General features: G+C 68.1%; 44 protein-coding genes (1 of these 44 cut by a window edge). 17 read left to right on the top strand and 27 right to left on the bottom strand.

What is annotated here, in order from left to right; genetic code table 11:
• Positions 1 to 82 precede the first annotated feature (82 nt).
• The 7 genes from AB0L70_RS19565 to AB0L70_RS19535 all read right to left on the bottom strand — a co-directional run bounded on the left by AB0L70_RS19565 (position 83) and on the right by AB0L70_RS19535 (position 10,492).
• Positions 83 to 862: an alpha/beta hydrolase gene (locus AB0L70_RS19565; protein WP_363685896.1), complete on the bottom strand. Its 780-nt coding sequence runs from the start codon at positions 860 to 862 to the stop codon at positions 83 to 85.
• Complete coding sequence (locus tag AB0L70_RS19560; protein ID WP_363685894.1) at positions 859 to 1,575, bottom strand: alpha/beta hydrolase; 717 nt, start codon at positions 1,573 to 1,575, stop codon at positions 859 to 861. The genes AB0L70_RS19565 and AB0L70_RS19560 overlap by 4 nt, the downstream gene beginning before the upstream one ends.
• A 126-nt stretch (positions 1,576 to 1,701) precedes the next feature.
• Positions 1,702 to 4,284 carry an AAA family ATPase gene (locus AB0L70_RS19555; RefSeq protein ID WP_363685892.1) on the bottom strand — a complete coding sequence of 861 codons (2,583 nt, stop codon included), beginning with the start codon at positions 4,282 to 4,284 and terminating at the stop codon, positions 1,702 to 1,704.
• A gap of 41 nt (positions 4,285 to 4,325) precedes the next feature.
• On the bottom strand, positions 4,326 to 5,555 hold the full coding sequence (locus AB0L70_RS19550; protein WP_363685890.1) for a M20/M25/M40 family metallo-hydrolase: 1,230 nt from the start codon (positions 5,553 to 5,555) through the stop codon (positions 4,326 to 4,328).
• Positions 5,556 to 5,562: 7 nt separating this feature from the next.
• A complete protein-coding gene (locus AB0L70_RS19545; protein WP_363685888.1) occupies positions 5,563 to 6,432 on the bottom strand; it encodes an aminoglycoside phosphotransferase family protein in 870 nt (289 codons plus the stop codon).
• A complete protein-coding gene (gene aspS, locus AB0L70_RS19540) occupies positions 6,432 to 7,721 on the bottom strand; it encodes an aspartate--tRNA(Asn) ligase (protein WP_363685886.1) in 1,290 nt (429 codons plus the stop codon). Before aspS ends, AB0L70_RS19545 begins: the two co-directional genes overlap by 1 nt.
• Before the next feature lie 500 nt (positions 7,722 to 8,221).
• Entirely contained in the window at positions 8,222 to 10,492 is a 2,271-nt protein-coding gene (locus AB0L70_RS19535; protein ID WP_363685884.1) for a sigma-70 family RNA polymerase sigma factor, read from the bottom strand.
• Positions 10,493 to 10,746: 254 nt separating this feature from the next.
• On the opposite strand from AB0L70_RS19535, the gene AB0L70_RS19530 reads away from it, so the two are divergent.
• The 5 genes from AB0L70_RS19530 (at position 10,747) to rsrA (ending at position 14,434) form a co-directional block, all read left to right on the top strand.
• Positions 10,747 to 11,571 carry a hypothetical protein gene (locus AB0L70_RS19530; protein WP_363685882.1) on the top strand — a complete coding sequence of 275 codons (825 nt, stop codon included), beginning with the start codon at positions 10,747 to 10,749 and terminating at the stop codon, positions 11,569 to 11,571.
• Positions 11,572 to 11,928: 357 nt separating this feature from the next.
• Entirely contained in the window at positions 11,929 to 12,729 is an 801-nt protein-coding gene (locus AB0L70_RS19525; RefSeq protein ID WP_363685880.1) for an SOS response-associated peptidase, read from the top strand.
• Positions 12,730 to 12,776: 47 nt separating this feature from the next.
• On the top strand, positions 12,777 to 13,418 hold the full coding sequence (locus AB0L70_RS19520) for an alpha/beta family hydrolase (RefSeq protein ID WP_363685878.1): 642 nt from the start codon (positions 12,777 to 12,779) through the stop codon (positions 13,416 to 13,418).
• Between the two features lie 111 nt (positions 13,419 to 13,529).
• On the top strand, positions 13,530 to 14,159 hold the full coding sequence (locus AB0L70_RS19515) for a sigma-70 family RNA polymerase sigma factor (RefSeq protein ID WP_363685902.1): 630 nt from the start codon (positions 13,530 to 13,532) through the stop codon (positions 14,157 to 14,159).
• Entirely contained in the window at positions 14,156 to 14,434 is a 279-nt protein-coding gene (gene rsrA, locus AB0L70_RS19510; protein WP_363685876.1) for a mycothiol system anti-sigma-R factor, read from the top strand. The genes AB0L70_RS19515 and rsrA overlap by 4 nt, the downstream gene beginning before the upstream one ends.
• 25 nt (positions 14,435 to 14,459) lie before the next feature.
• Here the strand turns inward: rsrA and AB0L70_RS19505 are convergent, their stop codons facing one another.
• Positions 14,460 to 16,919: a tetratricopeptide repeat protein gene (locus tag AB0L70_RS19505; RefSeq protein ID WP_363685874.1), complete on the bottom strand. Its 2,460-nt coding sequence runs from the start codon at positions 16,917 to 16,919 to the stop codon at positions 14,460 to 14,462.
• A 676-nt stretch (positions 16,920 to 17,595) separates the two neighbouring features.
• On the opposite strand from AB0L70_RS19505, the gene AB0L70_RS19500 reads away from it, so the two are divergent.
• Both AB0L70_RS19500 and AB0L70_RS19495 read left to right on the top strand, forming a co-directional pair.
• Positions 17,596 to 18,954 (top strand): HD-GYP domain-containing protein, encoded by a 1,359-nt coding sequence (locus AB0L70_RS19500; protein WP_363685872.1) that lies wholly within the window; start codon positions 17,596 to 17,598, stop codon positions 18,952 to 18,954.
• Positions 18,951 to 20,225 carry an HD domain-containing phosphohydrolase gene (locus AB0L70_RS19495; protein ID WP_363685870.1) on the top strand — a complete coding sequence of 425 codons (1,275 nt, stop codon included), beginning with the start codon at positions 18,951 to 18,953 and terminating at the stop codon, positions 20,223 to 20,225. Before AB0L70_RS19500 ends, AB0L70_RS19495 begins: the two co-directional genes overlap by 4 nt.
• Here AB0L70_RS19495 and AB0L70_RS19490 read toward each other — a convergent pair.
• The 3 genes from AB0L70_RS19490 to AB0L70_RS19480 all read right to left on the bottom strand — a co-directional run bounded on the left by AB0L70_RS19490 (position 20,187) and on the right by AB0L70_RS19480 (position 22,882).
• Positions 20,187 to 20,813 (bottom strand): DUF5317 domain-containing protein, encoded by a 627-nt coding sequence (locus tag AB0L70_RS19490; protein WP_363685868.1) that lies wholly within the window; start codon positions 20,811 to 20,813, stop codon positions 20,187 to 20,189. The genes AB0L70_RS19495 and AB0L70_RS19490 overlap by 39 nt on opposite strands.
• Positions 20,814 to 20,939: 126 nt before the next feature.
• Entirely contained in the window at positions 20,940 to 22,595 is a 1,656-nt protein-coding gene (gene mctP, locus AB0L70_RS19485; protein WP_363685866.1) for a monocarboxylate uptake permease MctP, read from the bottom strand.
• Positions 22,592 to 22,882 (bottom strand): DUF3311 domain-containing protein, encoded by a 291-nt coding sequence (locus tag AB0L70_RS19480; protein WP_363685863.1) that lies wholly within the window; start codon positions 22,880 to 22,882, stop codon positions 22,592 to 22,594. Before AB0L70_RS19480 ends, mctP begins: the two co-directional genes overlap by 4 nt.
• Positions 22,883 to 22,965: 83 nt before the next feature.
• On the opposite strand from AB0L70_RS19480, the gene AB0L70_RS19475 reads away from it, so the two are divergent.
• Entirely contained in the window at positions 22,966 to 23,946 is a 981-nt protein-coding gene (locus AB0L70_RS19475; RefSeq protein WP_363685861.1) for an endonuclease/exonuclease/phosphatase family protein, read from the top strand.
• On the opposite strand, the gene AB0L70_RS19470 is transcribed toward AB0L70_RS19475, so the two are convergent.
• The gene (locus tag AB0L70_RS19470) at positions 23,927 to 24,835 is read right to left on the bottom strand and encodes a DUF2785 domain-containing protein (protein WP_363685858.1); all 909 of its coding nucleotides are present in this window, start codon (positions 24,833 to 24,835) and stop codon (positions 23,927 to 23,929) included. The two genes, AB0L70_RS19475 and AB0L70_RS19470, sit on opposite strands and share 20 nt — an antisense overlap.
• 153 nt (positions 24,836 to 24,988) lie before the next feature.
• Here AB0L70_RS19470 and AB0L70_RS19465 point away from each other — a divergent pair, with 153 nt between their 5' ends.
• Positions 24,989 to 26,503 carry a histidine kinase N-terminal domain-containing protein gene (locus AB0L70_RS19465; protein ID WP_363685856.1) on the top strand — a complete coding sequence of 505 codons (1,515 nt, stop codon included), beginning with the start codon at positions 24,989 to 24,991 and terminating at the stop codon, positions 26,501 to 26,503.
• Positions 26,504 to 26,653: 150 nt separating this feature from the next.
• On the opposite strand, the gene AB0L70_RS19460 is transcribed toward AB0L70_RS19465, so the two are convergent.
• The gene (locus tag AB0L70_RS19460) at positions 26,654 to 26,905 is read right to left on the bottom strand and encodes a WhiB family transcriptional regulator (protein ID WP_012922773.1); all 252 of its coding nucleotides are present in this window, start codon (positions 26,903 to 26,905) and stop codon (positions 26,654 to 26,656) included.
• A 435-nt stretch (positions 26,906 to 27,340) separates the two neighbouring features.
• Here AB0L70_RS19460 and AB0L70_RS19455 point away from each other — a divergent pair, with 435 nt between their 5' ends.
• Entirely contained in the window at positions 27,341 to 27,751 is a 411-nt protein-coding gene (locus AB0L70_RS19455; protein WP_363685854.1) for a hypothetical protein, read from the top strand.
• An 8-nt stretch (positions 27,752 to 27,759) separates the two neighbouring features.
• On the opposite strand, the gene AB0L70_RS19450 is transcribed toward AB0L70_RS19455, so the two are convergent.
• The 8 genes from AB0L70_RS19450 to AB0L70_RS19415 all read right to left on the bottom strand — a co-directional run bounded on the left by AB0L70_RS19450 (position 27,760) and on the right by AB0L70_RS19415 (position 34,449).
• Entirely contained in the window at positions 27,760 to 28,557 is a 798-nt protein-coding gene (locus AB0L70_RS19450; RefSeq protein ID WP_363685852.1) for an RNA polymerase sigma factor SigF, read from the bottom strand.
• Positions 28,554 to 28,946 carry an anti-sigma regulatory factor gene (locus AB0L70_RS19445; RefSeq protein WP_363685850.1) on the bottom strand — a complete coding sequence of 131 codons (393 nt, stop codon included), beginning with the start codon at positions 28,944 to 28,946 and terminating at the stop codon, positions 28,554 to 28,556. The genes AB0L70_RS19450 and AB0L70_RS19445 overlap by 4 nt, the downstream gene beginning before the upstream one ends.
• Positions 28,947 to 29,046: 100 nt before the next feature.
• Positions 29,047 to 29,865: an amino acid ABC transporter ATP-binding protein gene (locus AB0L70_RS19440; protein WP_363685848.1), complete on the bottom strand. Its 819-nt coding sequence runs from the start codon at positions 29,863 to 29,865 to the stop codon at positions 29,047 to 29,049.
• Positions 29,865 to 30,824, bottom strand: a complete 960-nt coding sequence (locus tag AB0L70_RS19435; protein ID WP_363685846.1) for an amino acid ABC transporter permease — start codon at positions 30,822 to 30,824, stop codon at positions 29,865 to 29,867. The genes AB0L70_RS19440 and AB0L70_RS19435 overlap by 1 nt, the downstream gene beginning before the upstream one ends.
• An 84-nt stretch (positions 30,825 to 30,908) precedes the next feature.
• Positions 30,909 to 31,811 carry an ABC transporter substrate-binding protein gene (locus AB0L70_RS19430; protein WP_363685844.1) on the bottom strand — a complete coding sequence of 301 codons (903 nt, stop codon included), beginning with the start codon at positions 31,809 to 31,811 and terminating at the stop codon, positions 30,909 to 30,911.
• A 177-nt stretch (positions 31,812 to 31,988) separates the two neighbouring features.
• Complete coding sequence (locus AB0L70_RS19425; protein ID WP_363685842.1) at positions 31,989 to 32,777, bottom strand: amino acid ABC transporter ATP-binding protein; 789 nt, start codon at positions 32,775 to 32,777, stop codon at positions 31,989 to 31,991.
• Positions 32,777 to 33,580: an amino acid ABC transporter permease gene (locus AB0L70_RS19420; RefSeq protein ID WP_363685840.1), complete on the bottom strand. Its 804-nt coding sequence runs from the start codon at positions 33,578 to 33,580 to the stop codon at positions 32,777 to 32,779. Before AB0L70_RS19420 ends, AB0L70_RS19425 begins: the two co-directional genes overlap by 1 nt.
• A gap of 20 nt (positions 33,581 to 33,600) precedes the next feature.
• On the bottom strand, positions 33,601 to 34,449 hold the full coding sequence (locus AB0L70_RS19415; protein WP_363685838.1) for an ABC transporter substrate-binding protein: 849 nt from the start codon (positions 34,447 to 34,449) through the stop codon (positions 33,601 to 33,603).
• 163 nt (positions 34,450 to 34,612) lie between these two features.
• Here AB0L70_RS19415 and AB0L70_RS19410 point away from each other — a divergent pair, with 163 nt between their 5' ends.
• The 4 genes from AB0L70_RS19410 to AB0L70_RS19395 all read left to right on the top strand — a co-directional run bounded on the left by AB0L70_RS19410 (position 34,613) and on the right by AB0L70_RS19395 (position 37,733).
• Positions 34,613 to 35,809, top strand: coding sequence for an NADP-dependent malic enzyme (locus tag AB0L70_RS19410; protein WP_363685836.1), 1,197 nt, complete (start codon positions 34,613 to 34,615; stop codon positions 35,807 to 35,809).
• Positions 35,810 to 35,854: 45 nt separating this feature from the next.
• Positions 35,855 to 36,823, top strand: a complete 969-nt coding sequence (locus AB0L70_RS19405) for a zinc-binding dehydrogenase (protein WP_363685834.1) — start codon at positions 35,855 to 35,857, stop codon at positions 36,821 to 36,823.
• Positions 36,824 to 37,327, top strand: a complete 504-nt coding sequence (locus AB0L70_RS19400; RefSeq protein ID WP_363685832.1) for a GNAT family N-acetyltransferase — start codon at positions 36,824 to 36,826, stop codon at positions 37,325 to 37,327. It abuts the gene before it with no gap.
• Positions 37,328 to 37,436: 109 nt separating this feature from the next.
• Positions 37,437 to 37,733, top strand: coding sequence for a WhiB family transcriptional regulator (locus AB0L70_RS19395; protein ID WP_363685830.1), 297 nt, complete (start codon positions 37,437 to 37,439; stop codon positions 37,731 to 37,733).
• Here AB0L70_RS19395 and AB0L70_RS19390 read toward each other — a convergent pair.
• Complete coding sequence (locus tag AB0L70_RS19390) at positions 37,730 to 38,965, bottom strand: sodium:proton exchanger (RefSeq protein WP_363685828.1); 1,236 nt, start codon at positions 38,963 to 38,965, stop codon at positions 37,730 to 37,732. The two genes, AB0L70_RS19395 and AB0L70_RS19390, sit on opposite strands and share 4 nt — an antisense overlap.
• Positions 38,966 to 39,079: 114 nt before the next feature.
• On the opposite strand from AB0L70_RS19390, the gene AB0L70_RS19385 reads away from it, so the two are divergent.
• Positions 39,080 to 39,439, top strand: a complete 360-nt coding sequence (locus AB0L70_RS19385; protein WP_363685826.1) for a metalloregulator ArsR/SmtB family transcription factor — start codon at positions 39,080 to 39,082, stop codon at positions 39,437 to 39,439.
• Here the strand turns inward: AB0L70_RS19385 and AB0L70_RS19380 are convergent.
• From AB0L70_RS19380 to AB0L70_RS19370, 3 genes are read right to left on the bottom strand one after another with little or no spacing between them, the layout of a single operon-like run.
• Positions 39,436 to 40,155 (bottom strand): AAA family ATPase, encoded by a 720-nt coding sequence (locus tag AB0L70_RS19380; RefSeq protein ID WP_363685824.1) that lies wholly within the window; start codon positions 40,153 to 40,155, stop codon positions 39,436 to 39,438. The two genes, AB0L70_RS19385 and AB0L70_RS19380, sit on opposite strands and share 4 nt — an antisense overlap.
• Before the next feature lie 9 nt (positions 40,156 to 40,164).
• Positions 40,165 to 40,341, bottom strand: a complete 177-nt coding sequence (locus AB0L70_RS19375; protein ID WP_363685822.1) for a DUF6104 family protein — start codon at positions 40,339 to 40,341, stop codon at positions 40,165 to 40,167.
• A gap of 1 nt (position 40,342) precedes the next feature.
• On the bottom strand, positions 40,343 to 44,170 hold the full coding sequence (locus tag AB0L70_RS19370; protein ID WP_363685820.1) for a multifunctional oxoglutarate decarboxylase/oxoglutarate dehydrogenase thiamine pyrophosphate-binding subunit/dihydrolipoyllysine-residue succinyltransferase subunit: 3,828 nt from the start codon (positions 44,168 to 44,170) through the stop codon (positions 40,343 to 40,345).
• Positions 44,171 to 44,625: 455 nt separating this feature from the next.
• Here AB0L70_RS19370 and AB0L70_RS19365 point away from each other — a divergent pair, with 455 nt between their 5' ends.
• Positions 44,626 to 45,063, top strand: coding sequence for a VOC family protein (locus AB0L70_RS19365; protein WP_363685818.1), 438 nt, complete (start codon positions 44,626 to 44,628; stop codon positions 45,061 to 45,063).
• Here AB0L70_RS19365 and AB0L70_RS19360 read toward each other — a convergent pair.
• Positions 45,060 to 45,470 (bottom strand): DUF3052 domain-containing protein, encoded by a 411-nt coding sequence (locus tag AB0L70_RS19360; protein WP_363685816.1) that lies wholly within the window; start codon positions 45,468 to 45,470, stop codon positions 45,060 to 45,062. The two genes, AB0L70_RS19365 and AB0L70_RS19360, sit on opposite strands and share 4 nt — an antisense overlap.
• A gap of 9 nt (positions 45,471 to 45,479) precedes the next feature.
• Positions 45,480 to 45,764 carry a hypothetical protein gene (locus AB0L70_RS19355; RefSeq protein WP_363685814.1) on the bottom strand — a complete coding sequence of 95 codons (285 nt, stop codon included), beginning with the start codon at positions 45,762 to 45,764 and terminating at the stop codon, positions 45,480 to 45,482.
• A gap of 72 nt (positions 45,765 to 45,836) precedes the next feature.
• Here AB0L70_RS19355 and AB0L70_RS19350 point away from each other — a divergent pair, with 72 nt between their 5' ends.
• A protein-coding gene (locus AB0L70_RS19350; RefSeq protein ID WP_363685812.1) for a LuxR C-terminal-related transcriptional regulator crosses the window boundary here: on the top strand, positions 45,837 to 46,745 show its 5' portion. It continues 72 nt past the right edge of the window; 909 of the gene's 981 nt are visible here — the first part of the coding sequence; its start codon is at positions 45,837 to 45,839; its stop codon lies beyond the right edge, outside the window.

Raw genomic sequence — 46,745 nt, 5'->3', positions numbered from 1 at the left:
GGTGTTCGACTTAGACTCTGTGAGGAAGCCATGGAAGAACCTGACCCGCGGCGGTGGCGACTCGATCCGGCCGACTGGTGGTTCAGCGGGCGGCTTGCTCGATCACCTGGGTGACCGCCGACGGGTGGGACAGGGCGACCATGTGGGACGCGCCTGGGATCTCGACCGTCTTCGCGTGGGCGCGCTGGGCCATGAAGCGCTCGGCGGCCGGCGGGATCGCGTGGTCCCCGGTCGGGATCACGGCGTACTTCGGCAGCCCGGCCGGAGCCGTCGTCGCTACCTGCTCGTCGAAGGCGGCCGCGTTGATCGGCCGCTGCGAGGCCCCGAGTACGGCGGCCTGCCGGGCGGGCAGGTCCGCGGAGAACACCCGGTGGAACGCCTCCGGCTTCACCACGAGGTCGACGCCACCGGCGTAGCTGATCGCGTTCGTGGTGTCCGGTCCGAGCTCGCTGCCCGGGTACTTCGCGTTCAGGGCGCCGATCGTCTCACCGGCCTGCGGGATGAAGGCCGCGACGTACACGAGCGACTTGACCCCGCTGGTCCCGGCCAGCTCGCTGACCAGGGCGCCGCCGTACGAGTGACCGACGAGGACCTTCGGACCGGCGATGCCATTCAGAACACCTGTTAGGTACGTCGTGTCCGTGGCGGTCCCGCGCAGCGGTACGGCGGGGGCGACCACGGTGTAGCCGTCGCGCTGCAGCCGGCTGCTCACCTCCGACCAGCTGGCGCCGTCTGCGAACGCGCCGTGCAGCAGGACGATGGTTGGCTTCGGTTTGGATGGGGTGTGAGCGGCGGCGGTGGTCGCGCCGGTCAGCAGTACGGCGGCGGTTGCGAGGAGTGCTCCGAAGCGGCGGAGGTTCATCGGGTGGCACCTGCCTCGACTGCACTCGCGATGAACTCCGCGACGGCCTTCGGCTGGGAGACGGCGACCGCGTGCGAGCCGTCCACCTCGATCGTGGTCGCCTTGGCGCGGGCGGCCATCGTGCGCTGGCCCTCCGGGTGGATCGCCTGGTCACCGGTCGCGACCAGGTCGTAGACGGGGAGCCGCTTCCAGCTCGCCGTACCGGCCTTCTCCTCGAACGCGGCGGCCGCGATCGGGCGCTGGGTCCGGCCGAGGATCTCCGCGTCCTCGACGTCGGCGGCGAACAGCGCGCGGAACTTGTCCTGCGCGATCCCGAGGAACGTCTCCTCGCCACCGTCGCCGGTCGGCAGGGTGTGCGGGACGAGGCCGGAGGCGAAGTCGTTGGCCGGGAAGCTGCCGAGCAGGTCCTGCAGGCTCTCACCCTCGTCAGGCAGGAAGGCGGCGACGTAGACCAGGGCGGTCACGTTGTCGGCCTGGTTCGCGGCGGCGGTGATGACGGCACCGCCGTACGAGTGGCCGACCAGCACGACCGGGCCGTCGATCTCGCGGACCTGGGCGGCGACCCTGCTCGCGTCGAGGGCCGGACCGCGCAGTTCGTTGGAAACGGCGACCGCGGGGATGCCACGGTTCGTGAGCTCCGCGATCACTCCGGCCCAGCTCGAGTTCTCCGCGAAAGCCCCGTGCACCAGGACGACGGTCGGTGTCTTACTCATGGTTCTCGATCTCCTTCGATTGGCTTGCTAGAAGGAAACCGCTTCAGGCCGCTCCGCCGGATCGACCGAACACCCGAACTCCTCCGGGCCGGCTGAGGTGGCTAGCGCGGCTGGTGCACCCAAATCTCATGCGTTCGGGGGAGGGGCGAACCGTTCGAGCACGAGCCGGGTGAGCTGGACGCGCGAGTTGACCCCGAGTTTGGTGAACGCGGCGCGGAGATGCGTCCCGACCGTGCTCGCAGACACCACCAACTCCTCGGCGGCCGACCGGTTGGTGTGGCCCTCGGCGACGAGCAGCGCGACCCGGCGTTCCATCGGGGTGAGTGCCTCCCAGCCTTCCTGGGCCCTCGCGGGTACGGCGGCCCAACGGCGGCGTCGTACGCCGGCAGCTTGCAGCACAGCCTGGATCCGGCCGGCGGGTGCGGTCGCGCCGATCGCCGTCAGGCTGTCGAGTGCGTGTTCCAGGACCGCGATACCGGTCTCGCGGTCGCCGGCTTCCAGCTCGGCCCGGCCGTAGAGCTCCTCGGCTCTTGCCAGCAGCAACGGTCTCCCGGCTGCCTTGAGCAACTCCGTTGCCTTCGCCAACCGTTGCAGGTCATTGCCTGCAGCCACGAGCTCGAGGGCCGCGCGGCCGGCCGTCGATGGACTGAGATCAGCCAGCAGGTCCTCGGCTCCCGCCTGCACCAGCAGATCGATCCGCTCGGGGAAGTCGTGTGGCACCTCGCGAAGCCGACCGGTCGCCTTGGCATCGCCGTCCGCGATCGCGAGCAGGGTGTTGATCGTGGCGTCGTGGCCGGCGAGCTCACGTGCCTGAGTTGCTTGGTTTCTCAGCAGAGCGATGAGGGCCAGGAGTTGGTGCGCGACCGGCTGAAGCGTTGTGTCGTGCAGTTGGGCCATCCAGCGCAGGCCGGCGTTGGCTGCGTCCTCGGCGGCCTGCAGGTTGCCGGCCGCATACTCCAGTCGGGCCCGCAGAACGGCCAGTTGCGGCGCGGACCACGAGTCGCCGCCGGTCAGCAGCTCCCTGACTCGATCAAGGGCTTGCGGTAGCTCATCGGTCTCGGCTCGGCAGTACAGCTCGCCAACCTCCACCAGGGTGTCGGTCAGGCTCCCGAGGTCAGGCGCCGTACGTCGCGCCTCGGCGTAGTAGTCCCTGGCTGTTCCGTACCCACCGGCCGACCGCGCCTCCTCAGCTGCCGCCACCAGCAGGACGGCTCGCGCGACCGGATCCTCTGCCGGTGCGAGCGGCTCGCCCGATCCCGCGAGGATTCGGTATGCCGTGAGGCGTTCGGCGAGATGGGATGCGGCGCCGGGGATGGTGAGTTCGGGCAGGGACAGGCAGCCGATCGGCCATTGGTGTGGGGCCAGGCGCAGGCGGATGGCGGCTTGGAGGTCTGGCGTGATCGGACCGTGGTAGAGCGCCGTACCGCTGAGGAGATCGTCGGCGAAGGCCTTGGCGCGGGTGTACTGGCGGGCGGACAGCAGGATGCTGACTACGTCCTGACCGACCTCGGCGCGGAGTGCGGCGTCGACAGGGGTGAGGTCGAAGGCCTGCTGGATGAGTTCGGCGGCTGTGGTGGACATGGTCGCGACGAGATCGTGGGCCGCCTCGCGCAGGGTGGCGACGGCAGCCGCGTCACCTGGTTGGGCAACGGCGATGACGTGCGGTGCGGCTGCGGCGGCACCACGGCCGGCCGTCATGAGCTGGTTGGCGATGGCGCCGTGGAGGGCGCGCTGGGCGGACGGCGGTACGTCGGCGAGCGTGGCGGAGCGCAGGAGCTCGTGGCGGAACCGCAGTACCGCGCCTGCATCAGTCAGCAGGCCGGACTGAATCGCGTCGTCGAGTGGTTCGGCCAGTCTGGCGACCGGCTCGGTCATGAGCGCGGCGACGTCTTCGAGCCGGAACTCATTGCCGAAGACCGCGGCGGTGCGGACGAGGGTGCGGCCGGCCTCCGAGAGTCCGGTGGTACGACGCCGTACGCCCTCGACCAGACCGGCGGGGAGCGGGCCGGAGCCGGTGCCGAGGTAGAGGCCGGCGATCAGCTGCTCGGCCAGGAACGGGCTGCCTTGGACGCTGGCCAGTTGGACGGCGAGCGAGGTGTCGACGGGGTGGTTGAGGAGATCCGCGGCGAGGTCCTGGATGGCGTCCGGGGTCAGGGGATCAAGGGTGATGGAGTGGATGGGGACCTGGGTGCGGACGGCTTCGGTGAGCTGGTCGGTGATGCCGCCGGGTTGCGGGCGGGAGGCGACGAGCCAGAGCAGGTTGTGGGTGGTGAGGCGGGCGATGACTACGCGGAGGACGAACGCGGTGAGTGGGTCGGACCATTGGGCGTCGTCGAGCACGATCACGGCCGGGATGCCGTCGAGGCGGCGGCCGATGAGGTCGGCCAGGCGTTCGGCGAGCCAGAGGGGCTGGGTGTTGAGGGTGGCCAGCTCCAGGAAGTGTTCGGTGTCGATCAGGGGGTGCGGGCCGGCGCGGAGGGCTGGTGCGAGGGAGGCGAGCGGGCTGATGTTGTCGTCCTGGTGCGCGGCTGCGGTGGCGACCAAGAAGTCGTGACGCTCGGCCTGCTCGACTGCCGCGGCGAGCAGGGCCGACTTGCCGATGCCTGGTTCGCCGGTGATGACGGCTAGGGACGCTGTTCCTTCGGAGGCTGCTCGCAGCGCTTCCAGCAGGCGCCCGAGTTCGGATGAACGTCCCCGCAACGGCGCCATGGTGGAGTTCTACCACTCATATCGGTTGTCGGCGGCGCAGGTCATCCGCAGCGCCGAAGCGTGAGCAACGCGTAAGTGCGGGCGGCGTGCAAGACGTCGGCCAGGACCACGTGTTCGTCTGCGGCGTGGGCGTAGCGGACGTCGCCGGGGCCGTACTGGAGCGTGGGGATGCCGTTGGCGGCGTACTGCCTCAGGTCTGAGCCGTACGGCGCGCCCTTCACGTCTGGCGTCGCGCGTCCGGCGTCGGTGGCTGCGGAGAGGGTGTCGGCCAGGAGCGGGTCGCCGTCGGGGAGGAGGCCGGAGGCGAAGGTGCCGCCGGGCCAGGTGATCGTGACCGGGTGGTCGCGGAGCCAGTCGTCCTTGGCGCAGGCTTCTGCGACGGCAGACTCGAAGGCGGCTTGGGCGCCGGCGAGGGGTTCACCGAGGCGTACGCCGTACCTGCCCTCGGCGACGAGTCGGTCCGGGACGGTGCTGGCCCAGTCGCCGGCCTGGATCGTGCCGACGGAGAGCGGGTTGGCGAGGTCGAGGTGGGCGAGGAGCGGGTGGGGATCGCGATTGCGGGACGCTTCCAGGGCCTGCAGTGCTTCTTGGATCAGGGTGAACTTCTCGATCGCGCTCACGCCGCGGCTGCGGGTCGAACCGTGCGTCGCCAGTCCTGGGATCTCGAGGCGGAAGGTGAGCGAGCCGGCGTTCGCGGGGATCACGGTGTGGGCGGTCGGCTCGGCGATCAGGCACGCCTCGCCTGTGTGTCCGCGGCGGAGAGTGGCGAACGCGCCGACGCCGCCGTCCTCCTCGCCGATCACGGTGTGTACGGCGACCGGCTTCCGCAGCTGGATGCCCGCAGCAACGATCGCCGCGACTGCCCCGATGATCGCTGCGACGCCGCCCTTCATGTCACAGGTCCCGCGCCCCCACATCACACCGTCCTCGACCCGCGCGTCGAAGTCCGCACCCGGCACTACGTCCACGTGTCCGTTGAGAATCAGCCCCGGCGTCTCGTCACCACCGAGCACGCCCACGCACCCCCAGGCCTGCTCCCGCGCAACCTCCATCCCAGGAAATCCGGGGTCGGCACTCAGGGCCGGGATGTCCATCGCCCATTTGTCGACAACCAGCCCGAGCGAGGCCAGCCGCTCCGCACACCACAGCTGAACGTCGCCCTCGGCCGCGGTCCCGTCAACACTCGGAATCCGCACCAGTTCCCGCAGGTCCTCAACAACCCGCACATCATCAACCGCAGCCAAAACCCGCTGCTCAACCTCACTCACCATGCCCACATCATCCATCCAGTAGTTCGAGGACTCGGCGGGCGCCTCGGCGGACGTGGGTTTGGGAGTTGCGGGCGTGGTTGTGGACGAACTCGGTGATGGTGGCGTAAGCGGTGGCGGCAGAGATTGCGGTGGTTGGGTGGCCGGCTGCCCGGAGGGCTGCTTGGAGGAAGAGTTCGTCAATGCCGGGCGGGGCGCCGTCGCGGGCGGCTGAGGTGGCCAGGGAGACCAGGTCGTACGCGCGGGATCCGGCGCCGGCTGCCTCGATATCGATGATGCCGCTGATCCGTCCATTGTTGACAATCAGGTTGCCGACATTCAGATCGCCGTGGACCAGATCGTCGTCCGGCAACTTCTCGTCGCGGTACGGGCGGCACAGCTGCTCGTACTCACGCAGGATCTCGGCGGACTCCCCGCCGTACCCGCGGACCCGTTCCCACACGCCGTCCCAGTCCTCGAAGACGACGCCGCGGGAGTACGCCGACCAGCTGATCCCCTCCTCGGGGACAAGTCCACGCTGCGTCTCGCAGATCGCGATGATCTCCCGCGCGAGGGACTCGGTGATCACCGACGCATCGTGAAGCCCGACGCCCGGCACGAACTCCTGCAGCTGGTACGGCGACCCAGCCGCAGTGGTCCCGACCGTGAGCCACTCCGGCGTGGGATACCCCGCCGCACGAGCCCGCCGGACGAGTTCAGCCGCCCGCCGGACCCGCGGTGCCCAGCCCGGGTCGTCCGTCCACTTGAGGACGACCCGGGCCGCACCGTCGGTCAGTTCGTACGCCGACGACTGGAACCCACCGGGTAGTTGCCGGACGAACTGATAATCGGTGCCCAGGGCAACATTCAGCTCGCCGACAACCGACTCGGTGGTCTCCACTACGGCGTCAACCGGTGCAGGTCCCGCGGGAACAGCGTCACCTCGCGCACGTTCTCCGCCCCGGTCAAGCGGGCCACGAACCGCTCGAGCCCGATCGCGAACCCACCGTGCGGCGGCATCCCGTGCTTGAACGCCTGCAGGTACGAGCTGTACGCCGGAGCCTCCGCCGACTCGCCACGGGCCTCCAACGCGGCCACATACTCGCTGTACCGGTGCAACCGCTGCCCACCGGTGACCAACTCGACCCCGTTGAACAGCAGGTCGAACGAGTTGGACCAGCGCGGGTCCGACGGCTGCGGATGCGTGTAGAACGGCCGCTTCACCATCGGATAACCCTCGACCGCGACAAACGCGCTGCCGTGCTCCCGCATCGCCCACTCACCCAGCGCACGCTCGTCCGCCGGCGCGAGGTCGGGCTCGTCCGGGTCCGCACCGGCGATCTTCAACGCCTCGCTGAAGTGCAGGACCGGTACATCGACGGGGATCTCCGGCAGCTCCACTCCGAGCCGCTCCAGCGCCCCACCGGCCCGCTCACCAACCGCGGCGAGCATGCCGGCGATGACCGACCGCAGTACGGCGAGTACGTCGCGGTGGTCCTCGATGAACCCGAACTCCGCGTCCAGCGAGACGTACTCGGCCAGGTGCCGGACCGTGTCGTGCGGCTCGGCCCGGAACACCGGGCCGACCTCGTAGACCCGCTCGAACACCCCGACCATCGTCTGCTTGTAGAACTGCGGCGACTGCGCCAGGTACGCCGGTCCGCCGAAGTAGTCCAGCGCGAACACGTTGGCGCCGGACTCTGTCGCCGTACCGACGATCTTCGGCGTCTGGATCTCCGTGAAGCCCAGCCCGTCCACGGTCGACCGGAAGCCGTGCAGAGCCGCCGCCGCGACCTCCCAGCCGGCCCGAACCGCCGGATGCCGCAGGGCGACCGGCGCGTTGTCCAGTACGACGGGCAGACCGGCGCCGACCGTGGGACGCCAGAGCTCGATCGGCGGCGTCGCGGCGGGCTCGGTCAACGGCGTGATCACCGGGTCGATGATCTCCGCGCCGCCCGGCGCCTGTGGGTTGGCGGCGACCGTGCCGGTCACCTGGACGACGGTCTCCTCACCGAGTTCGTCCAGCTGTGCCTGTACTTCCGGGCCCTTGACGACGATCTGGGCCAGGCCAGATCGGTCGCGCAGGATCAGGAAACTGACGGCCGCCAGCCGTCGTCTTCGGTGCACCCAGCCGGCCACCGTGACGGACTGGCCTACTGCTGAGGGGATCTCATGACTGAGAATGCGCATCGCTGTTTTCACCTCCAGGTCGTTTCTCGTACCCCGGAGGTGTGGGCGAAGGGGATCTCGCGGTGCCACCACACCTTCACCGGATCTTTGGCTGACCCGGCCTCTTGCCGTGCAGTCGCTCAGGAGTGTCTTCGCGACCGCTCCACGTGCCGCCATCACAGCAACCGGCGACTCTCTCGGACGTGGCGTACGGCGCTACTCGGTTCCGTCGACGCGAACAAACCCAGCGTAACCACAGCTCACCCACACCACCAACTGAGTAAAACCAAACACCGCAGGAGGTGGTGGCGAGAGGGGGAGGAGATGGGAGGGGAGGGAGGTGGGGGGAGGGAGGTGAGGGAGGGAGGTGAGGGGGAGGGAGGTGAGGGAGGGAGGTGAGGGGGAGGGAGGTGAGGGGAGAGGGAGGTGAGGGGAGAGGGAGGTGAGGTGGGGAGGGAGGTGAGGGGAGAGGGAGGTGAGGTGGGGAGGGAGGTGAGGTGGGGAGGAGATGAAGTGCGGGGTTAGCGGCGGGTGGTTGTTGGGGGGATTTGGGCTGTGTCGGTGTCTTCGCGGCCGCCTACCCGGACGTGGACGGTGAGCTGGTTGTTCGAGCCGGAGCCCGGTAGCCAGGCCGCCCACTCGGAGTTGAACGGTTTGCTGTAGCTGTCCGTCCAGCAGGTCGCCCGGCGGATGTCCGTCGACCGCGAGCAGGTCCACCCCTTGTCCCGGGCCGACAGGAACGACAGGTTCCGCCCCCACGAGATGTCCACCGTCACCCGCTGGTTCGTCACCCCGTTGACCTTCAGGAACCGGTTGTAAACAAAGGGGTTCGGATCGGTCTGCGGCGTTGGCGTGACGATCTGCAGCAACGACTCGTCCGGCTGGATCCCCGCCAGCACCTCGGAATCCGTATCACTCACGAGCCCCGCCGTAGCCGCCACCGTGAACGTCCGCGCAGCCGAAGTCCCATCCGACGGTACGTCGAAGTCTGCCGGCAACGGAGCCGGTTTCACCGGGTTGATCGCCGTACAGAGCTTGGTCTTCGACGAGCACTTCCAGCCGGCCGGGTTCGCCGCGATCGGCCACTCCAGCGCCGAGCCGTAGCTGAGCCGCAGCGACACACTCGTCCGGTCGATGCCAGGAGCAACGGTGAGGATTCGGTGGTGGACGTCCGGGTCGGCCTTGCCGTCGACGATCTTCAGCAGGTTCTCGTCGGTCCGCGGCGGAGCGACCAGCGTCTCGGAGTCGTCGTCGTACAGCCGGCCGGACTTCGCCGAGACGGTGAACGTCCGCTGCGTGACCGAACCACCGAGCGGCGCCTGGAACGTGACCGGCATCGGTGCGGGCGACGCCGGGTTGGTCGCCGTACACGTGCCGGCCGCCTTGTTGCAGGTCCAGCCGGTCGGGTTCCCGCCCAGCGGCCACTCCAGCGACGTGCCGTACTTGAGCCCGATCACGACCGGTTTGGCGTTCCCCGCCGGAGTCTTGATCGTGATGACGAACCGTACGTCGGCTGCGGCCTGCGTGCTCTCGGCCCGGTCGCTCGGACCACCGCCGCCGGTCGGCATGCTGATCGTCAGCAGCCCCTCGTCCAGGATCGGCGTCGTCGGCTCCGGCGTGGTCGGTGCCACCGTCGGGGTGCTGGTGGTCGGCGTCGGAGGCGACGTGACCTCAGGCGACGTCGGTGCTGTCGTCGGTGCTGTCGGCTCGGTGGTCGGTGCCGTAGTGGGCGCCGTCGTGGGCTGCGTCGACGCGGGCGGCGCGGTCGGCGGCTTGACCGGTGGCACCGTCGACGGGTTCCCCGGCGGCTGGGTCGGGTTCTGCGTCGGGTTCGCCGCCGGCGGCTTGTCGATCGCGGCCGGGGGAGTGTCGTTGCCGGTCAGCGCCATCGCCGCGAGTACGGCGGCGATCGCGACGACGACCACCGCACCGCCGGCGACTGCCGTCCGGGTGCTGTTCTCGGTGACCTTCCGCCAGCCGGTGATGACGAAGCCGACCAGGCCGACCTTGGCGCCGGACGCGGCGGCCAGGTAGCCGATGCCCGCAGTACCGAGCAGGGCCGGGGCGAGCAGCGCCGGCAGCGCACTGTTGACCTCGACGAGCTCGAGGTAGACCGCGGTGCACTTCGCGCAGTCGTCCATGTGCTCGCGGACGTTGCGGTTCTCGCGCTTGGTCAGGCCGCCGCGGACGTAGGCGCCCAGGCGCTCGGTGGTCCAGCGGCAACGATCCCCGGCGACGTCGGCCAAGTGCTGCTGCAGGTATGCCTGCCGCAGGCCCTCCCGGGCGCGGTACGCCAGCGCGGACACGCCGTTCGCGGTCAGGCCGAGCAGGGGAGCGACAGCGGCCGGCTTCTCGCCCTCGACCTCGGTGTGCCAGAGGACCGCCTGCCAGCGCTCGGGCAGACTCGCGAAGGCCTTGGCCGCCGCGCCGCTTTCGAACCCGGTCACGGTCGGGTCGTCGAAGGTCTCCGGCTCCCGCTCGTACGCCGCGATGTCGTCGGTGGCGGTCACCTTCCGGCCGGACCGGATCCGGTCGACATGCACCCGCCGTACGGTCGTGAGCAGGTACGCGCGGAACGAGATGTCCGGACCGCCGCCCCCGCGGAGCGCGTCCAGCACCTTGGCGAACGCGTCACTGGCCAGGTCGTCGGCGTCGTTGGCCGGGACCAGTTGACGGGCCATCCGCTCGGCCGCGTGGTGGTGCCGGCCGAACAACTCTCCGTAGGCCTCGAGATCACCGTTGCGGACGCGCGCGATCAGTTCGGCGTCGCTCGGTCCTTCCGGCGTCTCCATCCATCTCCCCCGTGGGTGCATCGTCACAGTCAGTCACTTAGTTGCCGAGGACAAGGCTCCCACGTGCGACGGCTGTGCGCATCTTTCCTGACGCGGAACTGTGCTCCCTTCTTGACGAGAACACCAGCACGGAAGTTACGCGAAAAAACTTCTGCGAATCCGCGTCATGAACCTGCGGCCCACCTGTCTCTCCTGCGTACGACGCCTCCGGCCGACCGGTCGGGAGACTGACGGGACGTTTTTCGAGGAGGGCCATGTCACTGTTCGCGGACATCCGCCGACGGTTCGACCTGCGTCCGGCCAAGTCCCTGAACCTGGCGGGGTCGCCCGCCCGGAACCGGTCGGAGGCGCCGTCGCCCACAAGCTCGGGGGAGCAACCGTGCGGACGGAGGGAGTCGCACGGCACGGCTGGTTCCGACCGCAGCGCCTACTTGGCTGTCGCCGAGGCGCTGCGGGACGGGGCTGATGTCGTGCCTGCATCGGATGAGGTCGGACGCCGGCTGGCGGCCGACGGAGTCTCGCTGGTGGAGGCACTTGATGGGCTGAGTGCGTTGTACCGCTCGATCGCCGGGGGCGAGCCGGCCTTCGACGCGGTACGCGCACTCAGTTCCAGCTGGGCAGAGGCATCTCTTGTCTATCTGCACTCGCTGTCCTGTGAGGACCCGCTGACCGGGCTGTCCAGCCTGGCGCACCTGCGGTCCCGGCTCGGGGAGCTCTATCGAGAGGCGGAATTCCGTGGCACTTCCGTATCAGGAACCCACGCACTGGTGGTTGTCGAGCCGCTCAATCCCCCGGGCACGTCGCCGTTCGATCGCGAGCTCAGGCTCGTCGACGTGGCGGAGTGCCTGCGGATCGTCTTCTGCGGCGGTGACGTACTGGGCCGCGTCGGCTCACACCGCGCGGCGGCGCTCGTCGGCCGCGAGCCGAACCTGCCGGAGCAGGTCGCGACGGTACGAGCCCTGATCACCCAGTGGCGGCTGGACACCGACGTACCCCAGCTGGCCCGGACCTGGATCGAAGGGCTCCCGACCACCGATGACATGGCCGGGCGGGTGCTCGACGAACTGGCCAGACCTTAGGACCTGCGTCCGGACGTCAACAGGGGGATGCCCGGACGCATCACGCCGGCGGCGGATCGCTCAACACGGGGTGGGCGATCCGCCGTCGCCCGTCCACGCCCTCACCCTCCCACCGCTACAACCTCAGCACCCCGACCCCACCCCACCTCCACCCGCTGCACCTCCCCACCCCCTCCACCTCAGCTCGCTGACCCCACCCCCTTCCACCCCCACCCCCAACACCTCAGCTTGCTGACCTCACCCCCGCCCCACCCGCTGAAGCTCGGCACGGTGATCCCTCCTCTTCTTTCCCTTTCCTTCCTTCCCTTCCCCGCTCTCCTCACCACGGATGTCGGTGGGGCTGTCTAGGCTGTTCTTATGTGCGGTAGATACGCGTCCAGCCGGGACCCTTCCGATCTTGTGGTCGAGTTCGAGATCGAGGCGGGCAACGTGCGTGAGTCCGTGCAGGAGCTGCCGGACAACTTCAACGTCGCGCCGACCGACCAGGTGCTCGCGGTGGTCGAGCGGAAGAACCGGGAGGCCCCGGACGAGACGATCCGCAAGCTGACGACGGTCAAGTGGGGGCTCGTCCCGTCGTGGGCGAAGGACACCTCGATCGGCTCCCGGCTGATCAACGCCCGGATGGAGACGGTGGCGGAGAAGCCGGCCTTCAAGAAGGCGTTCGCGACCCGGCGCTGCATCCTGCCCGCCGACGGGTACTACGAGTGGTACACCGCCGAGGAGAAGGTGAACGGCAAGCCGGTCAAGCAGCCGTACTTCATCCACCCGCCGGACGGCAGCGTGCTGGCGATGGCCGGGCTGTACGAGATCTGGCGGGACAAGTCGGTCGCGGACCCGGACCTCGACGAGGCCTGGCTGTGGACCTGCACCGTGCTGACGACGAGCGCCACCGACGACCTCGGCCGCATCCACGACCGGATGCCCCTGCTCGTCGAGCGCGAGCGGTACGACGCCTGGCTCGACCCGCTGTCCTCCGATCCGGACGACCTGCTCGAGCTGCTCGTCCCGGCCGCGCCCGGCCGGTTGGAGGCGTATGCCGTCTCCAAGGCCGTGAGCTCTGTGAAGAACAACGGCCCGCACCTGATCGATCCACTCCCGCCGGACGGCGTCGATCCGATCGACAAACCACCCGAGCCCGAGGAGACCACCCTCTTCTAGCCGCTTCTGACGTTTCGCGCCCACTGTTTGCCATCGCGGATGACAGGATGGGGCGGGTGACCGACGAACGGATTGTGGGGACGCCGCACGGGGAGGCCCGGATCGTGGCGTATCGGGCCCGTCGGCCGGTGGCGACGCTGGCCCTCGGTCATGGCGCCGGGGCCGGGATCGAGTCCGGTGACCTGGCCGCCCTGGCCTCCAGGCTGCCGAAACAGGACATGAACGTGTTCCTGATCGAGCAGCCCTGGCGCCGGGCCGGCAAGAAGCTCGCGCCGTCGCCGAAGATCCTCGACGAGGCCTGGATCGCGATCATCGGCCAGCTCCGGGTCCGCACGCCGCTGGTGATCGGCGGCCGCAGTGCTGGTGCCCGGGTGGCCTGCCGGACCGCGAGCAGTCTCGGGGCTTCCGGCGTACTGGCGATGTCGTTCCCACTCCATGCGCCCGGGAAGCCGGACAAGTCGCGGGTGGGGGAGTTGCAAGGGGCAGGGTTGCCGACCCTCGTCGTACAGGGGGAGCGGGATCCGTTCGGGACGCCCGAGGAGTTCCCGCCGCTGACCGAGATGGCCGTCGTACCGGATGCCGACCATGCGCTGAAGGTGCCGAAGCGGGCCGAGCTGGATCAGCAGGAGGCGTACGACCTGCTGATTGAAGCGGTGTTCGAGTGGGTCACCCGCGAGGTGTCCGGATAGCGGTCGCTGAACGGGAATGACGCCGCTGCGGAGCGTGTTGTGACGAACATGATGGCGACGAGTGTGGCTCCCGAGCGGACGTCTGCGAAGACACCGGTATTCTCGATCACGATGCCGACTCCCACCACCACCGAGACACCCGAGCAGCGGACCGCGCGCTTCGAGCGCGAGGCGCTGCCTTTCCTGGACCAGATGTACGCCGCGGCGATGCGGATGACCCGTAATCCGTCAGACGCCGAAGACCTGGTGCAGGACACCTTCGCGAAGGCGTACAGCTCGTTCCACCAGTTCACGCCGGGCACCAACCTGAAGGCGTGGCTGTACCGGATCCTGACGAACACGTTCATCAACGGATACCGCAAGCGGCAGCGCCAGCCGACGCAGTCACCCACCGAGGAGATCGAGGACTGGCAGCTCACCGCTGCCGAGTCGCACACTCCCGGCGGCCTGAAGTCGGCCGAGGCTGTCGCCCTCGAGCATCTGCCCGATTCCGACATCAAGTCGGCCCTGCAGTCGATCCCGGAGGACTTCCGGCTGGCTGTCTACCTGGCCGATGTCGAGGGCTTTGCGTACAAGGAGATCGCGGACATCATGGGTACGCCGGTAGGCACCGTGATGTCGCGGTTGCACCGGGGCCGGCGCCAGTTGCGTGAGCTGCTGGGTGACTACGCCCGGGATCGTGGCCTGATCCCCACGTCGGACGACAGTGCCGACGCGACCGCGGAGAAGGAGGAGTCGTGAGCTGCGGCGAGCCCCACGACGTCGACTGCAGCGAGATCTTGCAGCGGGTCTACGTGTTCATCGACAACGAACTCGAGGACGCGACCAGCGACGAGATCCGGCAGCACCTCGAAGAGTGCGCTCCGTGCCTGGACGAGTACGACCTGGAGCGCTGCGTGAAGAAGCTGGTGCACCGCTCCTGCGGCTCGGACCACGCTCCCGACGCGCTCCGGCAGAAGATCCTGGTCCGGCTGACCCAGATCCAGGTCGAGACCACCATCACCACCACGGACTGACCGGCCGCCGGAGCCGCTGACGCGGCTACGGCAGGTTCGGCACGTAGGTGTAGGCCTCTGCGCGGGTTAGTTGTTCGAGCACTTGAGTTGCTTCTCGCTCGACCTTGCCAGAGAGATTGTGAATGACGATCAAGGCCTCGCCGAGGAGATCGATTGCCCTCGGTACGTCGCCGGTCGCGGCACTGATCTTTGCGATTTGCAGTAGCAGGCGGCCTTCCCGCAGGGTGTTGTTGTAGGCCCTCGCCAACTGCAGCGCGGATACCGCGTGTTGTTCCGCGGCGCCGAATTCCGCCTTGCTGGCAAACGCCATCGCCAGAATTTCCTTGCTCTCGGCCTGGGCATTGCCGTCGGTCAATTGACCGGAGATCTCCACGCTCGCCAGTAGCGACTCGATCGCACGATCGTGACGGCCGCTGGCAACGTAGGAGATACCCGCGTTGAGGTATCGCTTGGCCAATGAACGGCGATCGCGGCCCTGCCGGGCCAGTTGGAGGCTGCGCTCGAATGCCTCGTCGGCGGCGGCGAACTCGCCGAGCTGGTTGTGCAGCGTGCCGAGCGACAGGTACGTCACGCCCTCGACCGAGCGGTCGTCGAGTTGCCGGCTGAGGATCAATGCTTCGTTGCTCATGGCCAGCGCTTTGTCGGTCTGGCCGAGCCGCTCCAGCACGTGGCTCAGTGAGGTGAGGCAACGGGCCTGTCCGGTCACATCGGACAGTGCGCGGAACCTCTCCAGCGCGAGGGCCAGATGCTCGGTCGCGGGCTCGATGTCGCCGGACTCGACGTCCGGGATCGCCTTGTCGTGCTCGAGCCACGCGGCCATCAACGGCAGGTCCAGCTTGGTGGCGAGATCGACCATGCCGTTGGAGAGGTCGCGCATCTCGAGCCACCGGGATCGCGATTCGTTGTACCCGAACAGCGCCAGCGCCAGCTCCGGCAGCAAGGCCGTCCCGCCCACGCTGGAAGCCGATGCCTGGTGGAATCGGTCCATCAGGTTGCGTTGTTCGTCGTCGAACCAGCGCAGGGCAGAGACGCTGTTGGCCGTTGCCCGCATCGGCTCCAGGTGGATCGTGGCCAAGGCCAGTCGCGGGCTCGACTCGTGCGTGCGGGCCTGGCACGCCCACCCGAACCCGATGTAGAACCGCAGCACGCGCTCGATCACGGCGTCGCGTTCGACCGGTGTCAACGATGTCTCGGCCAGCTCTCGCCCGTACGTGCGAATCAGGTCGTGGAAGCGGTAGCGATCCGGCGCGACGGACTCCAGCAGGTTGAGGTCGACGAGGCGTTCGAGGATGGCGTCGGTGCGGCGGGGCGGGAGGTCGAGCAGGTGAGCGGCGACCACCGTGAGCAGGTCGGATCCGTCCGGGACGCTGAGCAGCGGCAGGGCCGCTGCGGACTGACGGTCGAGATCGCGGTCACTCGACGCCAGGAAACGGACAGAGCTCGCGATGCTCGCGCGGACGCCGGTCTCGTCGGAGCCGAGGCTGTCGAGCCGGTGCTCTTCGTCGCGGAGTTGAGCGACGAGGTGTTGCAGCGGCCAGGTCGGCCGCGCCGCGAGCCGGCCGCCGATCAGGCGGACCGCCAGCGGGAGGCGACCGGTGAACGAGGCAAGGATCTGGGCGGCACCCGGCTCCGCCGCGACGCGGTCCCGGCCGATGACTTCGGTCAGCAGCTCGACGGACTCCGACTCCGACAACACATCGAGTCGGATCTGGCGTGCTCCGGGTAGCGCCGCCAGGGCCCCGCGGCTGGTGATGATCGCGGCCGATCCCGGGCTGCCAGGCAGGAGGGGCAGCACGTGTGACACGTCGGCGGCGTTGTCGAGCAGCATCAGGAACCGCCGACCGGCCAACTGGGACCGCAGCACCGCGGAGGCTTCCTCGTTGCTGTCCGGGATCAGGTGGACATCCAGGCCCAGTGAGCGGATCAGCTGGCGCAACGCCTCGGTGGTCGTCACCGGCCGGCCGGGGCCGTACGCGCGGAGATTGAGGTACAGGTGTCCGTCGGGATAGCTGTCGGTCAAGGTATGCGCGGCCTGGACGGCGAGCGCGGTTTTGCCGATACCACCCATTCCGGTCACCGCGACGACTCCGGCGGCCGCACTCGGAATGCCCGCGGGAACTCGCAGGACCGAAAGAATCGCGTCGATCTGTGCCGCGCGACCGGTGAAGTCGGGCACAGTCGGGGGTAGTTGCCAGGGCCTCGGCAGCGTGGTGCCGGCCGGCTCCGCGGCGGGTGCGGGCGGCTTGGCAGGGCGGCTCTTGCTGCGGGCAACGGACAGGAGTTGCCCGGCCTCGTCGGCGGTCAGGCCGAGGGCTGCCGTGAGCGAGTGAACGGTGGCGATCCGGGGCCGGCTGCGGGTGCCGCGCTCGAGAACGCTGATCGCCTGCTCGCTCAAGCCGGCTTTTTCGGCCAGGGCCGCTTGGGTGAGACCGGCCCGGATCCTGAACCCGCGCAGCAGTTCGCTCAGACTCGCCGTCGTCCCCATGGTCGGCCCGCCCACCTCCCTCACTCGTCGAGCCCTACCCGGCTACGGTCGGTGTGGGCGTGTGGCCCAACTCTAAGAGGATCCGGCGGTTGCCGGTCGAAGTTATCCACCGCGACCACCGGAGCCGTTCGGATCGGCCACGTCAATCGGATCGGCGAAGTCAAACGGTTCAGCAACTCGTCGCCCAATGTCCAACATCCGTTTGAAAATAGCATTCGGTATGCGGACGAGGACTCTCCGAATACAAGACCTGTCATAAAGCTGGTCTGATGGGAGCCGTAACCAAATTGCAAAGACCCCGGTTTTTACACCGGGGTCCTTGCTGTCTGTAGCCGCCTGAGTCAAGCGTTGGGGCGCTTACCGTGGTTCGCGCCCTTCTTCTTGCGTGCGCGGCGCTTGCGGCCGGTCTTGCCCATTCCTAAGCCTCCTTGAAACAACTGCAAAGAGTCACAGTCTCTCATACCGCCCTGCAACTCTGCTGTCGTGCGGCGGGTCACGGTCTGGCTTACAGTGTTTCGGCGCACTGCGTATGAGCAAAATTCAGTCGAGTCAGCGATGTGCTGTCTGCCCCCCTGCGCTCTGGCCGAGCGCAAGACTAGCGACCGCTGATCGGAGGTGACGTATCATGGCCGGCGACGTCTGGGACTGGTAAACCTTCTCTCATGGAGGGCTGGAGATGACGTGGCGCCCTCGTATCAGGACGTTGCGTGCTGTTGTCGTAGGAACGGCACTCGTCGCCCTGTTCGCGCTGGGTCTCGCCATCTCGGAGACGGAGAATTTCTTTGTAGTGGCCGGGCTGTGCCTGGTCGCGCTCGTTGCTAGTTCGTTGCGTTCTGTCCATACCCAGCGGCAGATCGAACTGGTTTCCGTAGTACTAGTGGCTGTCTACGTCGTCGCGGGTCCCGCGGCGGCGGTGCTGGTCGCGGCGGCCGGATCGCTGATCCAAGCGCCGGCACCCGCGATCAAGAGGGTCTTCAACAGCGCGCAACGCGTGCTGTCTGCCGCCGGTGGAGCGATCGCCTATGCCGCACTGGACGGACCGGTCGGCGAGGAGGTGTTCCACCGGGTACTGGCGGCCCTGATCGCGACCACGGCTGCCAGCGTGGTGCTGCAGGTGGTCAACGCGCTCCTCGTCTCCTTGGTGCTCGGCCTCGAACGCGGGCCGAGCAGCGTCAAGGAGTTCCTGCGCCACGTCGTCCGGACGACCGCCCTGCCGGTCCTCGGGTACGGCTTGCTGGGTCTGTCGATGGCTGTGGTCTGGCTCGGTGGACTGAGCATCTTCGCCGGTGTGCTGATCCTCGGGCCACTCCTGGTCGCGCGCTGGGCACTCTCGCAGTACGAGGCCGAGCGGCAGGCCCAGGCAGCGACCATGCGCGCCTTCATCCAGGTCATCGAGACCAAGGACCTCTACACCCGCGGACATTCCGAGCGGGTCAGTGAGGGCGTCGGCATGCTGGGACGCCACCTCCTGCTCAGCGCGGACCGGCAGAGCGCGCTCGAGCACGCCGGGTTGCTGCACGACGTCGGCAAGGTAGGTGTCCCGACCAGCATCATCCGCAAGCCGGGTCGGCTGGACGATGCCGAGATGGATGCGATCCGGCTGCACCCCGCACGTGGCGTCGAACTGATCGGCAACATCCCCTTCCTCGAAGAGGTCAAGTCCGCCGTCCTGCATCATCACGAGAAGTACGACGGCAGCGGCTACCCGGCGGGTCTCGCCGCGCAGAACATTCCGTACTTCGCCCGCATCATCGGCATCGTCGACGCGTTCGACTGCCTCACCTCCACGCGGTCGTACCGGCCGGCCCGGTCGGTGGACGAGACGCTGGAGATCCTGTTGCAGGACCGCTACACGCACTTCGATCCACTCCTTGTCGATGCCTTCGTGGACGTCATCCGCCGCCAGGGCTGGAAGACCGCGGCCGACCAGCCGGCTCCGGACGGAAGTGTGGACGCGAACATCGACCACGACGACCTCAGCCTCGGGAGCAGCGGCGGCGCCTCGGGCTCCGCGGCCGGACCGGTCGAAGGATGAGCGGCACGGAGAGCTTCCCGGGCCGGGTCTCCGGCAGCGGCATCGTGATTCTGCTGGCCGGTGCCGCACTGGGGCTGACGGCAACGATCCTGACCGTCGAACGAGGTGTGACCGGCTGGTCCTTCGCCATCACGTTCGGTGTCCTGATCGCCGCGGGTGAGATGGTGCAGTTCAGGGTCGACCGGAGCCGGAACCGGGCACCGATCGCCACCAGCGCCGCCTTGGCGTACGCGCTGCTGCGCGGCCCGGAAGTAGCCTCGGCACCGGACATCGCGCAGGTGACGACGGTGGTGTTGATGGCGACGATCGCCGGCGTCGTTCCACGGGCCGTGGCCGGACTCTGGTGGGACCTGGTGATCTCCTGCCGACGGGTGATCTCGGTCGCCGCGGCCGCTGCGGTGTACTCGCTGGTCCTGCCGCAGGATCTGGAATGGGACCGGACCTGGTCGCACGCGGTGCCGATCACGGCGGCGATGTTCCTCGCCGTACTGACCGCGGGTCTCAGTGATGCGCTGATCGGTGCGGGACAGGCGACGGAGATGTCGAACCGGCCCTTCCCGGCAGCCCTGCGCGACGAGTTGGCCGTGCTGGGGAGGATCGGTCTGGCGATGGGAATCAGCGGCGTACTGCTGGCCGCGAGCACCTCGCTCCTGGGGCTGTGGGCGCTCCCACTGGTGGTGGTGCCGTTGCTGTTGACCCAGATCGCGTTCCGGCGGTTCGCCTCGGCGCAGAAGACGTACCGGACCACAGTGCGCTCGATGGCCCGTAGTACGGAGATCGCGGGCTTCAGCAGTCCGGGGCAGAACGCGCGGACGGCGCAACTGGCGGTGGCTATCGGCAACGACCTCGGCCTCACGCCGGCCCGGATGGAGGCGTTGGAGTACGCCGCTCTGCTGTCAGGCGTCGGCCAGTTGGCCCTGGCCGATCCCAGCCCCGGTGGGGCGTCGCTGCTGCGGACCCGGGAGGAGCGGCAGCGGGCCGCTGCGATCGGTGCCTCGGTGATCGAGCGATCCGGCGTACTGGACCATGTCGCGGAGATCGTCCGGCACTCCAACGATCCGTACCGGCAGGGCCGCGCGAACAACTCCGGGATCCCTTTGGAGAGCGGGATCGTGAACGTTGCCCTGGCCTACGAACAGCTGGTCGGCGAGGGCACCGGTCAGTCGCCGGAGAAGGCGATGGAGTCGATCGGCCTCGGGATCGGAGCGGAGTACGACCCGGTCGTGGTCGAGTCACTCCGACGAGTGACCGGCCGCGGCTTCGCCTTCTGAGGACAGCCGCAGCATCGCCGGCGTCCCGGCGCACGGCTCGAGGTCGTCCCACACCGGCGCCGACTCGGCCGGGACCCGGCCCGAGCCACCCATTCCGGCGTACAGGAGCAATCCGGCCCCGGCCGCAATCAATACGTCGCCGGGGCTGACAGCCTGTCCGAGGCCCGGTAGAGCCACGGGTACGACGTCTCCCAGCCACGGCAGCCTGGTAGCCGCGTCGGCCAGCTCGTGGCGCGGATCGCTCACCACTGCTGTGCTTATGCCCGCACGCGCCAGCGCGGCCAGAGAGACCGGCATAGCGCCGTTCAGAGCCACTACGACGGCGTTGCTGAAGAACCCCAGCGCGAGCAGGCCGACGCCAGGGTGACGGAGGTTGAGCCGCAGGAAGACGGCGATGCAGACCGCCGATCCGAGCAGCCCGACGGGGTACGCCGTACCGCCGAAGAAGGAGCCGAGGAGCTGGCCGATCGCAGCCGCGGCCAACCAGTGCACACCGGTCAGGGAGTTGCCGGACAGCCGTTCGAACCGTCCACTGGTCGCGAGTGCCGCGGCGACGGCGAGCACCATGACGAGGAGGACCAGCAACACCCTCGCGATTCTGCCGCGCCGACGGCCCGAATCCGGGCAGGCTGACCCCGCAGCGTGTCGACAAGACGGCAAAGAGTGACGGCGGTCCCGGACCCCGGGACCGCCGTCATCAGCTTCCTGCAACGGCTAGGACTTGGCCGGCGCCGCACCGTCCTCGTCGAGCAGGTCCGGCAGGTCCTTCACACCCGGGTCGCCCTTGTCGGCGACGTAGTCCGTCGGGTGCGTGGTGTCCAGACCGGTCGAGACCTTGAGTGCCCGCAGCAGCACGGTCAGCGCGACCGTCACGATCACGTTGATGCCGAACGCGGTCAGGCCGATGTAGGCCTGGGTGTCGGTGAACGGGATGTTCGTCACCGAGGCGCCGAAGTGCTTCTTCGTCGCCGGGTTGACCACGTTGTAGGCCTCGAGCGTGCCGTACAGCATCGCGACCGCCCAGCCGGCCAGCAGCGCCCAGCGGTGCAGCCAGCGGGTGTAGAGGCCGACCACGATCGCCGGGAAGGTCTGCAGGATCCAGATACCGCCGAGGAGCTGCAGGTTCAGCGCGATCGTCTTGTCCATGCCGAGCACGAACACCAGCGCGCCCACCTTCACCAGCAGCGACGCGAGCTTGGAGACCTTGGCCTCCTGGGCCGGCGACGCGGACGGCTTGATGAAGTCGCGGTAGATGTTGCGGGTGAACAGGTTCGCCGCCGCGATCGACATGATCGCCGCCGGGACCAGTGCGCCGACCGCGATCGCGGCGAACGCGATACCGGCGAACCAGGACGGGAACTCCTGGTCGAACAGCCGGGGGATCGCCAGCTGCGGGTTGGCCAGGCCGTCCAGGCCCTTCGTGTTCACGTTCGCCTTGATGGCCATGAAGCCGAGCAGCGCGAGCAGACCGAGCAGCAGCGAGTAGGCCGGCAGGATGGCCGCGTTCCGCCGGACGATGTTCCGGTTCTTCGTCGACAGCACAGCGGTCACCGAGTGCGGGTACATGAACAGTGCCATCGCCGAACCCAGCGCCAGCGTCCAGTACGACGAGAAGCCGGCCGCACCGGGGATGAACGTGCCGGTGGGTTTGCCGGTGGCCGGGTTGGGTTTGGCCATCTTCTCCTGGGCCGCACCGAAGATCGCGTGCCAGCCGCCGAGCACGTGCGGCAGGTAGAAGATCGCCACCGCGATCACCAGGTAGATCAGGCCGTCCTTGACGAACGCGATCATGGCCGGGGCACGCAGACCGGAGGAGTAGGTGTACGCCGCCAGCACCGCGAACGCGATCAGCAACGGCAGGTCCTTGGCCAGCGTGTTGGAGCCGCCGAGACCCATCGTCTCGAAGACCGCCTGCATACCGACCAGCTGCAGCGCGATGTACGGCATGGTCGCCAGGATGCCGGTGAGCGCGATCGCCAGCGACAGGGTCTTGCTGCCGTAACGCCCACCGACGAAGTCGGCCGGCGTCACGTAGCCGTTGCGGTGCGAGACCGACCACAGCCGGGACATGAAGATGAAGATGATCGGGTAGACCACGATCGTGTACGGCACCGCGAAGAAGCCGGTGACCGCACCGGTCGCGTACATCGCCGCCGGCACCGCGATGAAGGTGTACGCCGTGTACAGGTCACCGCCGAGCAGGAACCAGGTGATGAACGTGCCGAAGCCGCGGCCACCGAGGCCCCACTCGTCCAGGTTGTCCAGGCGTCCACCGCTGCGCCAGCGCGCCGCCAGGAAGCCCATCACGGTGACGGCGCCGAAGATCACCACGACGATGATCAGCTGCACCCAGTCGACCTTGGTGTTCACTCGCCCGCCTCCTTCGCCGTACCAGCGGCCTCCGGACGCTCAGGATCACCAAGCCCCTGGGCGGCCCGTCGCTTGCGTTCCTCCACGCTCACCAGGCGGTAGCAGATGCTGACCAGGATGGCGGACAGGATCACCCACAAGAACTGGTACCAGTAGAAGAACGGGAAGCCCCAGAGCCGGGGCTTGTCCTTGGCATAGGTGGACACCAGGAGCGGTGCGACGACCGCGATCGCCAGCAGAATGCCGGAAATCCAGTACGCGGGTCTGACCGCGGACAATCGGGACACTGCAAACCTCCTCGGGACACAGCAGGCGCAACGGAGCACGCTACCGTTCGTCTGGATGACCGACTAGATCTTCAGGGTGGTTCATGGATAACGAACGCGCATGGTCCATCCGGCGGGTCGTGCTGTCGGTCTTGTTCCTCGTGGTCGTTGCCGTGCCGTTGTATCCGGAACTGTTCGGGCTCGACGAGCTGACGCCGTTCACCCAGTTGGTCGCCTTCCGCCCGCAGGCACTCGCCCTGGTCCTGGTGCTGGCGCTGCTCATGCTCGTACGCCGAGGTTGGCGCCTGGCTGCTGCACTGATCGCGGGCCTGGCCTTGACCGGAGGTGCGCTGACCGCGCCGCGGCACTTCTCCGATGCTCGGCCGGCGCCGGCCGACTCCCGGGTGCTGACGATCATGGTGGCCAACGTGCTCGGCGGTGGGGCGAACGCGGGGGATGTCGCCGAGGTGATCCGGCGGCGGAAGCCGGACCTGGTTTCGTTGCCCGAGGCCCAGGTCGACGTACGTGAGGAGATCCACGCGCACCTCCAGGGCCTTGATTACAACGGGTACACGACCCAGCCGAGCAAGGCGGTGGAGAGTGCGACGAGCGTGCTGGTCGCGTCCTCGCTCGGCGCGGTGACGTTCGATCCGGAGCAAGGTACGACGTTCGGCCACATCCTCGTCACCGGCGGAACGCTCGGCGACATCCGGCTGATCGTGTACCACGGCTTCCCGCCGCTGGCGGATGCGGTGACGACGTGGAAGCAGGATCTCCAGGCCGTCCGGACGTGGTGCGCACAGGATCCGCCGACGGTCATCGCGGGCGACTTCAACGCGACCGTGGACCACGCGGACTTCCGGCACGCGCTGGGTGGCTACTGCCGGAGCGTGGCGCCCACCGTCGGCCGGGGACTCGACGGGACCTGGCCGGCCGACCAGCCCGCGATCCTGCGGACACAGATCGACCACGTGGTGGTGAGCCGGCAGTTCGAGCCGGGCAGCTTCACGACGTACGCGATCCCGGGCACCGATCACCGAGCCGTGGTCGCGAGTGTCGCGATCGCTAGGAATGTGGGTTCGTAGCCGGGCGGTAGATGTAGGGCTGGGAGGACTGGACCGCCTCGGTCAGCATCAGCAGGAGGTCCGCGCGGGCCTCGATCGGCCGGCCGAACAGTTCGTCGTCACCGGGGATCGGGAAGCCCTTCACCCCGATCGCGAGCTGGCTCAGCAACACGTGCAGGACGCCGCGGGCGTTGAACACCGCGGGACTCGGCCACTCCGGCAGGGTTTCGTGCATCAACGGCTGCTGGGCCGCGGTCGCCGCGATCGGCTTCAGCCAGCGCTCGAGCTCGTCGCTGGTCAGCATGTTCCGGTGCAGGATCGTCATCACGGCATGTGCGACCCGGTCGTGCTCCTCGTGCACCCAGCGGTACGGCGTGTCCTTGACGATCCGGTCCGCGAGGACGTCCAGCAGCGCCCGCAGGACGCCGGCGTCGCAGTGCCGGGACCGGGCCAGCGCGCCGATCGCATCGGCGCCATGGGCAACGGCATGGGCCCAGCCGCAGTCCGGCACGAAGCCGCGCAGGTCGCGTTCACGGAGCAACCAGGTGGCCAGCCGGTCGCCCCAGCGCATCACCACCTCGTCGTGCACGAGGAACTCGGCGTTGTCGCGGTGGATCACCTCCGCCAGCGTCAGCGCGGTGAACGAGCGGCGGAACACCGTGTCGGTGCCGTCCTCACCCAGGCCGTAGGACAGGCCCGCACAGAGCCCATCGCCGAAGCCTGGCAGGAGATCGTCGTACACCCCGCGCTCCAGCCAGGTGGCGAGCGTCGGGTACGCGAGGGCGTCACGGACCTGTGGATTGGTGCTGGCGAGCCCGCGGACGAGCTCCTCGGTGAGGTCGGTCAGCGCGCGGTCGTGCGGTACCGCGTAGTCCGCGGCCATCACGTCCTGCCAGTACGTCGACTCCACCCGAGCATCCTTTCATCCGTGCTTGAACAATCAACACCCGTTCACCCCAACTTGTCGAGCCGACCACCCCACCCCCTGGTATAAGCCCACCCCACCCCCGCCACTTCACACCTTTCTTTCTTTCCTTCCCTTGGCGATCGGTAGAGTCGAAGCGTGCCGTCTCTGAGCGATGTGGCGCGGAACCACACAACCCTGGACCAGGCCGACCTGGATCGCCTGCAGCTGCTCGTCTCCGACTGGCAGATGCTGGCCGACCTGTCGTTCGCCGATCTCGTCCTCTGGCTGCCCGACACCGAGGGGCTCGGCTTCTGGGCCGGGGCGCAGATGCGGCCCACCACCGGGCCGACGGCGTACCTGGACGATATCGTCGGCAGCTTCATCCCGCGCGGACGGCGGCACCTGCTGGACCAGGCGTACGACGCCGGCCGGATCTGCCGCGAGGGCGACCCGGAGTGGCGCGACGACGTCCCGGTCCGGGTCGAGACGATCCCGGTCCGGCGAGGCTCGCGGGTGATCGCGGTGATCGCGCGGAACACCAACCTGCTCGGCGTCCGGACACCGTCCCGGCTCGAGATCGCCTACCTGCAGAGTGCGACCGACCTGGCCCGGATGATCACCGACGGCATCTTCCCGTACGGCGGGGAGCGGCTGCTGTCCACCACCCCGCGGGTGGGGGACGGGTGTATCCGCGTCGATCGGCACGGCATGGTGACGTTCGCGAGCCCGAACGCGTTGTCGGCGTACCGGCGGATGGGGCTCGTCACCGACCTGGTCGGGAGCCGGCTGAAGGATGTCACCGGCGAGCTCCTGCACAGTGGCAACAAGGTCGACGACGTCCTGGCGTCGGTGCTGACCGGTCGGGCCGCCAAGGAGATCGAGATCGAGAATCCCGAGGCCACGCTGTTCCTGCGCGCGATCCCGTTGCGCGCGGACGGTCAGCACGTGGGGGCGCTGATCCTGCTCCGGGACGTGACGGAGCTGCGGAGCCGTGAGCGGGAGCTGGTCACCAAGGAAGCGACCATCCGGGAGATTCATCATCGCGTCAAGAACAACTTGCAGACCGTCGCCGCGTTACTCCGGATGCAAGGACGCCGCATCACTGTGCCAGAAGGACAAGCGGCCTTGGCCGAAGCGGTCCGTCGGGTCGGTTCGATCGCGATCGTGCACGAGACACTGTCGGAATCCTTCGACGAGCATGTTGATTTCGACGACGTCGCGGATCGCGTCGCCCTGATGGTGGCCGAAATCTCCACGGTGGCAACGGCTGTGGAGACCCGGCGCTCGGGCCACTTCGGCGTACTGGACTCCGAAGTCGCGACTCCGCTGGCGATGGTGCTGACCGAACTCATGCAGAACTCGGTGGAGCACGCGTTCGGCGCGCGCGACGGCGGCGAGGTGAAGGGCGAGGTCAATGGCGACGCGAACAGTGTGGCCAGCGGGCTGATCGAACTGTCCGCTGAGCGATCCGTCGGCCGGCTGCACGTGACCGTCGTCGACGACGGGCAAGGCCTGCCCGCGAACTTCGACTCGGAACTGTCCGGCAATCTGGGCCTGTCGATCGTCCGCACCCTGGTGATCGGGGAGCTGGACGGGACGCTGGAGTTCGGCCCCCGCCACGACGGCAAGCCCGGGACCCAGGTAACCCTCGACATCCCCGTCAAAGACTGAGTCATTACGTCCGAACATCCGAGGGTCGGGACCCTCACATCTTCGGACGCAACGAAGTCCAGGGAAATCACAGTGTTCCCAGGGAAATCACAGTGTTTCCAGGGAAATCGAAAGGCCCCGCGGAACCCGCGGGGCCTCGAAGATTCTGGGTCAGGCGGTGCGGATGCGGGCGCGCGCGTTCCGGCGCTTCAGGGCGCGGCGCTCGTCCTCGCTCAGGCCGCCCCAGACACCGTGGTCCTGGCCGGCTTCCAGCGCCCACGCGAGGCACTGTTCACGCACGTCGCAACGACGGCACACCTGCTTGGCCTCCTCGATCTGCATGATCGCGGGCCCGGTGTTGCCGATGGGGAAGAACAGTTCCGGGTCCTCGTCGAGGCATACGGCCCGGTGGCGCCAATCCATGGCGGATCCCATCTCTCTCAGTAGTTGTCGTACGCTGTCGGCTAGGTCTGTGCCCGATCAGCGGTGCTGTACTCGTGACTTGTCTCGCACGGGGGGTTCGGTGGCGAGAGCGTTGTGAACGTTTTCACGAACGACTCCATGTTCCCAATGTCAGCTGGGTGAAACAAGGGTTCTGGAGTTGTCGATCAGATCACAACACTTCCTTAACACTACGAACCGGCGCAGAGCGGTTCTCCCCATCCGAATACCGGACAGAGGGTCCCTTCTGCAATCACCCGTTCACTGCAGGTAACCGTTCCAACCACCCTTTGGTTACGCACAACCTCAAATCCCTGTGGGGCTGGGGTTCCGCGACCCTGGGCCGGGCTCGCGGAAGAGGTGGTGGTCGTCCTTGCGCCCGAAAAGCGTCCCGGAACGTGGCACTAAGCTGGCGAAGTGCCGACCGACTCCCCAGCTGCCACCGTACCGAGACCGCTCAAGCTAGCTGCGGGCGTGGTCGCTGCGGAAGGGCTTGTGCTGATCGTTCTTGGAATTGCCGAAGCATTTACGATTCACGGCTCACGTCTGGTGCTCGGCCTGACCACCGCCGCGTTCTTCGTCGTGTACGGCGCCGGCCTCGGATTCGTGGCCCGTGGGCTGTTCCGGGCCTCGACGTGGAGTCGCGGGCCGGCCGTGTTCGCGCAACTGATCCAGCTCCTGGTCGCCTACAGCTTCTGGGGTGGGTCCACCAAGGCCGTCGCGATCGCGCTGGCGGTCGCGGCTGTCGGCGTACTGGCGTGTGTGTTCCAGAAGGTGTCCACGGAGGCCCTGGCCGACGACCCGACCAAGGACCACCCGGTTCTGTGAAATCGTGGCTACTCCTTCAGCAGGCCGGCCCGGAGTTCGGTGAGCGTGCGGGCCAGCAGCCGGGAGACGTGCATCTGCGAGATGCCGATCTCCTCGGCGATCTGGGACTGCGTCATGCCGCGGAAAAACCGCAACGTCAGGATCCGCTTCTCCCGCGTGTCCAGCTGTGCCAGCAGGGGTTTCAGCGACTCCCGGTACTCCACGCTCTCGAGTGCTTCGTCCTCGCCGCCGAGCCCGTCCAGGACCGTGGTCGCGTCGGCCTCGTTCTGATCGGGAGCGTCCAAGGACAAGGTGTTGTAGGCATTCGCGGACTCGAGGCCCTCGATCACCAGGTCCGCCGACAAGCCCAGCCGCTCGGACAATTCGGCCACCGTTGGTGCCCGGCCCAACTCCTGGGTCAACTCGGCCGTCGCCGCGGTCAGTGAGAGCCGCAGCTCCTGCAGACGCCGCGGCACCCGGATCGCCCAGCCCTTGTCCCGGAAGTAGCGCTTGATCTCGCCCAGGATCGTCGGCGTCGCGTACGTCGAGAACTCGACGCCCCGATCGGAGTCGAAACGGTCGATCGCTTTGATCAAACCAATGGTCGCGACCTGGACCAGATCGTCGTACGGCTCACCGCGGTTGCGGAATCGGCGGGCCAGGTGCTCGACCAGCGGCATGTGCAGCGACACCAGGCCGTCCCGGGCGAGGGTGTGCGCCGGGTCTCCGGGACCGGGGGCCGCAGCCATTGCCTGGAACAGCGTGGCCGTCCGGGTGCGTAGGTCCGGGGTCTCCTGAGGCTCGCTCAGGTTTCGATCGTCAGTCACGCTTTCTCCGTGGCGGTGGCAGTAGCCGTCACGGTGATGGTGAGCCGGCCGTCGATCGTCTCGGCGGCCGCCGACTCGACCAGCGCGGTCAGCACGGTCCACCCGAACGAAGTGGTGTCCGGCGTCCAGCCGTTCGGTACGACGGCACTCGTCCGCACGGTCAGTTGCGGCGGGTCGATCTCGAAGACGCAGTCCAGGACACCGTCAGCGGCCTGCGGCAGCAGCAGGGCGCACGCCTCGTCGACCGCGATCCGCAGGTCGTCGATCGCGTCCAGCGTGAAGTCGTTGCGAGCAGCGAGGTTGCCGACCACCGACCGCGGTACGGCGACGTAGGCACTGTCCGCCGGAATACTCAAGCGGACCTCGGCGGATCGTCCGGTGCTGCTCACGCTGCCTCCCTCGTGTCCGGCGGCCGATCGGCGCACCTACGCCGTACATCTTCCACTCTCCGAGCGGTTGATGCACGGCGAAGGGTGCGTACCCGAGGAATCAGGGGTGATCGTGCTCCGAACGGAGCCGGGTGAGGAAGGTTTTGGTGCGCTGGTGCTGCGGATTGCCGATCACGTCGGCGGGGCGGCCGGCCTCGACCACGACGCCGGCGTCCATGAACACGACGGTGTCCGCGACCTCGCGGGCGAACGACATCTCGTGGGTGACCACGATCATCGTCATCCCGTCCGCGGCCAGTTCGCGCATCACCGCGAGCACCTCGCCGACCAGCTCGGGGTCGAGCGCCGACGTGGGTTCGTCGAACAGCATCAGCTTCGGCTGCATCGCCAGCGCGCGGGCGATCGCGACCCGCTGCTGCTGCCCACCGGACAGCTGCGCCGGGTACGCCGCACACCGGTCACCGAGCCCGACCCGGTCCAGCAACTCCTGTGCCCGGGCCCGCGCCTGCTTCTTCGACTCGCCCTTGACCTGGACCGGCGCCTCGGCGACGTTCTCGATCGCGGTCATGTGCGGGAACAGGTTGAACCGCTGGAAGACCATCCCGATCTCACGCCGCTGGGCCGCGATCTCCTTGTTCTTCAGGCGATACAGCTTCCCGTCGCGATCGGCGTACCCCATCAGGTCGCCGTCGACCCAGATCCGGCCGCCGTCGATCGTCTCGAGCTGGTTGATGCAGCGCAGGAACGTCGTCTTACCCGAACCCGACGGGCCGAGCAGGCACACGACCTGTCCGCGGTCGACCTCGAGGTCGATGCCCTTCAGCACCTCGTTGTGGTGGAAGGACTTGGTCACGTTCACTGCCTGAACCAGCGCTTCCCGCAGGGGTTTCGCCGGCTCGGCGGCCGCAGCGGCAGTCATCACGCACCTCCTGCGCCGGCCGGGCGGGCGGCCCGCGGTGCCTGGGTTCCGAAGCCGCGGCCGAAGCGCCGCTCGAGGAAGTACTGGCCGACCATCAGCACACTGGTCGCGGCCAGGTAGTACAGCGTCGCCGCGACCGCGATCGGGAATGTCTTGTAGTACGTGCTTCCGATCGACTGCAGCTGGTAGAACAGCTCGCCGATCACCGGTACGGCGAGCAGCAGCGAGGTGTCCTTGAGCATTGCGATCGTCTCGTTGCCGGTCGGCGGGACGATCACCCGCATCGCCTGCGGCAGCACCACCCGGCGCATCACCTTGCCGCTGCTCATCCCGAGCGCCTCGGCGGCCTCGGCCTGGCCCTTGTCCACGCTCATGATCCCGGCCCGGGCGATCTCGGCCATGTACGCCGCCTCGGACAGGCCGAGCCCGATCACACCGGCGACCAGGCCGGTGAAGATCTGGTTCGCGTCCAGGTTGAGGAACCGCCAGTCACCCGACAGACCGAGCCAGTCGATGATCTTCCAGTCGAACGGGATGCCGAACGCGATGCCCTGTGGGAACAGCACTCCGAGCGTGCCCATCGTGAACAGCAGCAGGTAGCGCGGGACGCTGCGGAAGAACCAGGTGAACGCCCAGGAGACGCCGGCCAGGATCGGGTTGTCCGACAGCCGCATCACCGCCAGCAGGACGCCGCCGGCCACGCCGACGATCATCGCCAGCACGGTGACCAGCAGGGTGCCCTTGAGGAAACCGTTGATCACCGGCTTCTGGTTCATCGCCTGGAAGACGAAGTTCCAGTCGAACGCCTTGTTGCTCACCAGCAGGTGGACCAGCATCGCGACCAGGACCGCGATCACGGCGATCGCGACCCAGCGGCCGGGATGCCGGACCGGCACAGCCTCGATCGCGCCGGGCCGATCGGCAGCAGCCACCGGCCCGGCTTCGGTATCAATGCTCACCCGCGTCCTCGCTTCGCTGCGGGCGCGGATGAGCATTTGCTGCTCTGCTTGTTGATGAACTCGCTTCGCTCGTTCATTGCAGGCTCACGGGTTCACGGCGAAGTCGGTGATCGCACCCGAGTCGTTGTTCCACTTCTGCAGTGCGCTCTTGTAGCTGCCGTCGGCCTGCATCGCCTTCAGCGCCTCGACGATCGCGGCCGCGAACGCGGTGTCTTTCTTCGGGAGGACGTAGCCGTACGGCGCGGCGTCGTAGATGTCACCGAGCTGCTCGAGCTGGCCGTTGGTCTGGCTGATCGCGTACAGCACGACGGGGGAGTCGGCGAGCATCGCGTCGGCCTTGCCGCCGACCAGGTCCGCGGTCGCCTGGTCCTGCTTCTCCCGGACCACGAGCTTGATCTCCGGCTTGCCCTCGGTCTTGCACTTGGCCTGCCGCTTCGGCATGTCGTCCTCGAGCTGCGTCGTACCCTTCTGCACCGCGACGGTCTTGCCGCACGCGTCGTCGGCGTTGACGCCCTTCGGGTTGCCCTTCGCGGTGGCCCACAGCGTGCCGGCGTTGAAGTAGCTGACCATGTTGACCTGCTGCTTGCGCTTGTCGTTGATCGTGAACGACGAGATGCCCATGTCGTACTTGCCGCCCTGGACACCGGTGATGATCGTGTCGAAGCCGGCCGGCTGCCACTCGACCGTGACGCCGAACTTCTGCGCGACCGCGTTGAACAGGTCGACGTCCATACCGGCGACGGTCTTGCCACCCTGGAGGAACTCGTTCGGCGGGTAGCTGGCGTCGACGCCGACGACGATCTTCTTGGCCGTCTTGATCTTGGCCGGCAGCGCGCCACTGAGGTCCGGTCCGCTGCTGGACGGCGCACTCGCCGGTGCGCTCGTGGGTGCGCTGGTCGAACCGCCCTCGAGCGAGTTCGAACCGCAGCCCGCAGCAGCGAGAACCAAGACGCCGGACAACACCAGCGTCCTCCGCAGGACAGACATCTAGCCCTCCAAACCCGGGTGCCGGTCGGCCCGGCGCCATGTGTCCGCATCTTGACACAGCCGGTGGCATGCAGCGCACGGCGATTCCCCGAATGGAGACCGATTCGTAGCCCACGCAGCCGCCACGCATGCGCCCCGTCGATCACCCAGGTACGCAGCGTGACGACGTACGTCGTTCTACCCCGTTGGCTCGACGTGGGTGGGGTCGAGGACGCGGCGGAGGAAGGTGCGGGTGCGGTCTTCCTTGGGGTTGCCGATGACCTCGGCGGGTGGGCCTTGTTCGACGATCACACCGCTGTCCATGAAGACGACGCGGTCGGCGACCTCGCGGGCGAAGGCCATCTCGTGGGTGACCACGAGCATGGTCATACCGTCGAGGGCCAGCTTGCGCATGACCGTGAGTACCTCGCCGACGAGCTCGGGGTCGAGCGCCGACGTCGGCTCGTCGAACAGCATCAGTGCCGGGTCCATCGACAGGGCCCGGGCGATCGCAACTCGTTGCTGCTGGCCACCAGACAGCTGGGCCGGATAGCCGGTGACCTTCTCGGTCAGGCCGACCCGCTCCAGGTTGGCCCGGGCGACCCGGTCGGCCTCGGCCGGGCTGCGTTTCAGTACGGTCCGCTGGGCAACCGTGCAGTTGGCCAGCGCGGTCAGGTGCGGGAACAGGTTGAACTGCTGGAACACCATCCCGATCTGCTGCCGGGCCGCGTCCAGATGACAGTCCGGGTCGGTGATGTCCTCACCGCTGACGATCACCTGCCCCTGTTGAGGTCTCTCGAGCAGGTTCACGCAACGCAGCAGCGTGGACTTGCCCGATCCGGACGGCCCGATCACACACACGACCTCGCCCTGCTCGACGGTGAAGTCGATCCCGCGCAGGACGTGGTTGGTGCCGAAGGACTTGTGCAGGTTCTTGATCTCGACCGACCGGGGCGGTGGGGCGGGGAAGGAATTCAGGCTAGCCATCAGCGGGCCTTCGCTGCTCGGGCCTCGAGCCGGCGGACCAGGATGCCGAGCGGGAGGGTGATGATCAGGTAACAGAAGCCGGCCGTGATCAGCGGCGTCAGGTTCGACTCGCTGTTGGCCAGTTCGCGACCGAACCCGGTCAGCTCGTTCCCGCTGGTGGACACGCCGATGATGAACACCAGCGAGGAGTCCTTCACCAGCAGGATCAAGTCGTTCGCCAACGGCGGCAGGACGATCCGGAACGCCTGTGGCAGCACGATCTTCCGCGTCGCCAGGCCGGCCGGCATACCGAGCGAGCGGGCCGCCTCGACCTGCCCGCGCGGCACCGCCTGGATACCCGCCCGGATCACCTCGGCCATGTACGCCGCCGCGACGATCCCGAGCGCCAGCCAGACCACGCCGTACGGATCGAGCGGGATCGTCATGCCCTCGAACGCCAACGGCAGCAGGCTGAACGCGATGAACACCACGATCGCCGGCAGCCCCCGGAAGAACTCGATGTACGCCGTCGCCAGCCAGCGGTACGGCCCGACCGAGCTGAGCCGCATCAGTGCGAGCACGGTCCCGGCCACCAGCCCGATGACGAACGCACCCGCGGTGTACTCGAGGGTCTTCAGCAGAGCCTGCGGGAGGCCCTCGGTCAGCGCGGTCTTGATCAGTGCGGGCCGGAAGAAGACGTCGCCGATCTGTTTCCAGTCGGCCGCGAAGATCGCGAGCAGGACCAGGACGATCAGGACGGCATACTGGACGACGCGCCACCGCTGGGCCCGCCGCCGGGGACTGAGTCCCCGGGACGGTGCCACAGTGGTCTGTTCGGGCGCGCTCACTTCTTCGGCTCGGTCTTGAACCACTTCTTGTAGATGTCGTTGTAACTGCCGTCCGACTTCGCCTTGGTCAGCAGTTCGTTGAACTTCTCCACCAGCTTGGTGCCGCTCGGGTCGTCCTTCTTCGCGGCGAAGCCGTACTTCTCACCGGTGTCGAACTCCGCGACCACGGTGGTGTCCGGGTTGTCCGAGACGAACGGGTACAGCACGCCGTTGTCGTTGATACCGGCTTCCACCCGGCCCGACTTCACGTTGTTCGTCAGCAGGGTCAGGTCGTCGAAGGTGATGACCTCGTAGCCGAACTCGGCCTTGTGCGCGTTCGCGTAGTCCTTGCCGGTGGTGTCGGCCTGGACACCGACCTTCTTGCCCTTCAGGTCGGCCAGCGTCTTGTACGGCGAGTCCTTCTTGACCAGCAGGACCTGCGTCGCGTCCATGTACGGCTCGGTGATCGACAGGGCCTTGGCCCGGTCCTCGCGGATCGTCATCGCGCCCATGCCCATGTCGCACTTCTTCGCCGCGAAGGCCGCGCCGGAGGTGATCTGCGACCACTCGATGTTGACCACGTCCTGCTCGATGCCGAGGTCCTTGGCGACCAGGTCGAGCATGTCCACGTCGAAGCCGACGACCTTGGTGCCGTCCTTGTACTGGAACGGCTTGTACGGCAGGTGGGTGCAGACGGTCAGCTTGCCCGGCTTCACCAGGGTGATGCCGGCCGCTTTCGCTTTGTCCTCGGAACCACCCCCGCTGTCCGAGTCGCTGCCACAGGCGGAGAGGGTGAGCGCCAGTACGGCCGCCGATGCGACGGCGATCCGCAGGCGGCTCTGGCGGAGAGTGGGGACGATGTTCATCGCTAGTTCTCCTCGACAGGGGTTGTGAATCCCCGAATCCTGGCACATCACGGTGCCTGTGGGACCCCTCACACCAGACCAGTCGCCACTGTGGTTTACTCGGACGCACGGGCGATCCCCTGTTTTGTGAACACTTCCTCCCGAGTATTCCGAAAGGGCACTGATGGTCGCCCAGCCATTCTCACCTGACTTTTCCGACCCCTTTGCCGGTGACGCGGTCTTCGAACTGCACCGCGGCGGCAAGATCGAGGTCACCTCGTCGGTTCACGTCCGCGATGCGGACGATCTGTCCAAGGCCTACACCCCCGGCGTCGCCCGCGTCTGCACCGCGATCGCCGAGGACCCGTCGCTGGTACGCCGCTACACCTGGAAGTCCAACGTGGTCGCGGTCGTCACCGACGGCACCGCCGTACTCGGACTCGGTGACATCGGACCGGCCGCGTCCTTGCCGGTGATGGAGGGCAAGGCCCTGCTGTTCAAGGAGTTCGGCGGCGTCGACTCGGTGCCGATCGCGCTCGACTGCACCGACGTGGACGAGTTCGTCGAGACGGTCGCGCGGATGGCGCCGTCGTTCGGTGGCATCAACCTCGAGGACATCTCCGCGCCGCGCTGCTTCGAGATCGAGCGGCGGCTGAAGGAGCGGCTCGACATCCCGGTCTTCCACGACGACCAGCACGGTACGGCGGTCGTCGTACTCGCGGCTCTCCGCAACGCGCTCCGGGTCACGGGCAAGTCCATCTCGGACATCCGCGTGGTCATCTCTGGCGCGGGTGCGGCCGGCGTCGCGTGTGCCCGGATCCTTTTGCAGGCAGGGGTTGGCGACCTGGCGGTCGTTGACAGCAAGGGTGTGCTGCACGAGGACCGCGCGGACCTGAACCCGGTCAAGCTTTCGCTGGCGCGGGACACCAACACCGGTGGGTACTCCGGCCGGCTGGTCGATGCGCTGGAAGGTGCGGACCTGTTCCTCGGGGTGTCCGGTGGGACGGTGCCGGAGGAAGCGATCGCGCAGATGGCCGACGGCGCGATGATCTTCGCGCTGGCCAACCCGAACCCCGAGGTGCACCCGGACATCGCCCACCGGCACGCCGCCGTGGTCGCCACCGGCCGCTCGGACTTCCCGAACCAGATCAACAACGTACTGGCGTTCCCCGGCATCTTCCGCGGTGCCTTCGACTCCAACGCCTCCCGCATCACCGAAGGCATGAAGCTGGCCGCCGCCGACGCCCTCGCGGGTTTGATCGCGTCGGACGACCTGAGGCCGGACTACATCATCCCGTCTCCCTTCGACGAGCGGGTCGCCCCGGCCGTAGCCACCGCCGTGGCCAACGCCGCCCACACCGACGGCGTAGCCCGAGGGTGAATTCGGTAACTGACCCGCGGTAGACCAGCGCATAAGGTGGTTCGCATGCTTGCTGCTTATGCCGCCAAGTTCGACGCCGACGACCCCATCGCCGCTCTGGAGGTGGGGGAACGGCCGGATCCGACCGTGCCTGAGGGCTGGGTGACGATCGACGTCCGGGCCACGGCGCTCAACCATCACGACCTGTGGTCGCTGAAGGGCGTCGGGCTGGCCGAGGAGAGCCTGCCGATGATCCTCGGGTGTGATGCGGCCGGGGTGGACCCGGACGGCAACGAGGTCGTCGTCCATGCGGTGATCTCGGACCCGTCCTGGAAGGGTGACGAGACGCTCGACCCGAAGCGGTCGCTGCTGAGCGAGCGCTACCAGGGGACGCTGGCGGAGAAGGTCGCCGTACCGGCGCGGAACGTCGTACCGAAGCCGGCTGGGTTGAGTTTCGAGCAGGCCGCGTGCCTGCCGACCGCGTGGTTGACGGCGTACCGGATGCTGTTCACGCAGTCGGGGCTCAAGCCGGGCGACACGGTGCTCGTGCAGGGTGCGGGGGGTGGAGTGGCGACGGCGCTGATCACGCTGGCGCGGGCCGGCGGGATCCGGGTCTGGGCGACCAGCCGGGACGAGGGGAAGCGGGCCAGGGCGGTCGAGATCGGTGCGCACGAGGCGTTCGAGTCCGGTGCGCGGCTGCCGGAGCGGGTCGACGCGGTGATGGAGACGGTCGGCCAGGCGACCTGGTCGCACTCGCTGAAGTCGCTCAAGCAGGGCGGCACGCTGGTGATCTCCGGTGCGACCAGCGGCCAGGCGCCGAAGTCGGCCGAGCTGAACCGGATCTTCTTCCTGCAGTTGCGGGTCCAGGGCTCGACGATGGGCACGCGGACCGAGCTGGCCGAGCTGCTGCAGTTCATGGCGACCGCGGGCATCTCACCGCACATCGATTCGGTCCTGCCGCTCGCCGACGCCCGCAAGGGCTTCGCGAAGATGAACGACGGCGACGTCTTCGGCAAGATCGTCTTTACTGTCTGAATGCAACCTGAGATCAGGCCGGCTGGAGTCGAGGACGCCGAGGCCGGGGCGTGGTGTCACCTGCTCTGTTGGCAGGAGGCGTACGCCGACCTCGTCGACCCGGCCAAGTTGGCTGAGCGGACCGCTGACGTGGACCGCCGGATCGAGCGCTGGGCCGCGGCCGCTGCCGAGGGCCGGAAGCGCTGGATCGCGGTGAACCCGGATCCCGCGGCCCCGGTCCGGGACCGCGTGGTGGGGTTCATCGGGATCGGTCCGGGCCGCGACGACGACCGGCCGGCGCCGGTCGAGGTCGAGGCGATCTACACCCGCCGGGCCTGGTGGGGGACCGGCCTCGGCAGCCGGCTGATGGAGGTTGCTGTCGGCAAGCAGCCGGCCAGCCTGTGGGTGCTCGCGAACAACGAGCAGGCGAAGACGTTCTACCGCCGCAAAGGCTTCGTCGAGGACGGCACGACCGCCGCGGAGCCGTTCTTCGATGTGACGGAGATCCGGATGGTCCGGACCTGACGTTTCATGCCTGAAACATGGGCGTCGCACCGGGGCAACGAGACTGGCTCACTCTGTTCCTACCGCAGACGATTTCGATCCGCCCGATCGATGAGGAGCAGGAGTGCCCATGAGGCCGACCTTGACGGTGATCGCCGACCCCGCCGACAACTGGATGATGCAGGCGGCCTGCGTCGGTCAGGCGCCGTCGTACGACGAGAATGCCAGTCAGTGGGAGCAGCGTAAGGCGCAGGCCGTGTGCCTGACCTCCTGCCCGGTGATCGAGGAATGCCGCGAGTGGGCCCGCCGGACCAAGTTCACCGGGACCGCCGCCGGCGAGAAGTTCCTCTACGGCCGCCGCCGGGGCCGTCCGGGCCCGCAGGAGCGTCGCCGCACCCCGCTCGTCGAGGAGCAGCAGGCCAGTTAGACGTTGATGAGCTCGTCGGCGCGCTCCGCGTCGGCGAGCTTTTCCGTCCGCCGGAACGGTGAGGTGATCGTGGCGATGACGTACTTGCGGTTGTGCACCGCCGCGACGATCGCCAGCACCAGGTAGATCCCACTCAGCACGTACCGCCCGGTCTGACCGGGCACGGCGAACTGGACCGCGAACAGACCCAGCAGCGTCCAGGCCGCCCACCGCGGGAACCGCAGGCTCAGCAGTACGGCGATCCCGAGCAGCGTCTGCGTCGCGGTGAGTAGGAACTCCTCGATCTGCCGTCCGTCGAGGTGCAGCGCTGTCGGACCACCGCCGATGCCGTACGCGATCGGGAGGCTGCCGATCAGCAGGGTCCACTGGTTCACCTTGGCCGAGATCAGCAGGCCCAGTGCGGCCGCGCCCTTGCCCCGCCAGGCGAACAGCAGCGCGACGATGAACTCCGGTGCCTCCGAGGCCAGCGGCGCGAGCCACTGGACCAGCAGGAACTGGTCGATCCCGAGCGCCCGGCCACCCGCGACCAGCGAGTCGGCGAACGGTTCGGCCGACGCCAGGATCACGCCGGCTGCGACCAGGAACATCCCGATCACGGTGATCCGCCGCTGCACCGTCGGCAACCCGCCGATCCTCGCAGCCGGCCCGATCAGGTCCGGCTCGTCGTCGTGCTCCGACATCGCCGCGCGGTACAGGTAGTAGGCGAAGAAGGCGAGCAGCGCGATGCCCAGTGCCAGGTGGATCTCGCCGGTCACCGGGATCACGAAGGCGACCACGCCGGCGATCGCGAGAAAGCCGAGCTCGCGACGGTAGCCGGACTCCAGCACCAGCGCCTTGACGCTCTGGCCGCTGCGCCGGGAGGCGACGTACAGGCTGATCAGTACGACGCTGGACCAGCCGAGGCCGAGGAGCAGCCGGTTCGAGCCGGTCATGTTGGCGGCGGCGAACTGCACGTAGTCCGGGTTCGACCCGGCGGTGTGGGCGAAGTACAGGTCGACCGCGTACTCCGGGAGGACGGCGATGACGGCCAGCAAGGCGATCGCGAGACCGCCGGAGATGTCGACCTCCGCGGCTTCGGCCGCCCAGGCCAGCACGAACGACGCAGCGACCACGGCGGCACCGAAGACCAGCATCGACGGGAGCGCCGAAGGGTGTGTGCCGGTGAGCCGGAGGGCGACCGCGGGGATCGCCACCAGCAGCAGCAAGAGCACAGGGCGGAGGGCTCGGAACATGGTTCCAGCCTGCCACCGTTTTGATACTTTCGCAATTGCGAAAGTGTGAGACCGTCCCCACAACGGCCCGGCGGGCTGTCAGCGGACCGCTCCACCGGTCACAATGACGGCGAGATGACGACATCGTTCCCTGAACCCACGAAGGCCCAGCTGGACTCCGCCGCCGGCACCTTCGCGATGCTCTCCGCCCCCGTGCGGCTGCATCTGGTCTCGTTGGCGGCCCAGGGCGAGTACGACGTCGGCACGCTGGCCGAGCGGGTGGGAGTGAGTATCGCCACCGCCAGCCAGCACCTCGGCAAGCTCCGCCTGGCCGGCATCATCACCGCCCGTCGCGAAGGCCGCCGGCACATCTACACCGTCGACGACCCGCACGTCCTCAACCTGGTCGACCAGATCTTCGAGCACATCGCCCCCGACGGCTCCCTGGCCCCCGACCCACCCCTACGCAGAACCCCACCCCACACGGCCGGCTAGAGGACGTGACGCAGGTACCGCTCCGGTGCCTGCAGGTACGCCTTCCAGTTCTGGACGAGTTGGAGGTCTTCCCAGGTGGTTCTGCGGATGCCCCAGTCGCCTACTTCGAGGATGGTGGCGCCGGGGAGGGCGGCGATGACAGGGGAGTGGGTCGCGCAGAGGACCTGGGAGCCTGACTCGGCGAGGCGGTTCAGTACGCCGACCACGGCCAGGCTGCTGGCGAACGACAGGGCCGACTCGGGCTCGTCCAGGCAGTAGAAACCCTGTCGGGTGAAGCGGTCGTTGATGAGGTTGAGGAAGCTCTCGCCGTGGCTCATCTCGTGGAAGACCGGCTCGGGCCGCGCACCGGGGTTCTGCTCGAGGTACGTGTAGAACCCGTGCATCGTCTCGGCCCGGAGAAAGAAGCCTGCCCGCTTGGCGCCCACGCCCCGGGTCAGCAACAGGTCGTCGGCCAGGGAGGACTCGGTCGCGCGTGTGGTCAGGCGAGCGCCGGTGGAACCACCCTCGGGCGACAACCCGAAGGCAACCGCGATCGCCTCGACGAGCGTGGACTTCCCGGCACCGTTCTCACCCACGAGGAAGGTGACACCGGGCTCGAGGTCCAGCCCGTCGGTCAGCAACTGCCGGACAGCCGGGATGCTGTGCGGCCACCGGCCCCCAGGGCGAACACCTTCCACAGCGGACACCCGTCGTACCGGGTGGTCGGCGAAAGGCATTCGCTCAGGTTAGTCGTCCTCGTCGTCCAACCTGGCCAGCCAGGTGGCGAAGCGTTCGATGGGGGTTTCGAACTCGGGGTTCAGGTCGACGAACTCGCGGAGGCGTTCGGCGACGAAGGCCAGCGTGACATCCTCCTCGCCACGCCGGCTCTCGAGCTCCTCGATCCCTCGGTCGGTGAAGTACACGTCAGCTGAAGGCCTGCTTGAGCAGAGTCGCCTGCTCGGTGCCGTGGACGCCGTGCGAACCGACCGCAGGGGCGGCCATGGCCGGCCGGGAGACCCGGTAGAACGGCTTCCCACCGAGGTGCTCGGTCAGGTTCAGCGCCATGAACGGCCACGGGCCCTGGTTCGCGGGCTCGTCCTGGACCCAGCGGATCTCGGTCGCGTTCGGGTACTTCGCCAGCTCGGCCACGATCTCCTCGGCCGCCAGCGGGTACAGCTGCTCGACCCGCAGGATCGCCGTACTGATTTTGTCCGGCTCGACCTTCTTCCGCTCGGCCAGCAGGTCGTACACGATCCGGCCCGAGGCCAGGATGACCCGCTCGACCGTGGCCGGGTTCGCCTCGGCCTCGGTGTCGTTGATGACCGGCCGGAAGGTGCCGTGGGTCAGCTCCTCCGGTTGCGAGACGGCCTCCTTGCGCCGCAGCAGCTGCTTCGGCGTGAAGACGATCATCGGGGTGTGCTCCTCGCCGAGCGTGTGCCGGCGGAGCAGGTGGAAGTACGACGCCGGCGTCGACGGCTGCGCCACCGTCATCGCGTCCTCGGCGCAGAGCGCGAGGAACCGCTCGATCCGGGCCGAGGTGTGGTCCGGGCCCTGGCCCTCGTAGCCGTGCGGCAGCAGCAGCACGACACCGGACTTCTGGCCCCACTTCGCCTCACCGGACGAGATGTACTCGTCGATGACGGACTGGGCGCCGTTGACGAAGTCGCCGAACTGCGCCTCCCACAGGGTCAGCGCCTCCGGCCGCGCCACGGAGTACCCGTACTCGAAGCCGAGGGCGGCGTACTCGCTCAGCAGCGAGTCGTAGACGTAGAAGTTCGCCTGGTTCTCGTCGAGGTTCTGCAGCGGGACGTAGTCCTGGCCGTTCACGCGGTCGATGATCGCGGCGAACCGCTGGACGAAGGTGCCGCGGCGGCTGTCCTGACCGGCCAGCCGGACCGGGCGTCCGTCCAGCAGCAACGAGCCCAGGGCGGTGATCTCCGCGCTGGCCCAGTCGGTCGGGCCCTCGGTGATCGCGTGCGCCCGGCGCTGCAGCTGCGGCATCACCTTCGGGTGCACGGTGAAGCCCGCCGGCAGCGTGGTGTGCGCGTCGGCGATCTTCTTCAGCACCTCGGGCGTGATCGCGGTCGCGTCCGGGCCGTCCGGCTTGTCCGGGTAAACAGGTGCCGTCACGTACGGCGCCGGCGTGTCGACCTGGCTCTTCGCCTCGCGGACCTCGGCGAAGACGCGCTCCAGCCGGTGCTGGAAGTCCTGCATCGCCTGCTCGGCCTCTTCGATCGTGATGTCGCCACGACCGATCAGGGCCTCGGTGTAGAGCTTGCGGACCGACCGCTTCTGCTCGATCAGGTCGTACATCAGCGGCTGGGTGAAGCTCGGGTCGTCGCCCTCGTTGTGACCGCGGCGGCGGTAGCAGACCAGGTCGATGACGACGTCCTTGTTGAACGCCTGCCGGTACTCGAAGGCCAGGTCGGCGACCCGGATGCACGCCTCGGGGTCGTCGCCGTTCACGTGGAAGATCGGCGCCTGCACCATCCGGGCCACGTCGGTGGAGTACATCGACGAACGGGACGAGGCCGGTGAGGTGGTGAAGCCGACCTGGTTGTTCACGATGACGTGGATCGTGCCGCCGGTGCGGTACCCGCGCAGCTGGGACAGGTTCAGCGTCTCCGCCACCACGCCCTGGCCGGCGAAGGCCGCGTCACCGTGCACGAGCACCGGCAGCACCGGGAACGCGGCACCGCGGTCCAGGATGTCCTGCTTGGCCCGGACGATGCCCTCCAGCACCGGGTCGACGGTCTCCAGGTGGGACGGGTTCGCCGCCACCGAGACCTTGATCTTGTCGCCGAACTCGGAGACGAACTCGCCCTCGGCGCCCAGGTGGTACTTGACGTCACCGGAGCCCTGCACGGTCCGCGGGTCGATGTTGCCCTCGAACTCGCGGAAGATCTGGCCGTACGACTTGCCGACGATGTTCGCCAGCACGTTCAGCCGGCCGCGGTGCGCCATCCCGATCGCGACCTCTTCGAGGCCGGCACCGGCCGCCTCCTCGCAGAGCTCGTCGAGCAGCGGGATGGTCGTCTCCCCGCCCTCGAGCGAGAACCGGCGCTGGCCGACGTACTTGGTCTGCAGGAAGGTCTCGAACGCTTCGGCCTCGTTCAGCTTGGCCAGGATCCGCAGCTGCTCCTCGCGGGGCGGCTTGGTGTGCGGCCGCTCGACCCGCTCCTGGATCCACTTGCGCTGCTCGGGGTCCTGGATGTGCATGTACTCGATACCGGTGGTCCGGCAGTACGAGTCGCGCAGGATGCCGAGGATCTCGCGCAGCTTCATGAACTTGCGGTCGCTCTGCGCACCGAACGAGCCGGTGGCGAACTCGCGGTCCAGGTCCCACAGGGTCAGGCCGTGGGTGGCCACGTCCAGGTCCGGGTGGCTGCGCTGCTTGTACTCCAGCGGGTCGGTGTCGGCCATGATGTGGCCGCGGACCCGGTAGGCGTGGATCATCTCCAGGATCCGGGCCTGCTTGCTGATGTCCTCCTCGTGGCTGTGCGGGAGGTCGGCGGCCCAGCGGATCGGCTCGTACGGGATCCGCAGCGAGCGGAAGATCTCGTCGTAGAAGCCCTCCTGGCCGAGCAGCAACTGGTGCAGCCGGCGCAGGAACTCACCCGACTGGGCGCCCTGGATGATCCGGTGGTCGTACGTCGAGGTCAGCGTCATCACCTTGCTGACCGCGAGCTTGGCCATCGTCTCCTCGGCCGCGCCCTGGTACTCCGACGGGTACTCCATCGCGCCGACGCCGATGATGCAGCCCTGGCCGGTCATCAGCCGCGGCACCGAGTGCTGCGTGCCGATCGTGCCCGGGTTGGTCAGGCTGATCGTGGTGCCCTGGAAGTCGGGCAGCGCGAGCTTGTTGTCGCGGGCCCGGCGGACGATGTCCTCGTAGGCCATCCAGAAGTCGGCGAACGTCATCGACTCGGCGGCCTTGATCGACGGCACCAGCAGCTGCCGGGTGCCGTCGGGCTTCTGCATGTCGATGGCCAGGCCCAGGTTGATGTGGGCCGGCTGGACGTGCGTGGGCTTGCCGTCGGTCTCGTCGTACGACGCGTTCATCTCCGGCAGCGTCTTCAGCGCCTTCACCAGCGCCCAGCCGATCAGGTGGGTGAAGGAGATCTTGCCGCCGCGAGCGCGCTTGAGGTGATTGTTGATGACGATGCGGTTGTCGATCAGCAGCTTGACCGGGACCTGCCGGACGCTGGTCGCCGTGGGGACCTGGAGGCTGGTCTCCATGTTCTGCGCGGTCCGCGCGGGCGCGCCGCGCATGACCTGCCGCTCGGACTCCGTGCTCGCGGCTGCGGGCTTGGGTTGGGCGCTGGGCGGCTGGTTCACCGTGCCTCCGGTCGGGGCGCCGGCGGTCTTCGCCGGAGCTTGCGTCGCTGCTGGTTGGTTCTGCGCTACGGCGGCCTGCGCAGGGGCCGCCGGAGTCGGGTTCTTGGCCGCCGCGGCCGCGGCGGGTGCGCTGGAGGCGGGCGCGGACGGCGTGGTGCCGCGGCTCGGCGCCTCAGGCGTCTTGTTGTCGGACACGGCGTCGGGCCGGGGCACGCTGTCGCGCTGGGGAGCGTCGGCCGGGGTGGTCGTCACCGGCTTCGCGTCACCGTCAGGGTTGTACGTCTTGAAGAAGTCCAGCCACGCCGGATCCACCGAGTTCGGGTCCTGCTTGTACTTCTCGTACAGCTCGTCGACCAGCCATTCGTTCGCACCGAAGGCTGCTAGGGGATTGGTGTCTGATGGCTCGGTGGCCACTTGGCAGTTCGCCTCTTCCGATCGGGTCCGGTACCGCGGTTGTTAACACTGATGTTATGGGTGATGTCCCAAGCAAAGGCTAATAGCACGCCGACCACTTCCACAGCCCGGGATCACCGGACCAGTGTGGCGAGTGGTCAGGCCTTCGGGGCTTGATCGTTCGAGGCCTGAAACACTGTGCAGGCAGGTGTTTCAGCTCACCGGCCCGATCGATGCCGGTCGACTGTCCGGTGAGCGGTGGGGCAGACCCCGGGACCGCCTTGCAGTCGTGGGATTCCGGCGTACCTCTAGGTCGCTGCCGGAGGGTCGTTTGAGCGTGGGTGCCCACTGTATGCAGTTGTCCGCTCGCCGGTGGTGATGAGCAGCATCACGCAGAAATGTGGTCAACGTCACGCGCCGAATCAGTCCAGTTGTCCTCCACTGGTCTGACCGGTCCAGGCCTCTATGCTCGCGCCATGGCGATCCAGCGGATGGACAATGTCGGCATCGTGGTCGAGGACCTGAAGGCGACGGTCGCGTTCTTCGTCGAGCTCGGTCTGGAGCTCGAGGGGGAGATGACGGTCGACGAGCCGTGGGCGGGCCGGATCGTCGGTCTGCCCGGCCAGGTCGTCGACGTCGCGATGATGCGAACCCCCGACGGCCACAGCAAGCTCGAGCTGATGAGCTACCAGCAGCCGGCGATGATCACCCCGGAGCCGAAGAACGCACCGCCCAACACGCTCGGGATCCGGCGGCTCCTGTTCGCCGTCGACGACATCGCGGACACCCTGGCCCGTCTCCAGACCAAGGGCGCCGTACTGATCGGCGAGGTGACGGACATCGGCGACAGCTTCCGGATGTGCTACCTCCACGGCCCGGAGGGCATCATCGTGGCCCTGGCCGAGGAGCTTTAACGGTTGCTCAGCCGGCGCACGAGCTTGAGGCCGGACCAGGTCGAGTCGATCGCACACACCTTCACGTCGACCACGCCGAGCGGTAGCGCCAGCTCACGGATCCCGTTCTCGTCCAGGTCGGTCGGTACGCCGGACGACCGCTTCGGCCACGCGATCCAGATCATCCCGGCCGTGGTCGTCTTCTCGAGCAGCACCGGCAGCCGCTTGCTCAACCGGGCCCGATCCGGACAGAACGCCAGTACGACCTCGTACGGCGTACGCCCGGCCCGCCGGACCACCGTCGTACCCGCCGGCAGGCCCTCGATCGTGAAGTCGGCCGGTGCGTTGTCGAGTAGTACGACGTACTCCGGTTTGATCCCGAGCTTCGCGGCCAGTGGCTTGCCGGAATAGCCCGGCGTCGCGGTCATGATCGGATGCTAGCGCTGCTCCACGAGTTCGCGGAGGCTCGTGGTGGATCGGGCGGTGGTGATGGATTCGGACAGGGGCGTTGCCCAGACCTTCTCCAGGAGCCGGACGAACGCAGTGGCCTCGGTCCGGTCGGCGAAGTCGAGGTCGATGTAGACGACCGCGGGGTCGTCGGTCGGGCGGCTGATCCGGTAGGCCAGCACGTTGTGTTCGCGGCGGGCGCGGTCGTAGCGGTCGAACGCGTCCTTCCAAGCGGTGTAGTCGTCGATCTTGGTCTCGACATGCACGGTGATCATGCTTCGAGCGTGCGCCGGTCGCCGGATGTCGCCCATCCCCGATCCTGGGGATCTTCGTCGTACGCTCGACGGGTGCTGGATCGGGTGGAACGGCTGTGTTCCAGCGGCCTCGACGCCAAGGCGTTGCGGGAGCAGGTGCTGGCCGAGCTGCGTCGGGTGGTGCCGTTCGACGGGCACGTCTGGGTGCTGACGGATCCGGTCTCGCGGGTGGGGACCGCCCCGCTGGCCGACGTACCGGGGGTGTCGTGGGATCAGCTGCCGCGGTTGGTGCGGTCGCGGTACCTGAGCCGGGGGACGCGGTGGACGGACCTGATCGAGGCTGGGGTCTCGGTGCGGCGTGCGGCTGGTTTCGAGCAGTTCGGGGTGACCGACGTACTGACGGCGGTGTGTCGGGATCGCTTCGGTTGCTGGGCCTGGCTCGATCTGTGGCGGCTGACCCAGCCGTTCACCCGGGCCGAGCAGGACCTGGTCGCGTCGCTGGTGCCGGCATTGACCGCGGGTCTCCGGCAGGCGCAGGCCCGGACGTTCGTCGCCGGTCCGCGCGTCGCTCCGACTGGTCCGGCGATCGTGCTGCTGAGTCCGGAGCTTGACGTTCAGCTGCGTACGTCAGCAGCTCGGGAGGCACTGCATCGGCTCAACCCGCCGGACGACCCCGTGGTCATGCTCGCGATCCCGGCTGCGGCGTACAACGTGGCGGCGGCACTGATCGCCGAGGAGCAGGGCATGCCGGTCGGGCCGGCCTGGTCCCGGGTGCACCTGGCTGATGGGAGGTGGGTGACACTGCGGGCGGCGCGGGCGGGCGAGGAGATCGCGGTCAGCATCGAGGACTCGACGCCCGCGGAGCGTCTCGAGGTGTTCGGGTTGGCCCACGCACTGAGTCCACGGGAGCGCGAGGTGCTGGCGGAACTGGCGACCGGCGCCGACTCGCGGCGGTTGGCGGAGCGGCTGGTGCTGTCCGAGCACACGGTCAACGACCACGTG

This window comes from Kribbella sp. NPDC051952 (assembly GCF_040680855.1).
Taxonomy (GTDB): Bacteria; Actinomycetota; Actinomycetes; order Propionibacteriales; family Kribbellaceae; genus Kribbella.
Note: the sequence above shows the minus strand (reverse complement) of the source record. Positions and strands in the feature narration are given on the sequence as shown.

Excerpts from the sequence above, each read along its gene's own strand:
- AB0L70_RS19565 (WP_363685896.1), bottom strand. The coding sequence starts at position 862 with ATGAACCTCCGCCGCTTCGGAGCACTCCTCGCAACCGCCGCCGTACTG.
- AB0L70_RS19560 (WP_363685894.1), bottom strand. The coding sequence starts at position 1,575 with ATGAGTAAGACACCGACCGTCGTCCTGGTGCACGGGGCTTTCGCGGAG.
- AB0L70_RS19555 (WP_363685892.1), bottom strand. The coding sequence starts at position 4,284 with ATGGCGCCGTTGCGGGGACGTTCATCCGAACTCGGGCGCCTGCTGGAA.
- AB0L70_RS19550 (WP_363685890.1), bottom strand. The coding sequence starts at position 5,555 with ATGGTGAGTGAGGTTGAGCAGCGGGTTTTGGCTGCGGTTGATGATGTG.
- aspS (WP_363685886.1), bottom strand. The coding sequence starts at position 7,721 with ATGCGCATTCTCAGTCATGAGATCCCCTCAGCAGTAGGCCAGTCCGTC.
- AB0L70_RS19535 (WP_363685884.1), bottom strand. The coding sequence starts at position 10,492 with ATGGAGACGCCGGAAGGACCGAGCGACGCCGAACTGATCGCGCGCGTC.
- AB0L70_RS19530 (WP_363685882.1), top strand. The coding sequence starts at position 10,747 with ATGTCACTGTTCGCGGACATCCGCCGACGGTTCGACCTGCGTCCGGCC.
- AB0L70_RS19525 (WP_363685880.1), top strand. The coding sequence starts at position 11,929 with ATGTGCGGTAGATACGCGTCCAGCCGGGACCCTTCCGATCTTGTGGTC.
- AB0L70_RS19520 (WP_363685878.1), top strand. The coding sequence starts at position 12,777 with ATGGGGCGGGTGACCGACGAACGGATTGTGGGGACGCCGCACGGGGAG.
- AB0L70_RS19515 (WP_363685902.1), top strand. The coding sequence starts at position 13,530 with ATGCCGACTCCCACCACCACCGAGACACCCGAGCAGCGGACCGCGCGC.
- AB0L70_RS19505 (WP_363685874.1), bottom strand. The coding sequence starts at position 16,919 with ATGGGGACGACGGCGAGTCTGAGCGAACTGCTGCGCGGGTTCAGGATC.
- AB0L70_RS19500 (WP_363685872.1), top strand. The coding sequence starts at position 17,596 with ATGACGTGGCGCCCTCGTATCAGGACGTTGCGTGCTGTTGTCGTAGGA.
- AB0L70_RS19495 (WP_363685870.1), top strand. The coding sequence starts at position 18,951 with ATGAGCGGCACGGAGAGCTTCCCGGGCCGGGTCTCCGGCAGCGGCATC.
- AB0L70_RS19475 (WP_363685861.1), top strand. The coding sequence starts at position 22,966 with ATGGATAACGAACGCGCATGGTCCATCCGGCGGGTCGTGCTGTCGGTC.
- AB0L70_RS19460 (WP_012922773.1), bottom strand. The coding sequence starts at position 26,905 with ATGGATTGGCGCCACCGGGCCGTATGCCTCGACGAGGACCCGGAACTG.
- AB0L70_RS19440 (WP_363685848.1), bottom strand. The coding sequence starts at position 29,865 with ATGACTGCCGCTGCGGCCGCCGAGCCGGCGAAACCCCTGCGGGAAGCG.
- AB0L70_RS19430 (WP_363685844.1), bottom strand. The coding sequence starts at position 31,811 with ATGTCTGTCCTGCGGAGGACGCTGGTGTTGTCCGGCGTCTTGGTTCTC.
- AB0L70_RS19425 (WP_363685842.1), bottom strand. The coding sequence starts at position 32,777 with ATGGCTAGCCTGAATTCCTTCCCCGCCCCACCGCCCCGGTCGGTCGAG.
- AB0L70_RS19415 (WP_363685838.1), bottom strand. The coding sequence starts at position 34,449 with ATGAACATCGTCCCCACTCTCCGCCAGAGCCGCCTGCGGATCGCCGTC.
- AB0L70_RS19410 (WP_363685836.1), top strand. The coding sequence starts at position 34,613 with ATGGTCGCCCAGCCATTCTCACCTGACTTTTCCGACCCCTTTGCCGGT.
- AB0L70_RS19405 (WP_363685834.1), top strand. The coding sequence starts at position 35,855 with ATGCTTGCTGCTTATGCCGCCAAGTTCGACGCCGACGACCCCATCGCC.
- AB0L70_RS19400 (WP_363685832.1), top strand. The coding sequence starts at position 36,824 with ATGCAACCTGAGATCAGGCCGGCTGGAGTCGAGGACGCCGAGGCCGGG.
- AB0L70_RS19395 (WP_363685830.1), top strand. The coding sequence starts at position 37,437 with ATGAGGCCGACCTTGACGGTGATCGCCGACCCCGCCGACAACTGGATG.
- AB0L70_RS19390 (WP_363685828.1), bottom strand. The coding sequence starts at position 38,965 with ATGTTCCGAGCCCTCCGCCCTGTGCTCTTGCTGCTGCTGGTGGCGATC.
- AB0L70_RS19385 (WP_363685826.1), top strand. The coding sequence starts at position 39,080 with ATGACGACATCGTTCCCTGAACCCACGAAGGCCCAGCTGGACTCCGCC.
- AB0L70_RS19380 (WP_363685824.1), bottom strand. The coding sequence starts at position 40,155 with ATGCCTTTCGCCGACCACCCGGTACGACGGGTGTCCGCTGTGGAAGGT.
- AB0L70_RS19365 (WP_363685818.1), top strand. The coding sequence starts at position 44,626 with ATGGCGATCCAGCGGATGGACAATGTCGGCATCGTGGTCGAGGACCTG.
- AB0L70_RS19360 (WP_363685816.1), bottom strand. The coding sequence starts at position 45,470 with ATGACCGCGACGCCGGGCTATTCCGGCAAGCCACTGGCCGCGAAGCTC.
- AB0L70_RS19355 (WP_363685814.1), bottom strand. The coding sequence starts at position 45,764 with ATGATCACCGTGCATGTCGAGACCAAGATCGACGACTACACCGCTTGG.